Origin of the sequence: Paenibacillus sp. Soil522, assembly GCF_001428245.1 — a bacterium.
Lineage (GTDB): Bacteria > Bacillota > Bacilli > Paenibacillales > Paenibacillaceae > Pristimantibacillus.
The window spans coordinates 1-57,671 of record NZ_LMRV01000047.1; the positions used below are offsets into that span (position 1 = coordinate 1).

44 protein-coding genes and 1 tRNA gene (1 of these 45 running past the window's edge) are annotated in these 57,671 nt (G+C 48.6%); 10 read left to right on the top strand and 35 right to left on the bottom strand.

Annotation, left to right across the window (positions count from 1 at the left end; all coding sequences use genetic code 11):
• Nucleotides 1-138: 138 nt before the first annotated feature.
• From ASG81_RS15825 to nrdR, 5 genes are all read right to left on the bottom strand, one after another.
• Nucleotides 139-1,065 carry an NAD(P)-dependent alcohol dehydrogenase gene (locus ASG81_RS15825; RefSeq protein ID WP_056636098.1) on the bottom strand — a complete coding sequence of 309 codons (927 nt, stop codon included), beginning with the start codon at nt 1,063-1,065 and terminating at the stop codon, nt 139-141.
• A 114-nt stretch (nt 1,066-1,179) separates the two neighbouring features.
• Nucleotides 1,180-3,855, bottom strand: coding sequence for a LuxR C-terminal-related transcriptional regulator (locus ASG81_RS15830; protein ID WP_056636101.1), 2,676 nt, complete (start codon nt 3,853-3,855; stop codon nt 1,180-1,182).
• A 215-nt stretch (nt 3,856-4,070) separates the two neighbouring features.
• A complete protein-coding gene (locus ASG81_RS15835; RefSeq protein WP_056636104.1) occupies nt 4,071-10,322 on the bottom strand; it encodes an OmpL47-type beta-barrel domain-containing protein in 6,252 nt (2,083 codons plus the stop codon).
• Between the two features lie 661 nt (nt 10,323-10,983).
• A tRNA-Ala gene (locus tag ASG81_RS15840) sits at nt 10,984-11,059 on the bottom strand.
• Between the two features lie 43 nt (nt 11,060-11,102).
• The gene (gene nrdR, locus ASG81_RS15845) at nt 11,103-11,585 is read right to left on the bottom strand and encodes a transcriptional regulator NrdR (protein ID WP_056636107.1); all 483 of its coding nucleotides are present in this window, start codon (nt 11,583-11,585) and stop codon (nt 11,103-11,105) included.
• A 143-nt stretch (nt 11,586-11,728) separates the two neighbouring features.
• Here nrdR and ASG81_RS15850 point away from each other — a divergent pair, with 143 nt between their 5' ends.
• Nucleotides 11,729-11,947: an alpha/beta-type small acid-soluble spore protein gene (locus ASG81_RS15850; RefSeq protein WP_056636109.1), complete on the top strand. Its 219-nt coding sequence runs from the start codon at nt 11,729-11,731 to the stop codon at nt 11,945-11,947.
• A gap of 112 nt (nt 11,948-12,059) precedes the next feature.
• Here ASG81_RS15850 and ASG81_RS15855 read toward each other — a convergent pair whose 3' ends face one another.
• From ASG81_RS15855 to ASG81_RS15925, 15 genes are all read right to left on the bottom strand, one after another.
• Nucleotides 12,060-12,626, bottom strand: a complete 567-nt coding sequence (locus tag ASG81_RS15855) for a lytic transglycosylase domain-containing protein (protein WP_056636112.1) — start codon at nt 12,624-12,626, stop codon at nt 12,060-12,062.
• The gene (gene coaE / locus ASG81_RS15860) at nt 12,623-13,219 is read right to left on the bottom strand and encodes a dephospho-CoA kinase (RefSeq protein ID WP_056636115.1); all 597 of its coding nucleotides are present in this window, start codon (nt 13,217-13,219) and stop codon (nt 12,623-12,625) included. Before coaE ends, ASG81_RS15855 begins: the two co-directional genes overlap by 4 nt.
• 15 nt (nt 13,220-13,234) lie before the next feature.
• A complete protein-coding gene (gene ytaF, locus ASG81_RS15865) occupies nt 13,235-13,951 on the bottom strand; it encodes a sporulation membrane protein YtaF (protein ID WP_056636118.1) in 717 nt (238 codons plus the stop codon).
• A gap of 132 nt (nt 13,952-14,083) precedes the next feature.
• Nucleotides 14,084-14,935 carry a DNA-formamidopyrimidine glycosylase gene (gene mutM, locus ASG81_RS15870; protein WP_056636122.1) on the bottom strand — a complete coding sequence of 284 codons (852 nt, stop codon included), beginning with the start codon at nt 14,933-14,935 and terminating at the stop codon, nt 14,084-14,086.
• 48 nt (nt 14,936-14,983) lie between these two features.
• Entirely contained in the window at nt 14,984-17,662 is a 2,679-nt protein-coding gene (polA, locus tag ASG81_RS15875) for a DNA polymerase I (protein WP_056636126.1), read from the bottom strand.
• A gap of 99 nt (nt 17,663-17,761) precedes the next feature.
• Nucleotides 17,762-18,991, bottom strand: coding sequence for an EAL domain-containing protein (locus ASG81_RS15880; protein ID WP_056636129.1), 1,230 nt, complete (start codon nt 18,989-18,991; stop codon nt 17,762-17,764).
• Complete coding sequence (locus tag ASG81_RS15885) at nt 18,988-19,473, bottom strand: hypothetical protein (RefSeq protein ID WP_056636132.1); 486 nt, start codon at nt 19,471-19,473, stop codon at nt 18,988-18,990. Before ASG81_RS15885 ends, ASG81_RS15880 begins: the two co-directional genes overlap by 4 nt.
• Complete coding sequence (locus ASG81_RS15890) at nt 19,433-19,723, bottom strand: hypothetical protein (RefSeq protein ID WP_056636135.1); 291 nt, start codon at nt 19,721-19,723, stop codon at nt 19,433-19,435. Before ASG81_RS15890 ends, ASG81_RS15885 begins: the two co-directional genes overlap by 41 nt.
• Nucleotides 19,724-19,899: 176 nt before the next feature.
• A complete protein-coding gene (gene phoU / locus ASG81_RS15895) occupies nt 19,900-20,559 on the bottom strand; it encodes a phosphate signaling complex protein PhoU (RefSeq protein WP_056636139.1) in 660 nt (219 codons plus the stop codon).
• Between the two features lie 80 nt (nt 20,560-20,639).
• On the bottom strand, nt 20,640-21,395 hold the full coding sequence (pstB, locus tag ASG81_RS15900; RefSeq protein ID WP_056636142.1) for a phosphate ABC transporter ATP-binding protein PstB: 756 nt from the start codon (nt 21,393-21,395) through the stop codon (nt 20,640-20,642).
• A 108-nt stretch (nt 21,396-21,503) separates the two neighbouring features.
• A complete protein-coding gene (gene pstA, locus ASG81_RS15905; protein ID WP_056636145.1) occupies nt 21,504-22,379 on the bottom strand; it encodes a phosphate ABC transporter permease PstA in 876 nt (291 codons plus the stop codon).
• Nucleotide 22,380: 1 nt separating this feature from the next.
• A complete protein-coding gene (gene pstC / locus ASG81_RS15910) occupies nt 22,381-23,244 on the bottom strand; it encodes a phosphate ABC transporter permease subunit PstC (RefSeq protein WP_235548893.1) in 864 nt (287 codons plus the stop codon).
• A gap of 190 nt (nt 23,245-23,434) precedes the next feature.
• Nucleotides 23,435-24,433, bottom strand: coding sequence for a PstS family phosphate ABC transporter substrate-binding protein (locus ASG81_RS15915; RefSeq protein ID WP_056636152.1), 999 nt, complete (start codon nt 24,431-24,433; stop codon nt 23,435-23,437).
• 101 nt (nt 24,434-24,534) lie between these two features.
• Nucleotides 24,535-25,791 (bottom strand): methyl-accepting chemotaxis protein, encoded by a 1,257-nt coding sequence (locus tag ASG81_RS33715; RefSeq protein WP_056636155.1) that lies wholly within the window; start codon nt 25,789-25,791, stop codon nt 24,535-24,537.
• Between the two features lie 239 nt (nt 25,792-26,030).
• Nucleotides 26,031-28,100 (bottom strand): beta-galactosidase, encoded by a 2,070-nt coding sequence (locus tag ASG81_RS15925; RefSeq protein WP_056636158.1) that lies wholly within the window; start codon nt 28,098-28,100, stop codon nt 26,031-26,033.
• 121 nt (nt 28,101-28,221) lie between these two features.
• On the opposite strand from ASG81_RS15925, the gene ASG81_RS15930 reads away from it, so the two are divergent.
• Genes ASG81_RS15930 through ASG81_RS15950 form a run of 5 tightly spaced genes read left to right on the top strand, consistent with a single transcriptional unit; the run spans nt 28,222 to nt 32,534 of the window.
• Nucleotides 28,222-29,070 (top strand): AraC family transcriptional regulator, encoded by an 849-nt coding sequence (locus tag ASG81_RS15930; protein ID WP_081417374.1) that lies wholly within the window; start codon nt 28,222-28,224, stop codon nt 29,068-29,070.
• Between the two features lie 36 nt (nt 29,071-29,106).
• On the top strand, nt 29,107-30,294 hold the full coding sequence (locus ASG81_RS15935) for a M20 family metallopeptidase (RefSeq protein ID WP_056636162.1): 1,188 nt from the start codon (nt 29,107-29,109) through the stop codon (nt 30,292-30,294).
• Nucleotides 30,295-30,328: 34 nt separating this feature from the next.
• Nucleotides 30,329-31,087, top strand: coding sequence for a threonine/serine exporter family protein (locus tag ASG81_RS15940; protein ID WP_056636166.1), 759 nt, complete (start codon nt 30,329-30,331; stop codon nt 31,085-31,087).
• Nucleotides 31,088-31,109: 22 nt separating this feature from the next.
• Nucleotides 31,110-31,541 (top strand): threonine/serine exporter family protein, encoded by a 432-nt coding sequence (locus ASG81_RS15945; protein WP_056636170.1) that lies wholly within the window; start codon nt 31,110-31,112, stop codon nt 31,539-31,541.
• Nucleotides 31,542-31,586: 45 nt separating this feature from the next.
• Complete coding sequence (locus tag ASG81_RS15950) at nt 31,587-32,534, top strand: phosphotransferase family protein (RefSeq protein ID WP_056636173.1); 948 nt, start codon at nt 31,587-31,589, stop codon at nt 32,532-32,534.
• Between the two features lie 5 nt (nt 32,535-32,539).
• Here the strand turns inward: ASG81_RS15950 and ASG81_RS15955 are convergent, their stop codons facing one another.
• A complete protein-coding gene (locus tag ASG81_RS15955; RefSeq protein ID WP_056636176.1) occupies nt 32,540-33,391 on the bottom strand; it encodes a lipoate--protein ligase family protein in 852 nt (283 codons plus the stop codon).
• Between the two features lie 157 nt (nt 33,392-33,548).
• On the opposite strand from ASG81_RS15955, the gene ASG81_RS15960 reads away from it, so the two are divergent.
• Entirely contained in the window at nt 33,549-34,415 is an 867-nt protein-coding gene (locus ASG81_RS15960) for an AraC family transcriptional regulator (protein ID WP_056636179.1), read from the top strand.
• Nucleotides 34,416-34,445: 30 nt separating this feature from the next.
• Here the strand turns inward: ASG81_RS15960 and ASG81_RS15965 are convergent, their stop codons facing one another.
• From ASG81_RS15965 to ASG81_RS15975, 3 genes are all read right to left on the bottom strand, one after another.
• Nucleotides 34,446-35,168 (bottom strand): response regulator transcription factor, encoded by a 723-nt coding sequence (locus ASG81_RS15965; RefSeq protein WP_056636185.1) that lies wholly within the window; start codon nt 35,166-35,168, stop codon nt 34,446-34,448.
• A 112-nt stretch (nt 35,169-35,280) separates the two neighbouring features.
• Entirely contained in the window at nt 35,281-37,056 is a 1,776-nt protein-coding gene (pnpS, locus tag ASG81_RS15970; protein ID WP_056636188.1) for a two-component system histidine kinase PnpS, read from the bottom strand.
• Between the two features lie 65 nt (nt 37,057-37,121).
• Complete coding sequence (locus ASG81_RS15975) at nt 37,122-38,099, bottom strand: bile acid:sodium symporter family protein (RefSeq protein WP_056636192.1); 978 nt, start codon at nt 38,097-38,099, stop codon at nt 37,122-37,124.
• Nucleotides 38,100-38,217: 118 nt separating this feature from the next.
• Here ASG81_RS15975 and ASG81_RS15980 point away from each other — a divergent pair, with 118 nt between their 5' ends.
• On the top strand, nt 38,218-39,363 hold the full coding sequence (locus ASG81_RS15980; protein WP_056636195.1) for a YfbR-like 5'-deoxynucleotidase: 1,146 nt from the start codon (nt 38,218-38,220) through the stop codon (nt 39,361-39,363).
• A gap of 86 nt (nt 39,364-39,449) precedes the next feature.
• Here ASG81_RS15980 and ASG81_RS15985 read toward each other — a convergent pair whose 3' ends face one another.
• From ASG81_RS15985 to ASG81_RS16035, 11 genes are all read right to left on the bottom strand, one after another.
• Nucleotides 39,450-39,641, bottom strand: a complete 192-nt coding sequence (locus tag ASG81_RS15985) for a hypothetical protein (RefSeq protein WP_056636201.1) — start codon at nt 39,639-39,641, stop codon at nt 39,450-39,452.
• Nucleotides 39,642-39,650: 9 nt separating this feature from the next.
• Nucleotides 39,651-42,554, bottom strand: coding sequence for a DEAD/DEAH box helicase (locus tag ASG81_RS15990; protein WP_056636203.1), 2,904 nt, complete (start codon nt 42,552-42,554; stop codon nt 39,651-39,653).
• The gene (locus ASG81_RS15995) at nt 42,551-44,149 is read right to left on the bottom strand and encodes a hypothetical protein (RefSeq protein ID WP_056636205.1); all 1,599 of its coding nucleotides are present in this window, start codon (nt 44,147-44,149) and stop codon (nt 42,551-42,553) included. The genes ASG81_RS15990 and ASG81_RS15995 overlap by 4 nt, the downstream gene beginning before the upstream one ends.
• A 145-nt stretch (nt 44,150-44,294) precedes the next feature.
• Entirely contained in the window at nt 44,295-46,049 is a 1,755-nt protein-coding gene (locus ASG81_RS16000) for a sensor histidine kinase (RefSeq protein WP_235548892.1), read from the bottom strand.
• Nucleotides 46,050-46,180: 131 nt separating this feature from the next.
• Nucleotides 46,181-46,855, bottom strand: a complete 675-nt coding sequence (locus ASG81_RS16005; protein WP_056636208.1) for a tetratricopeptide repeat protein — start codon at nt 46,853-46,855, stop codon at nt 46,181-46,183.
• 298 nt (nt 46,856-47,153) lie between these two features.
• A complete protein-coding gene (locus ASG81_RS16010) occupies nt 47,154-47,378 on the bottom strand; it encodes a helix-turn-helix domain-containing protein (protein ID WP_056636210.1) in 225 nt (74 codons plus the stop codon).
• Nucleotides 47,379-47,612: 234 nt separating this feature from the next.
• Complete coding sequence (locus ASG81_RS16015; RefSeq protein WP_056636212.1) at nt 47,613-48,047, bottom strand: GtrA family protein; 435 nt, start codon at nt 48,045-48,047, stop codon at nt 47,613-47,615.
• Nucleotides 48,040-49,041, bottom strand: coding sequence for a glycosyltransferase family 2 protein (locus tag ASG81_RS16020; protein ID WP_056636218.1), 1,002 nt, complete (start codon nt 49,039-49,041; stop codon nt 48,040-48,042). The genes ASG81_RS16015 and ASG81_RS16020 overlap by 8 nt, the downstream gene beginning before the upstream one ends.
• A gap of 113 nt (nt 49,042-49,154) precedes the next feature.
• Nucleotides 49,155-52,964 (bottom strand): phospholipid carrier-dependent glycosyltransferase, encoded by a 3,810-nt coding sequence (locus ASG81_RS16025; protein ID WP_056636222.1) that lies wholly within the window; start codon nt 52,962-52,964, stop codon nt 49,155-49,157.
• 165 nt (nt 52,965-53,129) lie between these two features.
• Entirely contained in the window at nt 53,130-54,584 is a 1,455-nt protein-coding gene (locus tag ASG81_RS16030) for a CDP-glycerol glycerophosphotransferase family protein (RefSeq protein WP_056636224.1), read from the bottom strand.
• Nucleotides 54,585-54,592: 8 nt separating this feature from the next.
• Nucleotides 54,593-55,618 carry an SDR family NAD(P)-dependent oxidoreductase gene (locus ASG81_RS16035; protein WP_056636226.1) on the bottom strand — a complete coding sequence of 342 codons (1,026 nt, stop codon included), beginning with the start codon at nt 55,616-55,618 and terminating at the stop codon, nt 54,593-54,595.
• 270 nt (nt 55,619-55,888) lie between these two features.
• On the opposite strand from ASG81_RS16035, the gene ASG81_RS16040 reads away from it, so the two are divergent.
• The gene (locus ASG81_RS16040; RefSeq protein WP_056636228.1) at nt 55,889-57,004 is read left to right on the top strand and encodes a DegT/DnrJ/EryC1/StrS family aminotransferase; all 1,116 of its coding nucleotides are present in this window, start codon (nt 55,889-55,891) and stop codon (nt 57,002-57,004) included.
• 2 nt (nt 57,005-57,006) lie between these two features.
• Nucleotides 57,007-57,671 carry the 5' portion of an N-acetylneuraminate synthase gene (neuB, locus tag ASG81_RS16045; RefSeq protein ID WP_056636230.1) on the top strand. The gene runs 373 nt beyond the window's last position, so only the first 665 of its 1,038 coding nucleotides appear in the window; its start codon is at nt 57,007-57,009; its stop codon lies beyond the right edge, outside the window.

The window sequence follows — 57,671 nt, forward strand, 5'->3', positions numbered from 1 at the left end:
AAAAAAGATGACCCCCGACGAATTCAGAGGTCATCTCCTTGCTAGTTAAGCCTAGGGCTGTTTGTTATAAACCGTCCACAAATAGGGTCACAGTTCAGAACCCAAGCGTTAGCGGTTTTATTTGTTATGGAGCCTAAGTTAGATTTTATGATCATGCTCCACCGTGATGACAACATTTCCCTTTTTGCGCCCTTTTTCTACATATCCGTGAGCCTCGCGAATTTGTTCCAGCAGATAGCGTCTATCGATGACCGATTTTATCTTACCCGTTTCAATAAGCTCTTTGAGGAAAATTAAATCTTCAATACGTACCTTTGCGATCCCCTGCCCATCAACTGTCACGTATTTCCCGTTCGGAGCTAATGCTTTCTTGCAATTCGATTTTGAGTTTTTCCCAACTGCATCAAAGATGATATCAAACTGATCTCCACTTTTCGTAAAATCCTCCTTCGTGTAATCTATTACCTTATCGGCTCCCAGAGATTTCACCAATTCCAAATTTGCGGAACTGCATACCCCGGTTACTTCTGCCCCAAAATATTTGGCAAGCTGCACCGCGGAAGTGCCTACCGCACCTGAAGCTCCAAAGATAAGAACTTTTTGTCCTTTCCGGATATTTCCTTTCCTAAGAAAATGCAATGCTGTCGTCCCCCCAAAAAGAACGGCAGCGGCTTCCTCATAGGTCACATTGGTCGGCTTTATGGCCAACATTCCATCTTCAGGCAAACATGAGTACTCGGCATAACCCCCGAATCCCATCCCGGTTAATGCAAAAACCCGGTCACCTTTCTTAAATCTTTTCACATTTTTACCTATTTGTTCGATTTCTCCAGCTAATTCCACGCCCAGTATAGGCTTTCTTGGTTTTCTGAGGCCTAAAAATATTCGCATGGGGAGCCAGTATAAGATAGGACTGTTGAAACTTCGAACTCTACAATCCCCTGATGTTACTGTTGTCGCATGAACCTTTACCAGTACTTCATTGTCCTTGGGAGTTGGCTTATCTACCTCTGCCAGCTGAAGAACATCCGGTGATCCGTATTTTGTGCATACAATCGCTTTCATGGGATTCCTCCACACTCAATTTGCAATAAGTATATCTGCAGCACGGTATTGGCATATAGATACTAAAGTATGGTTTTGGAAAATGTTGTAGTTGTTAATCGGGTAAATCTCACCTCACAACAGATCCAACTTGCGGGCACGTGCTACTGCTTCGGTGCGCCGTTTTACCTGCAGTTTGTCAAAGATAATCTGGTTATGCCCTTTAACCGTACTGAGCGCGAGGAAAAGTCGCTCGCTAATCTCACGATTCGAGAGTCCTTGAGCTATGAGGTGCAGTACTTCCAGTTCCCGCTCGCTCAGTGACTCGATAAGGGGCTTGGCAGGCTGGGCTAGGCGCTGATCAGATTTGACTTCACTTTTCTGTTCCCCGGCTTCATATTCAGCCAGCAGCTTACCTAGATAGTTCGGCATCATTTCATGAGCAGCTGCTTCTCTCATCAACATACGCATCGGAATACCTCCGTCGATAAAAATCCGGATGAAGCCGCCGGGCTCGGCAATCGTCAAAGCGTCTACAAGCAGCTGCACGGCTTTGAACTTTTCACCATGCGCATGCAGAGCAACCGCTTGCACAACCATTATCTTGAGCCGTTCATCCTTTAGGCCCTTTGCCTCCGCCTGCACACGCAATGGCGTAAGCACCGCCAGTGCTGCGGTCGAGTCTCCCTGCGCCAGATGCACCCGAGCTTGGCTGAAGTGACGCTCGTGCTTCTGCGCCAAATGAGCGGCTGCCGCCAAATTGCCCTGGTAAAGCAAAGCAAGTACAAGTGCGTCAGCAATATGGGGCATCTGATTCACGAAATTATGCTGGCGAGCGACATGGTCAGCCTTTGTTAAAATAGCGGCCGCGCCGCTCACCTCTCCCCGCGCAAGCTTCAGCCTTGCGAGAAGCACCTCACCTGCAACGACTCTGTCCGTATGTTCAAACTGCTTCGCCAGTTGGACCGTCTGTTGACCGTGCTGCATAGCGGCATCCAAATCGTTCCATTCATAAAATATACGGGCTAAGCCTAGGTGTGCTTCGCAAGCAACCGGCAGCGGCGGATTACCTGCCATATTAAGAACAAGCCGATAAGTCTCAGCCGCCGCATAAAGCTGGTTTTCTGCTTCCTGTATGTTCCCTAGGCCGAGTGTAGCCAAAATGGTGATCATGACATGCCCGATCATCTGACTGACCGATAACGCTTCGGCATAGGCCTTACTGGCCGCGGCACGATCCCCCTGGAGCTGGTAAGCATATCCCAGTGTCCAGACAGTGGCTGTACGGACAGGCAGGTTGTCTGGGTGCAAATATTCCAGAGCACGACGCGACTCGGCAATAATGGTATCTGCCTGATGCTTGCTGACAGCCAGCGTAGCGCGAATGGCGGCAATATGTCCGATAAGATCATGGGTCTTATCGTCTTGCCCGGCACCTTGCAGGGCTTTTTCAGCAGCTTGCAGTTTCAGTTCAACACCGGTCATTTGGCCCGCCATCAGCAATGCAGAAGCATACATCACCCATAACGCGGGTCTTGCATCCAGTTCCTCGATTGGCATTGAAGCCAGCCAACTCATTACAGGGGCCACTGCACCACGAAAGAGCAAGGGCATCCCCTCTCCCTCCATCAGGCGAGCGGCGCGCTGGATATCATTGGCGGCAGCGGCATGGTGAAAAGCTTCAATCGCAAGGCTATTGTCTTCATACCATATGCTGGCACGTATATGTAATTCAGCCACGACCCTCACATCATCCCCTTTATTCGAGATGATGCTCTGGTGCAGCCGTTTTCGCAGCAAATCAGCAAAGAGATGGTGATAACGGTACCAACGCCGCTCGTTGTCCAGCGGGACGATGAATAGGTTGGCGTGTTCGAGATATTCCAAGGTTTCTTGTCCGGAAGCAGAGGGGGCGAGGTGTTCCAAGGCTCCCCTGCGAAGAACGGCATCGCAAAGAGGACCGCACAACCGGTCGAGGATTGATGTGCTTAACAAGAAAGTCTGAATGCTCTCGGATTGCTGCTGCAGCACTTCTTCAACCAGATAGTCAACTACGAAATGATGGCTGCCTGTGAAAGATTGGATGAAGCTGGAAACGTCTTTATGTCCCTTCATAGAGAGCGCAGCTAATTGCAGGCCGGCAATCCAGCCTTCTGTGCGGGATTCAAGCAGGGCGATGTTTTCCGATGAAAGGTTTAGCCCCATCACCTGGCCCAGAAATTCGGCCGCTTCGGGGGAGGTAAAGCGCAAGTCTGTGGCGCGCACTTCAGTCAATTGGTCCCTGACACGTAACTGTGCCAAAGGTAGACGTGGATCCTCGCGGGTGGCGATGACCAGATGCATCTGTGGCGGCATGTGCTCAAGTAGAAAGGCGATGGCATTGTCAATCGGTCTGGCATCAATAACGTGGTAATCGTCAAGGACGAGTACGAATTTGTCCGGAATGGCGGTGATTTCATTGAGCAAGGCCGTTATAATCGTTTCGGTTGGCGGCGGCTGAGGGGATTGGAGCAAAGCAAATACGCCATCTCCAATATTCGCCGCAATCGTCTGCAAAGCAGCGAAGAGATATGTCAGAAAGCGTGCAGGATCGTTATCTCCCTCTTCCAGTGACAGCCAGGCGGCTGGTTGCGAGCAACCGGCAAGCCATTCGCTGACAAGCGTCGTTTTACCACAGCCGGCGGAAGCAGAAATGAGGGTCAGCTTGCCTTGCGTACCTTCGTTCAGACACTCGATCAGGCGGGGGCGGAGGACAACTTTAGACCGGGGCGGGGGGATACATAGTTTAGTGGATAAAATTGGTGTAGACATAATAACCACCGTTCTACGCCGTCAATTGCAGCGGTTTAATACGTACTATTCATATTATGTTCGACAGTTTAACTGTATTTCCCTTTTGTGTCCCATGTTCGAACCTACACATCAATAGCCGACCGGAAAGCATTCCCTCGCTGTACAACCCACGCTTTAGATATAACAGAGAGGAAGGCACAATGACCTTCCTCCCTTATCCTGGTGATATTTAGTTATTGTTCGGCTAGATCATGAGGCACTGTGACGGTTACAGAAATTGCCGTTTTGTTGCCCGCTTTGTCAGTTACCGTGTACGTAATGGTATAGATGCGTGCTTTTTCCGCACGCAAGGTGAATGAAGTGTCGGCGGTACCGAAATCAGCCTCAATATCGCCTAGACCGCTATCTGGTTGATCGCTCGTAATGGACGTTAAAACCACAGAATCAACGCCCGACTCATCATCGTTCGAATTCAGCACGGCATTAACGGTCACCATTTTGTGATTTCCCGGCCAAATTGACGTTTGATCCAATTGGACATATTGCTCCGGCGCCGTCTTGTCAACCTTAAATTCAACGGTTTTGATTTGTTCTACATTGCCTACCAGATCCGTGCTGCGGAAATTGACGGTATACACCCCATCACCAAAGGCTGGGATGGAACCCGCGTAAGCAATCCAGGACCCGTTGTTTACCTGATATTCGGTCATTCCCACACCGGATAAGTCATATGCAGACAGGCTTACCGTTACATCCGACGTATACCAGCCGTTGCTGCCGTTAGGCGCTGCCGGATTTAAAGTTGCGGCTGTAACAGGCTCAATCTTATCGATATTGCTTACAGCATAGCTGCTGACATTCGATACGTTGCCTGCGTCATCCGTGCTTCGCGCATTCACCGTGTTGTTTTCGGAAACAACCACAGGTGCGGTGTATGCTGTCCATGCGCCGCTGTCGCCTACTTTGTACTCCTTCACCGCCGCGTCCTCCGGATAGCTGATTGTTAAGGTGACAACTTGATTGGTTGGAACTATAGTGTCGGCCGACAACGCTGGGTCCGCCGGCGCTGTCTTATCGATATTGCTGAGCGTGTAGCTCGTCACAATCGCCACGTTGCCCGCAGCATCCGTGCTCCGCGCATACACCGTGCCATTGGCCGATACGACCACAGGAGAGGTGTACGCTGTCCATGCGCCGCTGTCGCCTACTTTGTATTCCTTCACCAACGCGTCGACCGGATAACTGATCGTAATAGTGACATCCTGATTAGTCGGCGCTGTGATGTCTGCAACGAAGGTTGCACCCTCAATCGTCTTGTCAATGTTCACTGTAACCGTATGCTGCTGTTCCACATTCCCAGCCCAGTCCACGCTCCAATAGACGATCGAATGCGTTCCCTCGGCTGTCAACGTAACCGTGTTCCCGGTTTGCTGCGCGCCGCCGTCAACTTTGTAATAGGTAACTGCCACACCGGAGCTTTCATCAGCAGCGTTGAAGCTGACCGTCGTATCCTGATTAACCCAACCCTGCGGCGCATTATCGGTTGTAACCGGAGACGTCACGTCTGCCGCTTTCACTACCCCATGCAGTCTCAGTTCAGCCATATTTCCATACCACGTACTCCAATTCCAAACACGGATATAACGGTACGGTACTTTACTGCTGACCGAGAGGCTTTGCCAATCTCCTGAAGCTACAGCTGCTGTTGTCAGATCCGTCCAGGTCGTATTATCGTTGGAGCCTTGGATCACAGTGTTCTTAATTCTGCCAAGCAGATTGCTTTCTTGTCTTCCAATCAGCTCTACACTCGAAAGAGTAGCTTGATTGCCTTGCTTAAAGTCAAAGGTAATATAGCTTCCCGTTCCAGTGCCGTTCAAACGGTAATCAGTTATTGAACCTAAATTACTGTCAAACAGACTATTCGTGATTGACAAGGTTGTTGCTGCAGTTCTTCCTGAAGTGGAATCAATGAGATTGGCGATGCTTGTTACATTGCTAATCAAATCCGATTCATCGACAAGATACAGCTTGGAGCCGTCTGTTGTCGATGCCGCCGGGTATCCATCCACTCCGCTTTGCGTCCTGTAATTAACGGCGAACGTTACGTTGCCTGCCGCTGCGCCTTGATTCAAGGTCGCCTCTGCTGTCCAGTTGATGTTATCGGCCGAACTAACCGTTGCATCCTGACCTTGAATCTTGACCTGTACGTTATTGATCACTTCTTTGGCTTTGAAGGTCAGTTTTACTGTATTGCCTGGCACAATCCTCGTTTTAAGGCTCTGAGCCGAGCTGATCGAAACCGTCTCGATTTTGTTCGTGGCTTCAACAGAGCCATACAACCGTAATTCCGCCATATTCCCATACCAGTTGTTTTCATTATAAATACGGATATAACGGTATGGTACAGTGCTGCCAATGCTTAAGGTCTGCCAATCCATCGTCTTTCCTGCTGCTGTGGAAATGGTCGTCCAGTTCGTATTATCGTTGGAGCCTTGCACCACCGCACCGTTGATTCGGGCATAATTGCTATCTTGCCTTGAAAGCACCTCTGCCTTCGACAGCGTGACGAGATTGCCTTCTTTAAAGTCAAACGTAATGTATCCGCCATATCCGCTGCCATTTACACGGAAATCGGTAATTGTACCTGTATTGCTATCAAATAAATTACCTGCCGTTGCCAAGAGATCTGCCGGATTTCTTCCGCTGGAATCACTTAAAGTAGTGATGGCCAGCACATCTTTAATCAACCCTGTCTCGTCGGTAATGTACAGCGATGAGCTGTCGGTTGTCGTCGTTTTTTCCGGTCCGTCGATTCCGGCTGCCGTTTTGTAATTGATGCTGAAGGTCACTGGGCCTGGACTTACGCTATTGCCCATCACGGCCTCTGCTGTCCAGTTGATATTGTCAGCCGTGGACACCGTTGCAGCTTGGCCATGAATATTGACATTCAAATTATTAATCATTTCGGTGGACTTGAAGGACAATTTGACCGTATTGCCCGGAATAATTCGTTTTTGGATGCTTTGTGCCGAGCTCATGGAAACCGAATCGAGCTTGGACATGATTTTAACATCGCCATACAAGCGTAATTCAGCCATATTTCCATACCAGTTGTTACCATTTGTTATGCGGATATAACGATAAGGATTGGTACTGTTAATCGTAAGCGTCTGCCATTCCGTTGTATTCCATGCTGCACCCGAGATGGTTGTCCAAGTCTCGTTGTCGTTGGAGCCTTGCACCACTGTGCCATTTATTCTGCCAGAGAAACCATCTTGCCTTGCAATCACTTCCACCTTAGAAAGTCTGGCCTCGCCGCCTTCTTTAAAGTCGAAGGTAAGGTATGCTCCATAACCGCTGCCATTTAGACGGAAATCCGTAACGGAACCTAAATTGTTATCAAACAATAGGCCTGCCGTTGCCAGGAGATCTGCCGGATTTCTTCCGCTGGAATCGCTTAAGTTCGCGATCTCAAGCAGATTGGACACATAACCTGTCTGATCGGAAATAAATAAATTAGAGCCATCCGTTGTAAAGATGGTTTCCGCCGCATCGACTCCCGCTGCCGTTTTGTAATTAAGCTTGAATTTGACTGTACCTGCTTGCACGCTTGGAGCTACAACCAGCGTTGCTGTCCAGTTCAGATTGTCAGCCGTAGAAATCGTTGCAGCTTGGCCTTGAATTGTGGCTGCTACATCTTGAATCTGTTCAGTTGACTTGAAGGACAATTTGATTGTATCTCCCGGAACGATTCGATTTTTCAAGCTTTGATCCGAGCTGATGGAAACGGACACCAGTTTGTTTACCGTCTCATCGCGCTGACCAAAGATTCTAAACTCAGCGATTTCCAGCATGCTACTCGACGGCTGAATCATTTGCATTTTCAAGAAGCGGAATTGCTGATTTTTGAGTCCTTCTTCGACCTCAAGTCTCTGCATTTCTTCCGTAACCGTCGTTAGGCCAGGTGTTAACCTTGTCCAATTTTCTTTATCATTGGATCCGAACATGGCAACGCCGCCTACACGTTCCGGAAAGCTGGCTCTTACCTGAAGCTCGAAGGCATTTGCCGAAATTTTGTAGCTTGGCCCAAAATCCATGTAATGTGTCCGATCTTGTGCTCTAAAAAAGCCTACAAAGCTGTCATTCGTACCGTCCAACCAGTTGGGAACGTCATTGCCCATGGTTGAACTAACAAACATATTCGTATAATTAACGCTTCCGTCATTCATCAAAGGCGTCAATTTTTGAAGACCTTGAACCGCACTATTCAAGTCAAATAGTTTCTGATAGAAAACCTCATCCGATGCACTAGCGATTTGATTCATTACGTCAGCATACACATTTTGATAGTGTTCAAGCGTTGACGTAATATAAAGTGTGTTTGCATCATAAGGTGCAATTACTGCGTTAACTGCAGATTGACGATCGTTTGCTACGACTATAGTAACGTCCCTGGTCGTAACCGAAGTGCCGTCTGACGCACTTACGACAAAGGAATACGTTCCCGCTTGTGTTGGAAGCCAGGAAAATGCCCCGGTGGTCACATCGAACGCTGCACCCGTAGGTAAATGATCCGCCTGATAGGCAACTACATCCGTTGCACCTGCATCTGTTGCTGAAAATTCGAAATTGACCGTTGCCGCAGACCCGACATAGGTAAATAAATTTAAGTCTTCACTGCCTGCTGTAAATGCTGGAGGCGTCAGCTGTACTCCAGCTTTTAAATTAACGTGGTCAATATCAACTGTAGTGCCGGCTCCTTTTACATTGAAATAAACGAGGTCGCCGAACCCTTGGAAATTATTGAACGCATAGCTGATATATCTCCATTGCCCCTTCGTATCCGGCAGCGTCACGGTATCGCCAAACACTTCCATTTTCGCTACGCCATTGGTCCGAATCTTGAATGCAATGGTTCTCTCGCCGCTGCCGGCACCAACATATGCAATTCTGCTTCCCTCTTCCGTTGCCGTAATCTGGACGAAAGCAGTATCTCCCTCTTGTATTGTGGTCGAATTACTGTCAAGCTTCGTGTACCTGTCTTCTATTTCTCTCAAATCTGGATTTGTTATCGCCTTCGGAATATTCTGTGTACCCTCGGCCTCCGCTTCTTTAGGAATATAAAGCCAATAATCCCCGCCTCCATCCGGCGACTCCCAGAAGAAAGGCAGTCTCTTGGCAAACATCTCGGTAAAGTATGGAGCTTCTGCCTCCATATTTATTCCTGCCGTATATTTATAGTAATAGTAAAGGTCATACACATTGCCGCCAATTCTTCCCCTATAACCGCCAGCCAGATGTTTATAAATGATGGTTGGACTTCCATTTACATCTGTATGTGCCGCAACTGGTATCCATGGTGTATAGTAACCAATCATGTACCGGCCAAAAAAGTCGGCAGCCTTTAAGATTCGATTATCCAGAAATTCGTAGGGGCCAACAGCATTCGGCGCTGTAGAAATAGTCCCTTCCACCGGATCTACCTTTGTTCCTTGGGCAAGCAATAAACGCGATAAAATTTCCATATTGGTTACGTCTCCGGCGCCATGCGCCTGATCCCTACCCATTTCGACATGCTGAACGACTGGAGGATTTACCGGCTCTCCTGTTACGATATTGGTATCTACCAATCTGAACAATTGTTTAATAGATCCATTCTGACCTTGGTCAACAGCTGTCTCGTTAACAGTAAACCACTCTACTCCCTCAGCATACCTTTCACTGTTGCCAGTAAAGATATAACCTGACATAGCTCCAATCAACGGATAAAGATGCTGATTCATAAAGCGGTAATTCGTATGCTGGAAGGTTTCGATTACTGGAGTGATCAGATTTGTCGTAAAATCGGTTGTATCTTGAACTGTCCACTCCAGTTCTGGTGTTTGAGTGCCTGTATACCGTAAGATTTCCGCAGCGGTAACCATCCGGTTGAGCGGGATTCCCGTGTGAATATGCGCATCATTAAAATACGCGTATTTCGTAGGATCCATATGCGACCAAATTCGGATAATACGCATTGCATTTGCCCGATAAGCCTCATCACCCATTACATAATACATAATGGCTTGGGTATAAGCCTTCAAACCGTCTTGTATAAATCTCTGATTAAAGCTCTGGCTATTAAAAGCATCAATGCCTGGTGTCGTTGGACCGGCGCCTTGATTGCTTGATCCGACGGTCTTTGAAGCGGTTGAAGAGTAGAGCATTTGATTAAAATAAGTATTCCAAGGTTCTTTTTGCGCCCGTACCTGTGTCCTCATATTTTCAAGAATATCCTTGGTAAGTCCGATACCAGGATGTTTGAAACCGCTTGCATCGATGGTCTCATTAATTGTTGGTTGGTAATCCGTAAAAATCGATTGTTCCGCTGCAGATACTTCCGCCGGAAAAGGCAGGATCGTTGCCAACAAACTTATGGATACAACTATGGACAAAAAACGCTTATTAAACCTATTTCCAAAATTAAGCCCTTTCAGAAACTTCATATGTAATTCTCCCCCTAGATATAATGTGCTTACAACTACTTGCGGCCCCCCAAGATAGAAATAGTTCTTAAACAAATGCTCCGAAACTTTAATCACATCCACAAAATTTCCTCTTATACAACATCTAAGCATCTTTCAGTATTTTCAGAATTAACTCTATCATCATGAAAGCGCTCTATCCATTGCAATATTATTCGTTTTCATCCGTTTTCTTTAAATCCCCTTGAAGCATCCTCCTAAATATCCATATTGCTCCAAACTTGGTTGATCTGTGCTTGCATAGGAAAAACATGTCCCCGAAGGGGCAATCGGCGTTAGGTGAAAATAAAAGCCCGCAAATGGCCTATCGTAAGAACAGTAAGACTGTTTGCTTTGTCGATGTTGAAACGCTCTCTAATGTTTTTATGTACAGCGAGAAACGCAAGGTGGATAAAGTTGGTTGTAAGCGTAAGAAGGGCGTTTGGCCAAGCCCATAAAAAACCTCAAACATGTGAGGTCTTTAAGCGGTAGATTCAGACGCCGTGCTCCTTAGTTAGTTGTTTATGCTTTGAAGTCTATTCACTTCATTCCGTCCACGCGGACTGAACCGGGATTCGCCCCTTGCTGGGCTCCACCAAAACAAAAAAAACCACTTCGCAAGAAGTGGTTTGAATTATTGTTTTGGTGGAGCCTAGGGGGATCGAACCCCTGACCTCATCGCTGCCAGCGATGCGCTCTCCCAGCTGAGCTAAGGCCCCAAATGACGACAAGATTGATCTTAGCATAGCGTAGTAAGATTTGTCAATCTCTATCTATCATACCGTTTAGCGGGTGCTTGGAGAGCAGGTTGTTGAGCTCCTTCATGAACATATCGATATCCTTGAATTGACGATAAACGGATGCAAAGCGGACGTAAGCTACCTCGTCGACAGGGTATAACTGGTTCATGACGATTGCGCCGATATCGCTGCTATCAACCTCGGCATGAGCTGTTGTGCGAAGCTCCTTCTCAACCTCGGATACGATAACCTCCAGCCGTTCAACAGGCACAGGACGCTTCTCGCAGGCGCGGATAAGGCCGCGTAATATTTTGTCGCGACTGAATTCTTCGCGGCTTCCGTCTTTTTTGATGACGATTAGAGGCGTTTCTTCAATCATTTCGAATGTCGTGAATCGGCGGCTGCACTTTTCACATTCACGGCGGCGGCGAATTGATTTGTTTTCGTTGGCCGGTCTGGAGTCTAATACTTTCGTTCCGGCATAGTCGCAGTATGGGCATTTCATGTTGCGTATTGCCTCCTTTCTTAGTTGCAAAAATCCTTTGAATCTGGCTTTTTAAAATTATTTTCAATTTCCATCTAATTCCTGTAATGAAGTTTTGATTTTTGCACATAATACGTTTACCAACCGCAAGGAGGTGAATATACATGAGCGCATCCCGCAGCAGTAACCAATTGGTTGTACCTCAAGCGACAGCAGCACTTGACCAAATGAAATTTGAAGTGGCTCAAGAGCTAGGCATCGCGATTCCGCAAGACGGATACTACGGCAACATGGCAACTAAAGACGCTGGCTCCATCGGGGGATTCATTACCCGTCGCCTAGTGCAAATTGCTGAACAATCCCTTGCTGGTCAATACAAATAATGATTCATTACAAGTTGTATGAATAAAGGATGCTTTGGCCGGGCCCGTTCATAAGTGACGGGCCTCCAAGGCTTCTTTGTATTTTCGTATTTGCTAAGCTAATGATGATCACTTAGAAGCTCGGATAGATATCCTTATACTTATTATAATAGTATATGACCCGTTGTACATAGTGCCTAGTCTCGCCGAACGGTATTTGCTTCACCGATTCCATTGTCCCGTCCCACACACCCGTATCAAGCCACTTCCGAACATTGCCTGGCCCAGCGTTGTACGCGGCTATGGCAGCGACCTTATTGTGATCAAATTGCTGATCAAGGGATTTCAAATACCATGCGCCCACCTCAATGCTAACGTCCGCACGATGCCGGAGCATGTCTTCCGTTACTTCCTTAAAGCCCGCCCTTTGAACGACCCAATCCGCCGTTTCAGGCATAATTTGCATCAATCCTAAAGCGCCCTTCCTCGACTCCTGGTCTGTCCGGAAGTTTGTTTCACTCCGGATGATTGCAGCTACCAAGTGGGGCTCAACGCCGTAGTTAGAAGCACTTGCACGAATGTCTTCCTTATAATAAACCGGATACATCCATGCGGCGAGCCAATCCGATTTGAGAAATAAAATCATCATAAGCCCCAGCAGCATGACAAGAAACACTCTCTTCTTTAGAAGCACTCTCATGGCAAGCACTGACTTTTCCAAAATTCGTCAAGCTGACGCTCCGTCTCGGCTAGCGTTCCGCTGTTATCGATGACCCAATCCGCATTCGTTCGCTTCTGCTCGATATCCATTTGCAGCGCTATCCGGCGGCTTGCTTCTTCCTCAGACAAATGATTTCTTTCCATCAAGCGCGTTTTCTGAATCTCAACAGGCACATAGACAACCATAATGCCATCGTATAAATTTTGCTGCCCGGTTTCGTACAAAAGCGGTATATCCGCTACGACTAATCGTTCGGGGAACTGCTCCTTGTACGTATGTATTCGCTGCTGCATTCTTGTACGAATGGCCGGGTGGGTGATCGCTTCGAGCTTCGCTAGCGAGGCTTTATCGCGGAAAACGATTTCGCCTAGCGCTTTCCGGTTAAGCGAGCCGTCCGCTTCAAGAACAGCTTGTCCGAACGTAGAGGCTATTGCCTCTAATGACGGTTCTCCGGGAAGGACAACCTCCCTTGCGACTTGATCGGCATCGACCAGCAGCGCACCGCGTTCTATAAGCATTTTTGCGATAGTGCTTTTACCGCTGGCAATACCGCCGGTTAATCCGATTTTCATCCAGTTCACCTCAAATTATAACAACTTCATGATTCCCATCATGATTAATAATATGCCTGGCAGAAAAGATAATGTTTGCATTCCTCTCCAAGTGGAGAAACGAAAGCCAAAACGGATGCCTCCTATTAGAAAGATCGCGCTCGCTGCCGCAATCGTTAGAGATGTAAATAAGGAAGGCAAACCGATCAACGCTGCCCCAAGCCCTGCTCCGAATGCATCAAGCGATAACGCAACCCCGAGCATCACCGCTTCCGAGGCGGAAATCGTTCCCGATTTGTCAACGTCTGCCGCTTGCGGAGTTCGTAAAATTTGAATCACAAGCCCAAGGTACTTTAGCTCCACCATCATCACAAGAGGCGGGTTTGCAAATTCTCCGGCCCGCTTTTTCGCATCGCCTTCAGCTGCTTCTGCGCTTCCTTGATCTGAGGCCCCCTCCGTCTCGTTCGCCTCATTATTTTGCTTCCCGCGCTTGACTTGCAGCAGTGCCCAGCCTCCAACCAGAATGAGTACGCAAGCTCCAATGAGCCGTGCGACAAATTCGGAAAGAAAACCGGTCAGCAAGCCGCCAACCTGCATGGACAAGTAAATGATAAGGCCGGAGCAGCAAGCAATGATCAACACCGACAGCAATGGAATCCGAATTCTCCGTAAGCCGTACGTAACACCAACGCCAAATCCGTCTAAACTAACGGCAAAAGCAAGAACTAACAGTGATGCAACATGCGCGAACAATTCCTTAGTCCCTCCCCGCACAGCGGCTGCCCTGCTCACCTTAAAGCTGTGAGTAGTCATCCGCCTATTGTTCGTAACACATCTATCATATGCGGGGAGTATTTGACTGTGCATGCCGATAAGGAATTGCTGCTAAACCATTACTTTATGAGCTACGGCAAGCGGCTGGCATTTGCTGCAAATATGCGTGCCTCTGCCTCCAACCGTAAATTTCCGAATTGGTCTTGCACAGGCCGGACAAGGCTCATCCTTCTTGCCGTAAACGAGCAGCTGATGCTGAAACATGCCCATCTCGCCTTGCCCGTTCACATAAGATTTGATCGACGATCCGCCTGCTTCAACGGCATGCGCCAGCGTCGAGCGAATCGCTTCATATAATCGCTTCCATTCAGCCGGTTTCAACGTATTTGGCGTTCGTTCCGGGTGAATTCGTGCTTGGAACAGCGCTTCGTCCACATAAATATTACCTAAGCCGACAATATGCTCTTGATTCAGCAGCAGCGGCTTAATCTTCGTTGCACGCTTCTCCAGCTTGCCGCGCAGCGCTTCCAGTGTAAAGGAAGGCTCCAGCGGCTCAATACCCAGCTTGTTAAGCGGCGGAAGCTCAAGTTCCTGTCCCGACTGGAACAGATGCATCGTGCCAAACTGGCGCACATCTTTGTAGCGCAGATCCGTCCCATCGTCAAAATGAAAAATCACATGCGTATGCCGCTCTAGCGGTTCCTCTGACGGAAACACCCCATAGCGTCCTTCCATACGCAAATGAGACACAAGCACAAGCCCATCCAATATAATTCGCAAAAACTTGCCGCGACGCTCAACCGTTTCAATCGTATGTCCAACAAGCGCATCCGCAAACTGCTCAGGCTCTGCCGGACGCTGTATAATACGCGGGAGTCTAACGGTTACCGATTGGATTCGTTTTCCCGCTACAAGTTCAATTAACGTTCGCCTTACGGTTTCTACCTCTGGCAATTCAGGCATATCTCCTCACCTCAACAACCATTATAACCGAAACTGCAAGGCAATGGGCTACTTTGCTTCGTACCAATTGTCACCGTAGCTCACATCTGCCTTAAGCGGAACATCAAGCTTGAGCGCTCCCGCCATTACTTCGGGCACAAGCGTCTTCATCAGCTCCAGCTCCTCCTTCGGCACTTCGAATACAAGCTCATCATGCACTTGAAGCAGCATGCGGCTCTTCAGCTTGCGTTCGCGCAGCGCCGTATCCATATGCACCATCGCCAGCTTAATAATATCTGCCGCAGTGCCCTGAATCGGCGTATTCATCGCCGTCCGTTCCGCGAAGGACCGCACGTTGAAGTTGGAGGCGTTTATGTCATTCAAATAACGTCTCCTCTCCAGCATCGTAGCCACATAGCCGTCGCGCCGCGCTTGCAGTACGATGTCGCTCATATATTGCCTGACACCCTTGAACACTTCCTTATAGTTCTCAATGAATTTACCCGCTTCTTTCGGCGATATGCCAAGGTTTCTCGAAAGGCCAAAATCGCTAATCCCGTAGACGATACCGAAGTTTACCGCCTTCGCCGAGCGCCGCATGTTGGAATCGACCTGATCGGCCGAAACGCCGAATACGTCCATAGCCGTCTTCGTATGGATGTCCATATCCTCGATGAACGCTTCCTTCATCTTCTCATCGTCAGCGATATGCGCAAGCACGCGAAGCTCGATCTGCGAATAGTCGGCTGCCAGAATGAACCAGCCCGGCTCTGATGGAACAAACGCTTTCCGGATTTGGCGGCCTTCCTCCAGCCTGATCGGAATGTTCTGCAGGTTGGGGTACTGGCTGCTCAGACGTCCAGTTGCGGCTATTGTCTGGCGGTAGTACGTATGCACCTTGCCGGTTTCCTTGCGAACCTCCTTTAGCAACCCCTCCACATAGGTCGACTGCAGCTTCGAGAGCTGACGATAATGCAAAATAAGCGGAATGATCTCGTGATAAGGAGCCAGCTCTTCCAGTACCTCGGCATCGGTCGAATAGCCTGTTTTCGTCTTTTTCTTAGCGGGCAGTCCAAGCTTATCGAACAGAATCTCGCCAAGCTGCTTCGGTGACCCGATATTGAATTCCGTTCCTGCATGCTTATACACATCGCTAATGATAACCGTTAACTGGCGCTCCAGATCGCGTCCGAGCGCTTCGAGCTCTTCCTTCTCCACCTTGATGCCCAAATGCTCCATGCCTGCAAGAATACGGGACAACGGCTGCTCCATGTCAAAATAAAGCTTGCTCATGCCGGTACGATTCAGCTCTTCCGTCAATAAAGGCACCAGCTGGCGAACCGCTTCGGCCTTCAGCGCCAGATGCCGGTAAAGCGTATCCGCGTCCGGCAGCTTGAACTTCGCGCCTTTACCATAAACGGCCTCATCAGACGGCAAGGTGGATAGTCGCTGCTTCTCATTGATTCCGCTAAGCGTCTGGCTCGCGTCTGTCGGATCAAGCAAATAAGCGGCCAGCTGCACATCGAACGCCGCTCCCTCGAAGCGGATCCCGCTCCATTTGAAAGCGAGCTCTATCTTATGCAGATCAAAGCCGTACTTCGGCTTGCCGGGCTGCTCCAGCCACTCGCGAAGCTTCGCCGCGAAGGGCTGCTTCAGCACGGAGAACGGAAGTGCAAATACCGCTTCCTCTGTGGCGACCGCCAGGCCGATTAGCTCTGCATGATGCGGATTTTCGCCTATCGCTTCTACAAACAAGCCGTTTTTGTCCGACTTCTCAAGCAACTGAACGAGCTTCTCCAAAGCATCCGCATCATTGTCCGAATCGATCACATAGATATTTAAGTCTGCAGCAGCAGCCTGCGCTTCCTCTTCCATATCTCCCGCTTCCGCGCCCAATTGCAGCCGCTCGATAAGCGATTTGAATTCGAGCCTGCGGAATGCCTCCGCCAGCTTCATGCCGTTATAGCCGTCATAGCGGATCTCATCGATACCCTGCTCAATCGGCACCTCACGAAAAATCGTCGCCAGCCTCTTGCTCATCGTGGCGTCATCCTTATGGTTCTCGATGTTTTCCTTCAGCTTGCCCTTCAGCTTGTCCAGATTTTCCAGAACGCTCTCGACGGTGCCATGCTCATGCAGCAGCTTAAGCGCTGTTTTCTCGCCAACGCCCGGCACGCCCGGAATATTGTCGGAGGTATCGCCCATCAGCCCTTTGAGATCGATAATTTGATTCGGTACGAGTCCGTATTTCTCTTGAATCGCTTCCGGCGTATACAGGTCAACCTCGCTGACACCCTTACGCGTAACTGCTATAGTTACCTTGTCCGATGCGAGCTGCAGCATATCCTTATCGCCGGTAACGACGACAGTCGGCACGCCCTTCTCGTCTGCCGCCTTCGTCAAAGTACCGATAATATCATCGGCCTCATAGCCGGACAGCTCGAACTGCGCAATGCTGAACGCATGCAGCAGCTCCTTGAGCACCGGAAACTGCTCCGATAGCTCCGGCGGCGTCTTTTGTCTTCCGCCTTTATATTCGCTATAGCCTTCATGACGGAACGTAATTTTGCCGGCGTCAAATGCCACAAGCACGTGAGTCGGCTTTTCTTGCTCGAGCAGCTTAAGCAGCATCGTCGTAAAACCAAATATCGCATTCGTATGCTGACCAGCTGAATTCGTGAGCGGCGGCATCGCGAAAAACGCGCGGTAAGCTATACTATTTCCGTCAATTAGCATCCATTTTTCCATATGGGATCAACACCTTCTTTATGTAGCATATATACCCATAAGTATACCACAAAAAGGGCTTTCCCCAAGCATCGCAGCCTAAGGAAAGCCCCTCTCTATTTAATACTGCACAGCCGAATGAAAAGCAGACGGCCTGCCCAGCAAATACCCTTGCGCGTACTCGATCCCCATTTCACGCACCTTGGCCAGCTCCTCTTCGAGCTCAATGCCTTCGGCGATGATTGATATATCCATTTTGGCGGCCAGCTGGATTAACGTATACAAAATATGCTCCTTCATCTCATCGAGATGAATGTTTTGAATGATCGACCGGTCCACCTTCAAATAATCCGGCCGCAGCTCGACGATCGATTGCAGCGACGAATAGCCCGCTCCTACATCATCGATTGCGATCTGATAGCCTTGGCTTCGATAATGCTCCAGCGCTTTCTTCACGGAGCCGAAATCGGCAATCGAGCTTCTTTCCGTAATTTCAAACACGACATTATGCGGCGACAATCGGTGCTGTTCCAGCAGGCTAAGCGTCTGTCCCGGCGAGAAGCTGGGATCCTCCATAATTTGCGCCATTACGTTTATGAACAGCTTCTGCTCATGCCCTAACGGCATGCAGCCATCAATCGCCTTCTCCCTTGCGAGCCGGTCAAGCGAATAGGTCAGCCCCTCCTGCTCCGCAAACAGAAACAGCTCAAGCGGTCCCGGAAACCACGTCCGGTCCTCCGTGCGTGTAAGCGACTCGTAGCCGAATACTTCTCCCTGATTTTGCAGTGAAACGATGGGCTGATAGACAGGCTGAATTAAACGCTCGCCTATTAAACGCTCGATAGCTCTGCGCTTTAAGCTGCGCTCCATCGCATCGGCCGATTGACCGTGCAAAATCGCTTTTTTCATCGCTTCATACCAAATCGATCCATCCATCATGTGCGTATCGGCCGTAACGACAGCAACGCCCGCATGCAGCTTTCCTTCCGCTTGATGCTTGTCCTCACTGCGCAGACCTTGTGCAAAGCGCTGCTCCCACACTGCAGTATGCTTATGCGCAAGCTCAAGAAGCCAGCCCTCCAACAGAGAGTGATGGTCGGATGGCAGGCGCATATGAATGAACAAATCATCATTCATCCACTGCAAGCCCTTATAAAGCAGGGAGCCGCTAAGTGCCGCTTCCACCTCATGCTCTGCAAAAACACGCCATTGTTCCTGCAAGGAGCACACATTGTTCTTCCGATTAGCTGCTGGAAAATGCCATGACAAATAAATGATACCGAGATGGCCTGAGCTCCCGTTTTCCGCGACGTTTAGCTGCACTAACTCCTGAAGTTGTCTCAAGTTCAATTTCGTTCCTCTCTATGATGCATTCCTTTTATTTGGTCCATGACATAGACGCTGCCCTTAAGCGCTTTTGCGTGCTTCTTCAGCTTTGCCGCCAGCCTCGGAATATCCTCGGTCGAAAGTGGTACCTCGCCATCCCATATCATGAGTGACAGCGAGAGGGTTACGCCCTCCTGCTCTACGAGATTGCCGTGCCGATCCTCAACAGTCGTTATTTGAGCGCCGCCGTAGAACGCTTTGATGCCGTCATCGAATCTTTTTATCAACGCTTGACACAGGCGCTCTGCGACCTCTGCACCCGTAACCGTGATGAAATCATCGCCGCATATATTCCCGATAAAATCGTCGCCGCCGCCGAGCAGACTTTGCTCCTTACGCAATACATCAGCTAAATATCGGATAAGATCATCGCCAAGACCGAAGCCGAAGAAATCGTTGTACCATTTAGCCCGCCATTTCCAGGTTGCTCTCCAAAACCGCTTCACTACGGTCAATGCCGGGTGACATATTATATGCGCTCTGCTCCATCGCATCGAGCAGCATGCGGTAAATAACCGTTTCCGAGGAACGGCCAGTTGCAGGAGGAAAGGCGGCAGCCATGCCGATGCTGACCTCAAATTCCTTGTCTGCGCGATGCTCGCTTGCTCCTTTTTCCCATGACTTCCGCAGCCTGGAGGTTAGACGCTCCAACGCTTTTTCAGTAAGCCTGAGAATCGGCTCGTCCTTCTCGATCAACCGTTATCTCGTTCTGTTATTTTATGTATAACTTTAACAGCCAATTGTGATTGGAGATGCATAAAAGAGTTAATTCTCGGTAAAATCCGGCAGATTGTAGTCCTTTTATCCTAACCTCATAAAAAAACCGTCTAAGCATAAGGGCTTAAACGGTTTTAAGTATCGTTTCGTTTTTCTTATACGTTCAAATCCGGTCTGCTGCCCGTTACGAGGTAAACGACGCTTTCACCGATGTTCGTCGCATGGTCGCCGAATCTTTCCAGGTAGCGGCCAACGAAGGCAAGCAGAGAAGATTGCGTAATGTTGCTGGGATTTTCCATCATAAGCGAATAAAGCTCGCGGGTAATTTGTCCGTAAAGGGCGTCGACCTGATCATCGTCCTTCGCCATTTTGTAGGCCAAATCCACGTTTTCCTGAATGAACGATTGAATCGACTCATAGGTCATCAACTGAACGATTTCTGCCATACGCGGCAAGTCGATCAACGGCTTAATAAGCTCCTGCCCCTCCAAACGCAATACAACCTTCGCTATATCGACGGAAAGATCGCCCATCCGCTCCAAATCACTGGCGATTTTGAAAGCGGACAAGATGCGGCGCAAATCCTTAGCGACCGGCTGCTGTGTCGCAATTAGCTTCGAACCGATTTCAGTAATTTTTTCTTCCATTTGGTTGAGCGTCGGATCTTTTGTTATGACCTGCTTTGCACGTTCGATATCGACCGCCTTCAGCGCCTCCATCGATTCTGCGAGCGCTTTTTCCACAAATGTACCCATGTCAATAAGCAGATCATGAAGATGCTCAAGTCCCTGGTCAAACTCTTTACGTATGGTCATACGGCATTCCTCCTATAAGGTTTATGAATCAAACCTACTTAGATAGCGTAGGCTTAAGGTTTGTGTAATAAAAGGATGGCTTAGCCGAAGCGTCCGCTAATGTAATCCTCCGTGCGCTGATCGGTCGGATTGGAGAACAGCTTCTCCGTATCCGAGTATTCAATGACCTCTCCATTTAAGAAAAACACGGTTTGGTTCGATACACGGGCTGCCTGATGCATGTTATGTGTAACCATCACGATCGTGTACTTATCCTTCAGCTCCTGAGCCAGCTCTTCGATCTTCAGCGTGGAAATCGGGTCAAGTGCTGATGTCGCCTCATCCATGAGCAAAATATTCGGATTTACCGCAAGGGCGCGGGCAATACAAAGACGCTGCTGCTGTCCGCCGGATAGGCCGAATGCGGATCGCTTCAGGTGATCCTTAACTTCTTCCCACAATACGGCGGATTTCAAGCTCGTTTCTACAATCTCATCGAGCTCCCGCTTGCTCGTAATGCCGTGCAGACGAGGTCCGTATGCGACGTTGTCATAAATCGATTTCGGGAAAGGATTCGGCTGCTGAAACACCATGCCTACCTTTTTGCGGAGCGTCTCTACATCCACTTCATTCGAATAAATTTCCGTTCCGCCTATCGAAATGCCGCCCTCGATCCGGGTACCGGGAATCATATCGTTCATACGGTTCAGCGTACGAAGCAGCGTCGACTTGCCGCAGCCGGATGGCCCGATGAAAGCGGTGATCGCTTTCTCCGGTATCGTTAGCGTTACATCCTTCAAAGCGTGGAAAGCGCCGTAGAACAAATTCAATTTGTTAATATTGATAAGTGCTTCCAAATCGTTCTCCTCCTATATATACGCAGTTAAGCTTAACCTTCATGCAGGCTTAAACTGAATTTTTTCATCGCAAAACGAACTTCGCCAGCTTTCGCCTCACAACCCGCTTTAAACGTTCTTCTGATACTTGTTGCGAAGCAGAATAGCTGAGAAGTTCATTAACAGCAGCAGCGCGAGTAGAACGATAATACCGCTGGCCGCTAGCTCCTTGAACTCAAGCTGAGGCTTAGACAACCAGTTGTACACTTGAATCGGAATAACGGTAAACGAATCCCTGAGACCCTCTGGCAAAAACGCGACGTAAGTCAATGCTCCGATCATAACGAGCGGCGCCGTCTCGCCAATTGCCCGCGACATCGCGAGAATGACACCGGTCAATACGCCCGGAAGAGCCGACGGCATGACCGACCGGTATACGGTTTGCCATTTGGTTGCGCCAAGCGCGAACGACGCATCGCGGCGCGATTTGGGAACTGCGCGGATCGCTTCCTGTGCGGAGACAATAATGATAGGAAGCACAAGCAATGTCATTGTCAATGCGCCGGCAATAAGGCTGCGGTCAAGCGCGAGAAGACGGACAAACAAGGTTAAGCCCAAAATACCGTATACGATAGACGGAACGCCTGCCAAAGTACTGATATTAAGCTGAATCATCCGGGTAATCCGGCCCTTCTTTGCATATTCCTCCAAATAAATCGCCGCTCCTACGCCGAAAATAAAGGAAACGGGCGCCATAATAAACAGCATATAAATCGTACCGACAAGCGCAGACTTCATGCCGGAGCCTTCCGCTCTACGGGACGGAAAATTCGTGAACAGGTCCGGCTGAATCCGGGAAATACCATCGATTAAAATATCTATGATTAGCGCGCAAAGCGCGATAACGCCGATCGAGGTAGCGACGACGAACAGGATATGCAGCATCCAATCCGTTTTCCGCCTGTTTGCGATTTGCTTACGGTTCGCATCTTGAAATAAGTTCATCTTAATACTCCTCTCTGAATTTTCTTGCGATATACTGGGCAAGAATATTGAGCAGGAACGTAATGAGGAACAACGTCATGCCGACCGCGAAGATCGATCCATACTCAACCGTTCCGTGCGGCGTATCTCCAAGGCTGACCTGAACGATATAAGCGGTCATCGTCTGGATACTGTCGAGCGGATTTGCGGTCATATTAGGCGTAGAGCCTGCAGCGACCGTTACGATCATCGTCTCGCCGATCGCGCGGGAGAAGGCAAGCACGGCCGAGGCCACGATTCCCGAGAAGGCAGCGGGCACGACAATTTTCAAAGCGACCTCGAATCTTGTAGCGCCAAGCGCATAAGCGCCGTCGCGCAAGCTGCGCGGCACTGACGACATCGCGTCCTCGCTTAGCGAGCTAACCATAGGAATAATCATGATGCCGACTACGATACCGGCACTCAGCGCATTGAACACCCCAGCGCTGTGGAATATGCTTTGAATAAGAGGCGTTACAAGGCTTAACGCAAAGTAACCATATACGATTGTCGGTACTCCCGCGAGCACTTCCAAAATCGGTTTAATAATTTTGCGGACACGCTTCGGAGCATATTCCGATAAGTATATGGCGCTTGCCAAACCAAGGGGAATGGCTACTAAACAGGCGATTAGCGTAATCATGAGCGTTCCAGACAAGAGCGGCAGAACACCGAAGCTTTTGGGCGGAATTAGCGGCGACCATTTTGTCCCAAACATGAAATCAAAAATCGGTATTTTTTGAAAGAACTGATAGGTTTCTGAGATGAGCGTTACGACAATACCTATTGTTGTAAGAACGGAAACGGAAGCACATAGAAACAATAGGATTGGCATCACTTTATTCATGATGCTTACGCGTTTATTTTTGAAATCATAAGTTTCCTTGCTTGTAGTTTGAGCCTCACTGATCGTTTGTATCCCTTGCCTTGGCATTACGGCGTCCTCCTTCTTGCCTTTACAATTCGTTTACATATGAGCCGTGAAAAATGTGATGTCTCGAGGGACATCACATTTTGTCATTCGGCATTTTAGCTGCTTATTGGATTTTTGCCGCTTCCGTTGCGTATTGCTCGTCTGGAAGAGCTACATATCCAACTTCGCCAGCGTATGTTCCAATGTTGTTGATGTAGTATTTCACGAATTCTTTAACTTCAGGGCGCTCAAGCTCTTTGTTGTTAGCGTAGATGAAGAGCGGACGGGACAATGGTGCGTACGTGCCGTCTTTGATCGTTTCATTAGATGGTGTGATAGCGCCTTTTCCGCCGTCAACCGGAACGACCTTCAATTTATCTTGGTTTTCTTCAAAGTAAGCAAAGCCAAAGTATCCAATGCCGTATTTGCTGCCGGATACGCCTTGAACAAGCGCGTTGTCATCTTCCGAGAAGCTGATTGCTTTATCGTTGCGGATGCCTGCTTTATCAAGGATTGCTTCATTAAAGTAATCGTAAGTTCCGGAATCAGCGCCTGGCGAGAACATTACGATCGGCTCAGCAGGGAATGAATCGCGAACGTCTTTCCAAGTTGTTACTGTGCTGCCCGTTACGAAAATTTTATTTAGCTCTTCAACCGTCAAGTGATCGATGAAGTCATTTTCTTTGCTAACGACTACGGACAAACCATCAAATGCTACAGTAAGTTCTGTATACTCGATGCCTGCTGTTTTACATGTAGCAGCTTCTTCGTCTTTAATTGGACGGGAAGCATCTGCGATTGCAATTTCGCCAGCGCAAAATTGTTTGAAGCCGCCGCCTGTACCGGATACGCCGACAGGTACACGAACGTCTTTATGTTCTTTGTTAAACTCTTCAGCCGCTGCTTCAGTAAGCGGGAATACCGTACTTGAACCGTCGATTTTAATTTCGCCTGACAATGCAGCAGTTTCTTCAGTTGGAGTGTTTGTTGCGTTATTAGCAGCGCCTGTATTTTTATTTGTTGCGTTTCCACCATTTGTATTGTTACCGCATGCAGCCGCGAATACCAGCACTGCCACCATCGACAACATCAAGATCCCCTTAAAGCCCTTTTTCTTCAACAACTCTACCACTCCTCGTATATTGTCTGTTAGGGTTGTCCCCCCGTGCCTCTTATACTACTATCCGTTTGTAAATCGGGTATTCTGTTTTTGTAAACTCCATGTTAAAAATAGGACTTCTGCAATTTCTTCATTTCGCCGGCTACATGAATCGATTGCTGATGTGCCTGCTCGGATAAAGAGCCGATCTGCTTCGCGCTATTCCGGTTATCTGCCGCTGCACGGAACAGCCGGTTAAATGCCTCCACCGCTTCATTGACATGCGCTTCGCTCGCTGTAGTTGCGGAACGGCCGTCATGCGCGAGTGTAGTCGTATGTGAGATTGCATCGACGATCGTTTTTGTTAGGGTTGTAATTTCATTCGCAAATTGCTTCGTTTGACTGGCAAGCTTCATGACTTCACCCGCCACTACTGCAAAGCCGCGGCCATGCTCCTCTGCGCGCGCTGCTTCTATTGAGGCATTTAATGCGAGTAAGTTACTCTGCTCCGCTAGTTCCTTGATTAATAAAGATACTTTGCTGATAGAGCCCGCTTCCGCCTGCAGCTCGTTCATCCGCTTTTCCTGCAGCTGCGAATTCGTTACGATAGCCTCAAAAGCCTTCGTTACTTTATCAAGCTCATTTTTCCCGGTAAGCGTCAAATCTACCATCTCAACCGACAAGGACTCACCCTCCGCTGTCGACTCGCGTACGCTGTTAACCGCCTGTTCGATTTCATTCACGCGCTGCTCCGCTGAGCGAATCGTGCTCATTTGGGCGTCAATCGCTTCCTGCTGCAGCATTCTGGATAGCTTAAGCATATCGGAGATGGTCAAAATGCCGGCGAGTTTACTGTTTAACGTGACGATGACACAATCATAAAGCACGCTGTCATGGCGGCTTAATGCGCTATCAATGAGCTGCTGCGGCGCATAATCATAATCCACAAGCAACGGGTTCGCATCCATCAGCTTCATGATTGGCTTATTATCATACAAATCCGCGCTAAAGCGATGCCCCAGCTTCAAGAAAAAACGGTTGCGCATCATCAAACCGGCAGGAACTCCTTGATCAGTCGTTACGATGACACATTCGCATTCCGGATGCTTCTTAAACACCGCAATCGTCTCCCGGCATGTTTGCTTGCCGGTAATCGTCGGTGCCTGTCGCAAAAAATCTTTTAGACGCACGGACTGACCAGCTTGAGGCTGTACTCCCTTTGTGACAGAATGAACCGCCTTTTGACCGGAAGCTTGTCCTGTCGATTCCTTCGCTTTGCCAATTTCAGATAAACAATCTCCGCTTATCAGTGCGTTCGGATTGGTACTCTCACTCTCCGCTTTTACTGCGTATTTATCTTTCTCCAGAACAGTCGCTGTCATTCACACTCACCCTTCCTACAATTTCCTCTTTCACATACTATAGGTCGTAAGCATCAAGCGGAATCCACAGAAATGTTTTCGGAATGTTAAATTCGACATTATTTTTTTATGATTCGGTAAATAAAAATAAACCTACGGACTTGTGACCGAGGTTATCCGACCTAATTAAATGTTTAAAAGCTGTGCGCAGCGTACAAAAATCTCGTACGTTACTCACAGCTTTGATTAGGATGATCAGCCTATTTCGATTCGCGCTTTAAAATACGGCAGCTATATGCAGCCAAATCTAAACTTGCGCTAACTTCTTCGCCCGCTAACAAATCAGTATAGCTGCGTCCGTCCAGCGCAACAGCGGCTTCATCTGCACTGAAGTTGGATACGAATACATAATCGCTTATGCCGTCAGTCCGCAATTGTGCGGTTACGCCAGGCGGCAGCTCCGAATCAAGCACGCGCTTGATGCCCTCCTGCTTAACAATGGCCGCAAGCAGATCGTTCGTAAATGCCGACTCGTTGCGCGATGCAATATAATAGGCTTTGCCCGCTCCAAATGGATTAACCGTTAATGCCGGACGGCCGGCGTAGAAATCTTCTCCGTATACCGCAAGCGCCTCTGCGCCCTCGAGATGGATAAGATCGCATAGCTCACGTGCCGTATACTCGCCGCTTAGTCCTAGCGCATTCCCGTCCGTTATGACAACGCGGTTCGAATCGTGATCATGCAGCGAATCGATTTCCTCGGACCAAATGCCTAGCGTCTTGCGCAGCGGTCCCGGGAAGCCGGTCAGGAAGCATAGGTCATTCTCGTCCACGATGCCGCTCCAATAGGTGGTCACCAAGATACCGCCATTTTCAACGAATCGTTCAATGCGCTCGCCAACACCCGGACGAACCATGTACAGCATAGGCGCAACGAGCAGCTTGTATTGATCAAAATCGCATTCCGAGTCAATAATATCGACAGGCACGCCGAGATCCCAAAACGGACGATAATGGCGCTTCGCCGTTTCTTCATAATGCAGGCCGCCATTACGGGGTCCTTGCGAATCCTTCACAGCCCAGCGATTCTCCCAATCATAAATAAGCGCAACCTCCGGCTTTACCGTCGTGCCCACGACCTCGGACAGCTTCGCTAGCGCAGCGCCAAGATCCGCAACGTCACGGAATACGCGTGTGTTCTCATGGCCGACATGATCAACGACTGCACCATGGAGCTTCTCGCTCGAGCCTCTGCTCTTGCGCCACTGGAAATATTGCACCGTATCGGAGCCATGCGCGACCGCTTGAAGGGAGGACATCATATGCATGCCCGGGCGCTTCAGCTTGCTTACCGGCTGCCAGTTCGTCATGCTGGGCGTGCTTTCCATCAGCATGAACGGCTTGCCGCCGCCTAGCGAACGGAATACGTCGTGGTTAAAGCCGATCCACGCAGCAAGCTCGCTATCGTCTCCGCCGTTGTCATGCCATGTCGGGTAAGCATCCCATGAGATCATGTCAAGCAGATCGGTAAATTTCCAATAATTAAGCGGCTCGAAATCGAGCATGAAGTTCGTCGTAATCGGAAGCTCGCTATTAGCAGCGCGCAGCGGTTCGATTTCATGACGGCAGAAATCTACCGTCTGATCGGTTACGAATCTTCTCCAGTCTACGTTCTGACCGTGAACGGCCTTCTCGCCGCGTTCAGTCGGAGACTCGATTTGACTCCAATCGGTATACGTATGGCTCCAGAACGTCGTCCACCAAGCATCGTTCAGCGCCTCGACGGTACTGTATTTCGTTTTCAACCAGCCGCGGAAAGCCTCTTCGCAATAGGAGCAGTGGCATTCGCCGCCGAATTCGTTCGAAATATGCCAGCCGATAACGGCAGGATGACCGGAATAGCGCTCAGCCAGCTTTGTGTTCATAATCGTTACCTTCTCGCGGTAAACCGGGGAAGTGAAGCAATGATTGTGGCGCGCGCCATGTAAATTGCGAATGCCGTTTGGAGCTACGCGCAGCACTTCGGGATATTTTTGAGACATCCATACCGGACGCGCTCCGCTTGGGGTAGCGAGCAAAGCATAAATGCCGTTAGCAGCAAATTTATCAAGCAGCGTGTCTAACCATTCGAATGTAAATACGCCTTCCTCAGGCTCAATGGCCATCCATGCAAATATACCGACCGACATGACATTGCAATGCGCAAGCTTCATAAGCCGGATATCTTCCTCCAGCACTTCAGGATATTTCTGCCATTGATCTGGGTTATAATCTGCACCATGCAGCATTTGCGGTATTTTCCCGCTTATCGGGGGAAATTTCAAACTCATCTCAGCAGCCTCCAGTTTCATCTTGATTGTAGACATTATTGGATATACTATAATGATATTCATATTATATATCGTTCATCGATCCAACTAAATAATAGTATTTTCGCATCGCTTTAAAAATATGAAACTGGAGGCTGCTGCTATCGATACGATGGTTTTTCCGATTTTGACAGAGACGGATACGACTCTCCCGGTTTATCTCACCAGCATCGGACATTGGAGCAATCAGGAGCCGATCGACCGTCCGAACGGGTATCCCCATTTTCAATGGCTGCAGGTCATCGCAGGATCAGGCGAACTCCACCTTGGCAATCAGAAAATGACCGTCCGCGCCGGACAAGGGTTTTGCCTTTTTCCGAACGAGCAGCATCAATATTTTTCGATTCAGGAGCCATGGGAAGTCTTTTGGATGAGCTTTAGAGGCGATTTATCCGATAAGCTGTTCAGGCAGGCCGGCATTACGCAATCCGGTGTTTATTCGACTGCCGATCATGATATGATTGTTACCCACATGAAAAATATTTTCGCGATGACGCAATCCGGCCGCTCCTTTCTCGGGCTCGAATGCTCAAAGCTGGTTTATATGTTTTTGCTCGATTTGATGAAGGTTATTCTTGTTAGCTCGCATTCGGTGGAGCAGAGCTATTTGAAGCTGCATCCCGCCCTTCAGTACATTGAATCGCATTACAACGGGCTCATTACGATAAAGGATCTGGCAAGCTGTATCGATGTAACGCCTCAGTATTTATGCTTGCTGTTCAAGAAGGCGCTGAAAATGAGGCCGATGGAGTATGTTAACCGGGAGCGCGTCAATCGGAGCAAAGAGCTGATGTTCCGCGAGAGCGATATCAAAATGCACGAAATCGCACATCGCGTCGGCTTCGATTCCCCCAGCTACTTCAGCTCCGTATTCAGGCGGCTTGAAGGTCTAAGCCCTGAGCAATTCAAAAAAATACACGGCATGCGGTAGGAGCCCGCTGTATCGCAAAAATTCAGGAGGTTAAAAATGTCCGATAAAAAATCTATCTTTAGCGAAATTGATCAATATGCTGAAGCGTTTCGCACGATATCACGCTCCGTCGGCAGCCGCCCGGAGCTTGGCCATGAGGAGTATTTCGCATCCGGGCTGCTTTGTACCGAGCTCACCAAATACGGCTTCGAGGTTGAACGGGGCATTCTTGGCATCGAAACGTCCTTCATCGCCGTATTCGATTCCGGCAAGCCCGGACCGACGGTCGGCTTCCTATGCGAATACGATGCGCTGCCGGAAATTGGACACGCTTGCGGGCATCATCTCATCTGCTCGATGAGCATTGCCGCAGCAGTCGGCCTCAAGGCCGCTCTCCAAGGCAGCGGAATCGGCGGAAAAATCCGCGTTTACGGTACCCCCGCCGAGGAGACGCGCGGCGCTAAAGTGCCGATGGCGGCAGCTGGCTTATTTGATGACTGCGATTTTGCGCTAATGGCTCATCCCTACCATACCTTCGAACGCTCAGGCGAATCGCTCGCGCTCGATGCGGTGCAATTTGAATTTACCGGCTTAGCCGCACATGCAGCCGCGAGCCCGTATGAAGGCATAAATGCGCTCGACGCCGTGCTCCAGCTTTTCAACAGCATCAATGCGCTTCGCCAGCAGACGCGCAGCGACACGCGTATTCACGGCATTATCGACAATGGCGGCAAAGCGCCAAACATCATTCCCGACTATGCATCGGCCAAATTTTATGTTCGATCGGCTTCCCGGACCTACACCAATGAGCTTACAGCCAAAGTGCTGCGCTGCGCGGAAGGTGCGGCTCTGCAGACCGGGTGCACGCTCACGACCAACCATTTCGAGTTTTCTTATGACGAGCTCCTTACCAATGAAGCATTGTCCGAGCAGTTCAACGCGAATCTGCTAGAAGCAGGCATCCGACCGGAGCAGATTGAGGTAGGCAAGGATCACGGCTCGCTTGATCTAGGAAATGTTTCCGTTCGCTGCCCGGCGATCCATCCTTTCGTCAAGGTGGTGCAGGATCGGCTGCTGCTTCATACCGAAGCGTTCCGCGATGCCGCTATTACCGATTATGCACTCGACGGCATGCTCTTTGGCGCCAAAATGCTCGCTGCTACCGCTTACGACGTATTTGCAGATCCCGCTCTGCTCGCCCGTATCCGCTCCGAATTCGAGCAGCAAACGAAGAACGTGCAATGACATTCACTTCGCTCGTTTAAGGGGGCAGGACAGAATGGATAAAACAATCATGAACAGCCACGAGATCACTCAAATTTGTTTATTAGCCGGTAAAATCATTTTGCAAAACGGCGGCGAAACCTACCGGGTCGAGGATACGATGGTACGGATTGCGGCAGCATACGGCATCGAAAACTCGCACAGCTTCGTAACGCCGACCGGCATTATTTTCGCGATCGACGGTTCATCCCAGTTGACGAGACTCATTCGGATCTCCGAACGCTCGACTAATTTGCTCAAGGTATCATTAGTAAACGATATTTCAAGAAAAATTAGCACAGGTAAGCTTTCAGCGGGAGATGCTCATCGTCTGCTGCAAGAAATAGATACGGCTGCCTATGTTTATCCCCCCTGGCTGAAAATAATGGCGGCAGCTATAGCGAGCGGCTGCTTTCTCATCATGTTCCAAGGCAGCTGGCGCGACTTTATCCCTGTCCTGCTGATCGGCGGACTCGGCTTCGCTTTTCTGGTGAAGCTGCACCGAATCGTTCCGATAAAGTTTTTTGCCGAGTTTATAACCGCTTTGCTGATCGGGACGCTGTCCGTGCTGTTTGTACGAAATGGGTTCGGATTCGATTTGGATAAAATCATCATCGGCTCGGTCATGCCCTTAGTGCCCGGCTTACATATTACAGCTGCTGTCAGGGATTTGATGGCCGGCCATCTCGTATCGGGGCTGTCGAAAGGGGCGGAAGCGTTTCTCACTGCGTTCGCTATCGGCGCGGGAATTGCCGCAGTGCTCTCGATCTACTAACCGGAATTGGAGGTGCATCACGTTGACGATACTGGAACAGCTATTCACGAGCTTCGCAGCTTCGGCCGCCTTCGGCATTATCTTCAACGTTCCGAAGCGTACGCTTGCGCACTGCGGAGCTGTCGGCATGATCGGCTGGTTCATTTACGTTTCTTGTACGCAGCTAGCTTTGGATGCCATACCGTCGACGCTTATTGCCGCTTTTGTCGTCACCGTAATTAGCCAGTTATTTTCCAAGCTGTACAAAACACCCATAATCGTCTTTAGCGTTTCGGGCATTATCCCGCTAGTACCTGGCGGACTCGCGTATGACGCGATGAGGAACGTCGTGGAAGACAACTATGACATTGCAGTACAGCTGGCCGTTGAAGCATTCATGATTTCGGGAGCCATTGCGATCGGTCTCGTGTTCTCGGAGGTCATTAATCAGATCATACGAAAGTCCGAACGTTAATCGAAATGAAATTTATCCGGCACATCCGGGAAAGGAGGAAACCTGATGCATCCCATCGTAAAGCCTGACGGCCGGATCGACGACGGGAAAATATGGAAGAGAGAAACGCTATATAAGGGAATGAACGGCAGCTGCGTCGAGCGGATTTACGTTACGCCATCCGATACGATGATCTTTAAGCCGCTTACGAACAATGATCAGATTGGCAAAGAGGCATGGGTGTACGAGCAAATATTGTCAGCCCTTCCTCCCATTAACCCAAAGATGCTCGCCCGTTCCCAACCGCATAATTTCTCAGTCAATTGGATTTTGTTCGAGGATTTAGGCCATTTAACGCATACTTTCGAGGAAGATACAGCAATTGCTTTACTATCTTATATAGCGGAATGGCATGCTTTACCGGTCACGCATTTGCACCATGCGCCGCTTCAAGGGCCGAAGCCTTCGGCAGAAGCAATACGCGTTGAGCTGCTGCTCCAAGATAGGCTGCCGTGTAAGTCCACGTTCCAAAGGCCAAGCATTTCTGCACCTGTACGATCAGCCTTGCTCGCCCTGTTGCGGCAAGAAAGCTTTGCAGCGGATGAACTTGTTCTTTCGCACGGAGATTTGCATCTTGGCAATTACGCAGCCGTAAACGGACAGGTTAAAGTGCTCGACTGGGAGCATGCTCATCTGAACAGCCGTTATTGGGATCTATATCATGTTATCGATTTATCTCATCCGATATTTCCTAAAGAAATGACGACAAATATACGCGAGCGATTGCTGAACCGTTACCTTGAGCTAAGCGGGCAGAACGGCCATCTCATGAATGCGCCTATGTTCAGACGCCGCTATTATTTATTTTCTTGCCTATTCTCACTCTGGATGCTGAAGCTGATCGCTAACGACATTCATGCGAACAATGGCATTTGGCCATTCGATCAGCTCAAGAAGCAGCTTCAAGAGACGACCGCCAACCTCATGCAATGCGCGGAATGCTTATTTGTCTGATCATCTTAATGCTCTTGAATCGCATACCTTGAGCGCAGTACTTTTACCATCGCCAAAATCTGTTCGGAGGTCGGCATCACCAGCCTCGCCTCCGCTTCTATCAAACCAGCCTCCGTTTGCTGCGACCTTATTATCCGTTTGACGGCATCCGCGAAAGCCTGTCCCGCTCCCCGGCCGAGCTCCGTCAATTGCTCCAGACTAGCCGTACTTTCAGCTCTTACCAATGGATAGTTGTTAACGCATTTCCCATCCGCGGCTTTGTCATAGAACGAACGGACGAAGCTCGCCCGCTCCTGTCCCTCCCCCTCGGCAACGATAAATGCTTGCACGATATAGGCATGTGTCTGACGCCGCTGCGCGATTCCGCAAAACTTATAGCCGTTAATGCTTAAATCAAAATCACCCGGACAATATGCGCCTTGTATTTCACCTTTGTCAACCCGGCAGCCAGTCCCCTTCAGCGCATGACGGATCAGCCCGTACATCCGTTCAAAATCGTCATGAAAATGAAAAGAGCCTGCGTTAGACTTAGGCAAAATAAGAGAAATATTAATAATGCCAAGGTCTAGAGGAACCGCGGCCCCGCCAGAATTGCGGACAGCAGTAGACCATCCCTCTGATTGCAGCAGGCGCTCAGCTTCAGCCGCTCCAGGCAATCGGCTGTCTCTAAGCCCCATTACAAATCCTCTTGGATGACGCCATATATGACAAATAGCCGGCCCTCCCTGCCCCGTCCCTCTGCAAAGCAGCTCATCTAATGCGAATGGATATAACACATCCGTCTCAGCCAGTTCATCCATCCGATCCAACAGCAATACGTTATCCAGCCTCAAATCCTTAATCGAATCCTTGTCCATTTGGCGTCATTCAGCCCTTTCCCGCTCATTTCTTCGAGGCCTTCCTATTCCCTATATTTTAACGCCATAATGATAATGATGCATCCCTTATTGCTAATAACGAGCGCTTTCACTACAATAAGGATATTGTCATGCAGCGCCAAGGGGGAACAGTAAATTGGAAGCCATAAATGAAAAAGTCGCATACGAGAACCCATTGCTGTCGCTGCGCATATTTCAAACGATGCGTGATCTTGATGAATTTACAAACTGGCATTATCATAAGCAGCTTGAGCTGTTGCTAATTCTTGAGGGTAATCTGGACGTTTATATAGATGAGGAATGTTACCATCTAACGACCGGGGATGTCATGCTCATCGGAGCCTCCGAGCTGCATTGCGATCGCAGCCTTAGCTTGCTGGATTATATCGTGCTTCAATTCGATCTAGAGCCTTTTTTTGATCAAAGCACGATCCCTTATATGCGTTATTTTTCGGAAACCCAGAAGCCGCTTAGCACAGCGAATTATATATTTCAGGAAAGCAGTGCCGTAAAGCAGCAAACCGCTTCATGCATTCAGCAAATTTTGAATGAAGCATCGCGCAAGGAAACCGGCTACGAGCTGGCAGTTAGCGTTCTCATTAAGCAAATACTGCTGCTCCTGCTCCGTCATGACAGCCGGAAGGTGCTGATCGAGCAGGATAATTTCGAACGCATCCGTCTTAAGCCCGTTCTTGATTATATAGAGAACCATCTGACCGACCGGATTCAAGTCGAAGAGGTTTGCAAAATCGCCAATATGAGCTACTACTATTTCGTTAAATACTTTAAAAAGACGATTGGCTTATCGTTTACGGAATACGTGAATTACCGGAAGGTGAAGTGGGCGGAGCGGATACTGCTGACGAAGGATTTAAGCATTTCGGAGGTTGGCGAGCGGATCGGGATGCCGAATATGGCCCATTTTTATAAAATGTTCAAAAAGTATAACGACTGCTCACCGAAGCAATTTCAGCGTAAAATGCTTGTGTGGAATCGGCAGTAGCCTTATGAAATCGAAAAAAGCTCGTCAGCCCTACATTTTCGGGGTAACGAGCTTTTTTGGCATTACGAGCTTATAGCCTACGCCGCGAATCGATTCGATTTGGACCGATTGCTGGCCCAGCTCCAGCTTTTTCCTGAGCGAGCTCACATGGACGTCAACCGTACGCTGGCCGCCAATGTAATCGAAGCCCCATACGACGTTCATAAGATCATCGCGCGTAATGACCATGCCCGGGCGCTGCACAAGATAAAGCAATACTTCAAATTCCTTCGGTCTAAGCGGAATCGTATCCCCGTTTAAGATGACCTCATACTTCTCCGGATAAATCGACAGCTCACCGGCTGTAATGACCTTCTCTGTTGATTCAATCGGCTTGCTTTCATCCAGCTGCGTCCGCCGCAGGACGGCCGATACACGGGCAAGAAGCTCTGCTACGCCAAACGGCTTCGTAATATAGTCATCAGCACCATGCTTCAGTCCTTGCACAACCTCTTCCTCCGCATTGCGGGCTGTCAAAATAATGACCGGTGTTCTTACGCCATTTTGGCGTAGACGGTTCAATATCTCGAAGCCGTTCATGCCTGGCAGCATAATATCGAGGATGACCAAGTCGAAATTGCGCTGCAAAGCGGTTTGCAAACCTTCACCGCCATGATCGATAACGGTCGTTTCATAGCCCTCTTGGGTCAAATTGTACGACAAGAGCCTTGCTAATGTCGGTTCATCTTCAATTACGAGCACTTTATGCGACATGTTACCTCCAGCTTGGCGAATGGCAGCGCTTATGACGCTGCATCATCCGCAAATTTAAACCTTTTGAATTTAGTTTATCATGGTTTCGTGAAGAATAGGTAAATCTTTTTTTCTATTGCAGGACAGGCAGCTCGATTGTGAACGTTGAGCCCACACCTACCGCGCTAGTTACCGAAATCGTTCCTTTATGAAGCTCTACCAGATGCTTTACGATGGAAAGACCAAGCCCCGTGCCGCCTGAGCTCCGCGAACGCGCTTTGTCCACGCGATAAAACCTCTCGAAAATGCGTGGCAAATCCTTTTTCGGAATGCCGATGCCGGAATCACTAATTTGGATGCGGATGTAATCATCGCCCAGCCCTTCAACCTTCAGCGATACCCGTCCCCCTTCAGGCGTATAATTAATGCCGTTCGAGAGCAAATTCATAATAATTTGCCGCAATCGATCCTCATCTGCTTCGACATACAAGCCAGGCTCGATGTTCATGGAAAGCTCGATCCTTTTGCGGGCGGCCTCCGGCTCCATCAGCTTGATCGATTTGTGGGCGAATGTGTCCACCTCAACAGGGGAGAATGCGAGAGGCACGCGGCGTGACTCGATTTTGGACAGCTCCAAAATATCTCCGATCAACCGGTTGAGACGATCGCTCTCATCGAATATAATTTGCAAAAACGAGCGGGCCGTTTCTTCGTCATTCACCGCGCCGCCAAGCAGCGTCTCCGCAAACCCCTTGACTGCCGTAATCGGCGTCTTCAGTTCATGCGACACGTTAGCGACAAACTCGCTTCGCATCCGCTCCAGCCTGCGAATGGCCGAGACATCCTGCAGCACGAGAAGCACACCGGAAAATTCATTGCCCTCCGGGTGAATCGGCACCAAATTGAGCTCAAGCAGCCTCTCTTCCGGGAAGTAGAACGTTATTTCCTCGCGCAAATGATCCTTGCTCTTCAGACCCTCCTGAATCATTTGCGACAGCTCGTACTGCTGCTTTGCTTCTGCGTAATGGCGTCCGACCAGCTCACGGGCTGAGAAGCCGAGCACCTCCTCCGCACGTCTGTTCATCAGCACGATTTTTCCGCCGCGATCGATCATTACGATTCCGTTAATCATATTATCAAGTACGCTCTCAAGCTGGTTCTCGTTTTGCTGAATGCGAGTCATTTGAATCTGCAGGCTGTCCGCCATCGCATTAATAGCATTGCCGAGTTCCCCGATCTCATCCTGTTTTGCCACCTTCACCCTTGCGCGGTAATCCATGTTTTTAATCCGCTTCGCAACCTTCGTTATTTGCTCCAGCGGGCGCGTTAAGCCAAGTGCAATTCGATAGCTGATTACAGCTGCGATGAGGAAGAGCACCAGCAAACCGGCGACCATCAGCATCGTTAAATTGCGAATGCTGTCGTCGACCTCTTTCAAGCTCATCGCAAGACGAATAACATCAGGCGCTTGATGAGGCAAGACTTTCACGGGAATAGCCACGTACATCATATTTTGCTTCACGGTATCACTCGCCCGAATAGCTCTACCGGTGCCGGTCGCGAGCGCTTCCCTTACTTCCGCCCGGTCAAGATGGTTGTCCATTTCCTTCGGATCCCCATCCGAATCGCCAAGCACGATGCCGTCATTGCGAATGAACGTTACGCGGGCGCCAGTATAATGCTTAAGCTCCTTCGCCTCGTTCGTATAATAGTTGTATAACGTTGATACTTGGCCTGATTTCCATTCCATTTTGGCTGAAATGATTTGCATCTCGCGAACCATATTATCTTCAAGCGCGTTAATATGGTTTTCTTTAAACGTGCTAACCATAAATATTCCAGCTGCACTCACCGATAATGCGATCATCGTGATCATAATAAGCGTCAGCCTGGTGCGAAAGCTGTTCATCCGGTTCACTCCCTGCGTTTTATCAAGCCCGCGCCGCTTGCGTGTCAAGCCGCTACATACAACTGTTATCGTACATGCGGCACTGCACTTTCGCCAGCTTTGTTTTTGTTAAGTTTTTGTAAAACGTAATGGTGTACCGTGGCGAGCGGCTGCTGTATGAGAATCGATAATACGACGGGCACTGCAGCGAGCGGACTGAAATAACCGAGCGCCAGCACGATGCCGAGCGAAATGTTGCGCATCCCTGTCGCATAAGATACGGTCACCTGCTGCTCGCTGTTGCGAAGCTGGGCCGTACCGATGTAACCGAATGCGTAGCATAGGCCGACAAGCACTACGACAAGCGGCACGAGCAGCAGCATGTCCTGCTTTAGCTGGTCCAGATGAGGCGCGATCGCCGATGCATTCAGCGAGACAACTCCAATGAAGCAAAGCTTGGAGAACGGCGACGTATAGGGCTGAACGACATTTTGAATGCGTCCCCGGCTCATTTGATTCAGAGCGACGCCGATAATGGTAGGAAGTACAATAATAACGAGCAAATCAATAATGATGGGTCCAGCCTTCACCTCCACTGCCGAGTTAAAAAACAGATGAATGCCAGCCGGCACGACAAGCGGACTAAGTGCCGAATCCAGCACCACCATCGCTAACATGAGCGGAACGCTGCCGCCTGACATTCCAACCCAAAGCACGGTTGAGACACCAATCGGTATAATGGTAAACAGTACGAGTCCTACCACATACGGTGAATCCGCTCCAAAAATGAACGTGCCAAGGCCGTAAGCAGCAAGCGGGGACAACATATGCGCGATCACAAAGGTGAGCAGCATAATACCCGGCCGCTTCAGCACCTCGCGCAATTGACCTAAACCGCAGCCGATAGCCATCGTCAGCGTTATATATGCAAACAAGTAAGGCACTGATTTAATGTAGGGCTGGAGCTGTGAAGCGAATATAAAGCCAAGAATTAAGGAGCCTGGAATAATAATAAACATCCATCGTTCAAAATGCCGGTTAAAAGCTAAACCAAATTCACGCATCACATTTCCCTCAGTTCCAATTTATACTTTCTTAAATTTATACGTAAGCTTTATAATAGCATAGACATTCCTGTACATGAACGGCAACTCCCGAATTGAAGCCAGCAAAGGAGAATTTATGAAGAACGGTAAATTCACGAACACGATCATCCGCATGCAATACGTACCCAGATGGAGTGAATATGCGCCGCGTTTCGAGGACAATGCCTCCACCCATAGCTTCAGATGCGCCGCTTTGTCCATTATCATTGGAATCATCGAGGTAAAAGTATATAAACAGCCGCTGGATAAATTAAAGCTGACCGGAAGATGTCTGTGGGGCGATCTGAATAACACCGGAACGGGCTCCATTAAGCATGTTACCAAAAAGGAATCGCTCGTCATGAATCATATCAGACACTTCGAAATGGAGCTAAGCAAGGAAATTGTCTCTTACCTCTCGAGGTCGCTGCAGCAGCAAGCGTTTGATTTTATCGTCAACGCGCAGGATGACACACATATCGGCCGGTTGGTCGACGCCATCGATACGCTCGATGCTTATCTTTATTGTCACCGGGAATCCCGTTACGATTCGAATCCATTCTTCCATGCGAAGTACAAGGAACTGAGGCAGGCTCTGCTTGAAACGGAGCTCGACTCGATCCGCTGGCTGCTGAACGAATACGACAAACAAGATGGCCTATATGAATTTATACAATATATCGTGAACCTGGATACGGTAAAAAGATGGAACGGCAGCTATAACCTCGTTCCGGACAATGACGCGACGCATTCCTTCCGGGTCGCTTCGCTTGCCCTGTTTAATGGTATGCTGGAAATGGAGCGCTTCGGCAATAAGAATATCGATCTATACAAGCTGCTGGCGAAAGCTACGCTGCATGATTTGCCGGAGGCGTTATCAGGTGATGTAGTAACGAACTTCAAGCACAACAACCCCGACATCAAGCACGCATTCGAGCAGTATGAGAGGGAAACCGCTCAATTTATGATCAATAAGCTGCCCGGGCTCTTTCACGAGGATATGATCGAGTTCATCGCACATAGCAAGTCTGATGATTATACCGGCGAAATGGTCGATATCGCTGATAAACTGGATGCTTTAATTAAAGCAAGCCTGGAAATGCGCAACAATCCCCATTACGCGGATACTTATTATAACCAGCTTGTAAAAATCCAGCACCGGTTTGAGAATCCGTGCGTTATTTTTTTCCTTGCCTATATTTTGCATGACTTAACTTACTCGAATCTGATTGGTCAGAATTAGGCTTTTATTTTTTAAAAAAGCTTGGGAAAATTTTATAGCCTGCCGGGTTACTTCTCCCGACAGGCTAATTGATTTCGTCTTGCCTATTAGTAACGCATATCGCCCGTTATCTCTTTGATAACCTCATAAAACCGCCGCCACTCCGGATTAGCGCCATCATTCTGACGGTTTTCGAGCGGCTTTTCCTCTTCGGTATGTGAATTAATATTCGCATTATTCGTTTTATTGCTTTCAAGCTGCAATTTTTCCTGTTTGGCGCGCAGGCTGTCTTTGGCCATTTATATCCCTCATCCCTTCAACCAGCTTTTTCGCAAGGCAAAAAGCTCTTTCAGATCCTCGGTAGACATTTCGGTAATCCACTGCTCCGATTGGCCGACGACTTGTTCATTTAACGACTGCTTTCGGTCGATCATCTCATCGATTTTCTCCTCCAGCGTGCCAAGTGTAATAAACTTATGCACCTGAACATTCTTCGTCTGTCCGATTCGGAACGCCCGGTCAGTCGCTTGGTTTTCCACTGCAGGATTCCACCAACGGTCAAAATGAAACACATGGTTCGCTGCAGTCAAGTTGAGCCCCGTTCCGCCTGCCTTCAGGGAGAGCACAAAAGCGCAGCATGGCTCCTCGGTATTTTGAAACTGATCGATCATTTGATCCCGCTTCGCCTTCGGCACCCCGCCATGCAAATATGGTACTGGCAAACCAAGCTTCTCCTCAAGCAGCTGCTGAAGCTGGTGCCCCATTTCGATATATTGGGTGAAGATGAGGCAGCGTTCGCCTTCGGCAGCTATTTCCTCGCACATTTCGAGCAGCCGGGCGACTTTATTGGAACGTTCTATTTCCCATACAGCCGTTTTATCCTCATCCGCAAGCAGCGAGGGATGATCGCATAATTGCTTCAGCTTCGTTAATGCGGCTAGAATGAGGCCTCTTCGCTGCATCGGTCCCAGCTTATCGAGATTTTCCAGAAGATCCGCAACTATATTTTCATACATGGCGCCTTGCTCTGCCGTTAATGTCATATATGTTTTCGTTTCATTCTTATCAGGCAGCGACAGCTGTATCGAAGGATCCTTCTTGATTCTGCGCAGCATGAATGGCTTTACCCAGCGCTGCAAGCCCGCAATCAGCTTCTCATCGCGCGTTTTCTCGATCGGCGTAACGACTTCCTTGCGGAACTCGTTAATATTGCCTAAGTAGCCGGGATTCATGAAGTCATAGATCGACCAAAGCTCCGTCAACCGGTTTTCCATCGGCGTGCCCGTCAGCGCAATTCGATGCTCTGCAGGGAGGCGCCTGATGGCCGTTGACTGCTTCGTATATACATTTTTGATGTTTTGCGCCTCATCAAGGCAAAGCGCATCCCATTCGACCAAGCTTAAATCCTCTTCATCAAGCTGTGCGAGCGAGTAGGACGTGATGACCAAATCGGCCCCCGAGACCGAATCGCGGAATTGCTCTCCCTTATCCCGCTTATTTCCGTAATGAAGCATGACGCGAAGCGACGGCGCAAACCGTTCGAGCTCCTTCTCCCAGTTGCCGATAACAGATGTCGGGCAAATGAGCAGCGAAGGGCCGCCGGATTGCAGCTTCCTTTCCTTGATATAGACGAGGTAAGCCATAAACTGAATCGTTTTTCCTAACCCCATATCGTCTGCGAGCACGCCGCCAAGCCCAAATCTTCTTAGAAACAGCAGCCACGATACGCCCTCTAGCTGATACGGGCGAAGCTCGCCCATAAAAGAAGGCGGAATTTCAACGAGCGGAATTTGCGAGGTATGCTGCAGCTGTTCAAGCCATGACGTTAAATGCTCATTCAGCTCGACCTCCGCTTCCAAATCCGAGTCCAGCTCGCCGCCGTCATCAAGCGGAATTCCGCCTCTTAGATGCATTTCCAGCACGTCGCGGAATGACAGCCCTTTCCGCTTGCCCATTCGCTTCAGCCATTGTTTAATTTGCGTCACATCCTGCGGGTCCAAATGAACCCATTCGCCGCCAATATTGAAGAGACGACGGTTCTGCTCCGCCAGATGCAAAAATTCCGCCTCGGATAAATTGACATCGCCAAGCGCAAGCTTCCAATCAAATTGAACGATTTGATCAAGTCCGAACATCGGCTGTGCAGCTGATCCTACCGACGACTTCATCTTCGCCTTCAAACGGAGCTTGCGTGAGCGCACCGCTTCCCACCATCCCGGCAGAAGCACCGGACAGCCGGCTTCCAGCAGCCGAACGCTTGATTCCTCCAAAAATTTCCACGCTTCATGATCCGACAGCTTCTCCCGAAGCTTGCTCTCGTCCTGCTTATCCCTCAGCTCAGGCAGCGCCGTCGTCCATTTCAGCTGTTCCTTGGCAAGCTTTCCATCAAGCAGCGGCAGCCATTCGGACGGAATTTGCCGATCATCATCCGTATCCGCCTCCCATCCATCCTGCCGTTCGTTCAGCCGGATAGGCAGCCATGGACCTCCCTCATGATCCTGAAGCGCAGGACGAAGCCGCCAGACCTGGGACTGAGCAGGCTCTACGAGCTGAAGCGCTGTACGGAAAGGAAGAAAATCTTTACGCAATCCGATTGCGATGAGCCAATCTTCCTCATCGGCAGATTTCCTTCTTAGCACGGCTTCGCCGGAAGCCGCACAAATATTTCTCCAAGCCTGTGCGGCCTGCTCGTTTTCTTCAATCATTTGCTCGACTGCGCCGCTCATCCACTGCTCGATCCCATTATCGCCATTTTGAACCGCAGCCTTCACATTTTCCTTCCATTGCCGGATAAATTCGGTTTCCTGCTCGGGAATGGCCATCCGCCAGCTGCGCTTCTCGTCAGTCCAACGCACCCAATCGGGGGCAAACCAGCCGTTTAGCAATGCCGTTCGTATTTGCCCGGCCATCTGAATCAGTACAGACAATCGTTCCGTCCACTCTAATTGAAGCAAACGGACATGCTGCGGCGAGGACAAATAATCCATTGCAAGCAGCGGCGGTATTTTCAGCAGCTTATGCTCCAAGGCGCTAATTTCTTCTATATCCGCTCCATACCAGGATGCCTTATGCCATGCAAACAATATAGAACGCAGCTTTCCGTCCGCCGCATCCTTCCGATCGACTGCGCTTAACAAAACGGAGGTTCCGCCTTCGTCCTCGTTCCAAAATCCGTCTATCATTAACTTGCGCGAGCCAATATATGTTCTCATGTAACAATTTTCCCTTTCCACAGCTCTTCTTGAAACGCTCTAAGACGCTGATGCTTTCGTACAAGCCCTGCAATATAATAATCCCATCTTGGCAAATCCTTGTCGGCTTTATATAAACGCTCCAGCTTCTTCAGCTGCTTAACAGCCATTCGGTAGCCTTGACGATTGCGAGTCTGAATGGATGCCTCAACCGACTGATGATACAGAGGCATTAATGCCCGCGGCGCAAGCTTTGCAATTTCACGCAGCGCATGGGCGCCAACGTCCTCGGGACGGGAGCCGACGAGCATCTGCAGATCGGCCCATTCCTCATAGCGCTTCTGATCCAGCCAATGATCAGATAATTCCGAATAGGAATATGGCAGCAATTGCGTCATATAGTCGGTCCACACCTGCAAGTCAGGACGGTCAAGATCCGCTCTGCGGCATAACGTGACGAACGGTCCTACCGATCGGCCGTTTTTCACTTTATTGACACTCTCGAACAAGAAGCTCATCCAATGCTCCACGAGCTCCCATTTTCCTTCTTCCATACGCTGTGCAGCGCAAGGATACATAACCTTCTGCGATCGCTCAAAACTCGTTAATGCAAAATGGCAGATCGCCTGGTCATCCCTCATATCAAAAAAGTACATTATTCCAATTGCGGTATGCAGAAACGCCTTATTTACATCTTCCGCTTCTTCAGTCTTCGACAGCCCGACCAGCGAGGCTAGCTCGCGTTCATACCAGCTTCTGCTTTCCGAAAGCTTCTCGCAAAAGGCCAAGTACATGTATTCCCAATCAAAGAGCTGCCGCTCCGTGCTTGAGGCCCATATCTTCACCTTAGCAATTAATGCATCCGCCCAAGCTTCCTCCCTTTGCTCCATCGCTTCGGGAGTTAGTTCCGATACAAGCGTATATAAATGCTCAACCCAAGGCTCAGCCATTCGGATGAACGACATTTCATGATAATATCTGCTGAACGAATCGACCGTATTAATGGCACGCTCCGCTTGCTCCAGCACGAATAGTATGGCCGTTGACCAATGCAACCGCTGCATAGGCTTCTCCCAATCCTTGGACAGCCCTTTCAATGAAGATAATAACGGCTGAAGCGCATGTAGAGAATGACGGCATTTCCGCCATACTTCGCCATGCGTCGCTTCCATCCATTCCAGCCATTCATCTGCAGTCGCTAATGCACCCGGATCACGGACAGCAGCAGGCACTTTCGGTTCAGCCTGTGTATTCTTAAGCAGCGTACTTGCAGAAGACAATCCTAACAAGCGGAAATAAGACCGCTCCGCTAATGAATGTCCGCCTTCCTGCTGGCTGCAGTATTGAAAATAAACGGCAGCCATATGCTTGCAAAATCCCGTATATGGACACGTACATGAGCTGTACCGCAAATTACCGGCATCCAGGATGACCGCATAAAGGTCCGAGCCTTGAACGACGCCATAAAGATTATCATGGCTTCCTTCATTGGCGCTGTTCACTTTGCCTTCCATGTAATATTGCCAGCCGCGCTTCATAATCGTCGTCTCGACATGGACGTTTAACTGCTGTTCAATCAGCGCGTGCAGCTTTTCGTTAAGATGCATGACAGACATTCACCCGCTTCCTTTCCGTTCACTTGCATTCTTACTATTATACCAAGCGGAAACGGCTGTTGCCATATTTTGATTAACGGCTAAAAATATTAAATAAAAAACGCCCGGCCGACGAATCGCTTCGTCGGTAAGGCGTCATTCTGGTTTATAATGGCATTTTTATAATAAACGTTAGTTTTCCCGTCGGCTCCGCTGTAACGTAAACGTCTCCTTTGTACTGCTTCGCAATCGTTTTTACAATCGAAAGCCCCAAGCCCTGATGATCCTGCTGCTTGGTCGAATAGCCTGCCTCGAAAATAGGCTGCAATACCGCTTCTTCCGCATGATCGCAGGTGTTCGTTACTATAAATTCAAGAGATGCGGGCGTCTGCTTGCCAACTAGCGTAACATGACGCCGATCCTCGGCATACTTAAGCACCTCGTCGAAGGCATTATCGATCAAATTCCCGAGCATGCGATTGACATCAAGCGTCCTAACGCCCATCTCCTGCATATTCAATCCTGTAAACGAGCAGCTGAATTGAATTTTAAGGCTCTCCGCCTGCGAAATTTTCGCGCGGACAAGCGCTGCAATAGCCGGATTACCGATATTAATAATATCGTTCATCATTCGTATATCGCCAGTTAGCTCCTTCGTATAGGCAACGAGCTCCCGCGATTTGTTCAGCTCCGCCAAAGAGTGAATCGTCTGCACATGGTTCAAGAAATCATGTCTCTGCGCTCTGATCGATTGGAACATTTGGTTGATCTCGTCAACATAGGTTTCTTGCGTGACACGAACAACCTTATCGCGAGACTGTCTGTAATATCTCATTGTAAGAATGGCTATTAACAAGCTGAAGCCGGTTACGGCAAGAATGATCATGCCTAAATTCAAAAACTGTGAATCCAATTTTTCTTGAATGACATGATAATCAGAGGTGAGCATCAGGACGTAGCTGTTCATCGGCTGTCCGTCCCGATCGGTAATGTTAATGCCGTTTTCGTTTACAAATACCGGAATGTACATTTTAAAAATTTCATTTCCGTCAATATTTTCACGCAAAGTGACGGTTTTCTTCGAGAAATAAGCTTTACGCACCAGCTTCGTATCCTCCGCTGACTTTATCTTATATGAGCCGTAAAAAATAGGCTCCTGCACTTTATGTCCTTGAACCAAGCCCTTCGGATTAATCGTCTCTTTACCATCAGGGAACGTTTCCGGATTAATGAAGGCGATCTCCTTCAATGAGTCGCTGCTTTGTATGGAGTTTTCGATCATCCGATGAACGCCTGTAGCCATTTCATACTCTTCCTGCCGTTCATAATCCACATACGGATCAATAATATAATTAGTAGCCCCGTCGTAATAATAGCCCCATTTGTTAAGCTTATCCACATCTGTCGTAGATACCTCGAAAGGTCCGCTCCAGAAATTCGGAAGCGATTGTCCAAGCCAGTCCACCGAGGCATTCTTATTCTCGAACAGCTGGTTAAATACCTCATACCACGGCTTCCATGTCTTCGTGCTCGTATTTAGCTGGTTCACGTTGGACGACTTGTATAACACAATATCATCGGGCAATTTCTTGAGAAGCGTAATGTGGCTAAGGCCCAGCTTGTCGCGGAGCTCCATCAATTGCTCGGTCGTTACCTTCTCAATATCAGGATCAAGGGCATATTGAATTGCAATCGATGCGGAGCGCAATTCACGCCCAATCTGATTTTGGAACTGCTCGGAGCCCTCGCGGGATTGCTCCAGTGAAATTTCCAGCCGTTTTGCATGAGTCAGGAGTTCTTCTTTAAAAGAGTCTTCCAGCGTTTTTTTCGCAAGAAAATAATAAGCCGTGTTATTCAATAAAACTAAAACGACGATAACACTGATCGCCACAAGCCAAATGTTGCGTTGCATCTCCTGCATCTTGCCCTTCTATCTATTATAGAGTTCATTATGTAGCATCCTAAACCAAACGGCAATAGAGCTGCCGTTAACAAATGATAGCAACTGCATATGCAAACGGAGAGGGCAGGCCGTGCTGCAGGCAGCCTGCATTAACCGGTTATCTTTCTCCAAAACAACCGAACGGCCCATTTGCGTTCCTGCCGTTTCTTATAGCGCGGAAGCATCCGGTAAATACGCAGCCCTTCCTCGATAGATCGTCTAGCTTCCTGTCCATCTCCAAGCTTCTTATAAATAGAAGCCAGCTGTTCATAAGCTTCGCAGGATGAGGAATTAATCGCCTGAAAAGCATGTATATGCTTAAGAGCTTGCTCCGTCCGGCCGCTCGAAAAATGCGACGCGAGACGCAAATAAGGAGCGCCGTATTTGACACGCGGATTAAGGTCCAGCCCGCGGAGCGTGAATACTACCCCGCGGTCCTCGTCTCCGCTATACAAACAGCCGGCTCCTAGATCATCCCAAAATTCTGCCGAGTCCTCGAGCGTATGCTGCAGCGGCTCAAGTAAGCGGACAGCCTCGCTATATTTCTTTCTCTCGATTAAAAGGCGGGCAAGCTCATGCTTGGAGGATACATCATTCGGCGAACGGTTTATTTGCTGTCTGAGCTTTTTTATTCTGGAAATCCTCTTTAACGGTTTAAATAGGCTTGGCGTTAACCCGACAAAGCGGCGGTCCAGCACATAAAGCACAATAAGCATGACGAGAATGGCGATAAATGGGTTGCCAAACAACCACATCAAAATTAGAAAAAGACTAATTTTTAACATCTTATCCTCCTATAGAGTTTGAGATTGGCTGTTCATTTCGTAAGCAATCACACAATTTATTGTTCAAATATGGTTCGATTATACCATAATCCTATTGATTATTGACCAAAAATAGCAAATTGTAACTATATCTATCTTGATTCCACTGCTTCGATCAACGGTCAGCTGTCTATTTTCCATAACTTAGAAAGCTTCTTCACAAGTTGAGCGTTACCATTCATGATTGTCCCCTGAAGCCGTTTTGGGCAAAAAATAAGACAGCACCCCTGTCACGATGCCGTCTGATTGTGTTGCTATGTCAGATTTGTAATTCACCAAGCTTGATTAGCTCGACAACCGCTTGTGAACGACCCTTTACGTTCAACTTTTGCATGACATTAGAAATATGGTTGCGGACGGTCTTCTCGCTGATGAATAGTTGCTGTGCAATATCTCTTGTTGTCTTGTCCTGTACCAAAAGCTCGAATACCTCGCGTTCACGATGCGTCAACAAAAACTTGCTCTTCTGGTCGCTACCCTTCAATGTTTGTCACCCCTCCTTGCGCGGGTTTTTATGGTTTAACAAGGTTAAGGGATACAGTCAACTTATATTATGAACGGGCGATAGCATTGGTGCTGTAACTTGCAGAAAATGGGCTCTGATGCCGTTTACATCGTAGCGTGAATGATTAAGCGATACGTGGGGTTTACGACTGGATCGCAGGTTATTAAGGTAAGCAGTATAGGACAATATTTTTTTCATCTTTCCCGCCTCCCGCTAACTGCTCTCCTTCTGCGATCCACCCGACGCGAAAACCCATCTTCTACTCCCGTAAAAATTCAGTAAAACGGTAACCGCCGTTACAATAAGCTTGGCGATTACTTCATTTATTCGCCACCACTCCGTTAAGACGGCAAGCAAGAGCAGCGTGATGCCAAGCAGAATTCCATTCCAAGCGATGAACCTAACGCTGATGCCCAGCTGCTGCCGCCTCTTGGTTAACCTGTCGCCTTTACCGAAGGTATATCGGCTGTTAAGTACAAAGCTGTTGATCATTCCTGCGCCGTAAGCGATCACCTGGGCCAGTAAATAATAAGTGCCTAACCAAATCAGAAGAGTGAACAGCAAGAAGTCGACCGCCGTATTAAGCAGTCCGACTATATTAAATGCTATGAATTGCGCAATGAGCCTTTTACGTACCGTTTTAGACATATTCTTTAACCCGGTCCGAATCCTTGGCTGCCGCCGTTATATTGCCTTCGTTCTCCGGGAAGCCCTGTAACTCACGCACGATATAAAGCGGCCTGTTTTTGGACTCGTCATAAATCCTTCCGATATATTCGCCGATTATGCCAAGGAGCATAAGGATGATACCGTTAAAAAATAGATTGACCGCGACGATCGAAGCCCATCCCGCAATTGTGCTGCCCGTAAACAGCTTCTGGAATATGACGACTATCAGGTAGAGAAAGCTCGTCAACGATAAGGCAAAGCCGATATAGGCGGCAATTTTCAGAGGCTTATAAGAGAACGAGGTAATCCCGTCAATCGCAAAGGCGATCATTTTCTTTAACGGATATTTAGTTTCGCCTGCAAAACGTTCCTCACGCTCGTATTCGACCATTGTCTGCCGGAAGCCGATCCAGCTAATCAGGCCGCGCACGAACCGTTTTTTTTCTTTCAAGCCGCGCAGCACGTCGCATACCTTCCGGTCGATTAAACGGAAGTCGCCCGCATCAACCGGAATATCGACATTGGTCAAGCCTCGCAAGATGCGATAAAAAATTTTTGCGGTCAGCTTCTTAAACGCGGTCTCGCCTTTACGCTTTAGCCGCTTGCCGTATACGACCTCAAAGCCTTCCTTCCACTTCGCAATCATATCGATAATGACCTCAGGCGGATCCTGCAAATCCGCATCGATGACGACAATCGCATCTCCCTTCGCATAGTCCATCCCGGCCGAAATCGCGATCTGATGCCCAAAATTACGAGAGAAGTTAATGAGACGGACGTTCGGATCGAAATTGCTGATCATGGAGACTAATTCAACGGTACGGTCTTTACTGCCATCATTGACGAATATAAGCTCATACGAGTCGTCCGCGCTATCCATAACCAGCTTTAGCCGCTCATACGTATGCTCGATGACCTCTTCTTCGTTATACATAGGAACGATAATGCTGTACTTCACAGCCGCTTGCTTCATTCGTATGCCCCTTTCTCAAGCGTAAACGGCTGGCGCTGTCTTTGACGGCAAAGGCTCGTTTCGCGGTGAAATATAAGCATCGTATAAGGTTCAAATTTATACTTTCTTATATTTTAAAATAACCAACTCGGGAACCAGCGCAGCAAATGCTCCACATACCAGTTTTTTACGGTCATACCGGATAAAGCGGGATAAAAAACGATAAATAACATAATCGATGCCGCCAAAAAGAGGTTCCGCACAAGCTTAAAGCCCGGCCTTTTCTCTTCGATCACCTTGAATATATACACCAAACTCAGTATGATAAACGGCACCATCGCAAAATAGTGATAAAGAAACGTAAGCCGGGTAACCAACATCCAAGGCACGTACTGCGCCGAGAAGGCGATCCATACCGGATACATCGCTTGGTCTCTTCGTTTGATGCTGATCCAAATCGTCGCCGCCATCGCGAAAATGCCTGCCCACCATATGAGCGGATTTCCCATCGCTACAATCGTTGATTTCATGCCCCCGGCCATATTATCGCCTGAATAATACCATACCGGCCTCTTCATAAACGGCCACTCCCACCAGGAGGAAGAGAATGGATGCGTCGAAACGAGATGGCTATGGTAACTAAACATATGCTTTTGATAATCGATAAAGCTTTTTACCGTATACCCTTCATCCATAACGGTCAGTACCGGAATATAGGACAAAGCATAAATCACAAGCGGTATAACGATATAGAACACGAGACAAATTGCAAGCGTTATGATCGTATAACGGGGAAATACCTTTATAATATGCTGCAGCTTTTCATTGTAAAAGGATAGATCATACGTGTTGGCTTTGCACAGAATCCGTTTGGCAGCCGCATACTCCCTGTACCTTGCAAATAGGGATATGCCGAGCATTACCGCCAGGCCTACGCCCCCATAGAGCACGATCCACTTGGAAGCAACACCTACTCCGAAAAACAACCCTGCCAAAAACAAAGGCAAAAGCGTAACGCCGAGCTTAGCCCGGTAAAAACTTAATGAATAATATTTGTGCATGAAATAGAACATCAGCATAATGAAAAATACGCCGTATACGTCAATTGTCGCAATTCTCGTTTGCGTAAAGTGCATAAAATCGGCAGCAAACAGCGCTGTGGCAAGTCCTGCATAAACGCTGCTATTAAACAGCCTTCTTGCGAATACATACATTAACGGCAGCATCCCAATGCCAAATAGCGTACCCGCTATGCGCCAGCCAAACGGATTAAGGCCAAACAGCTTAATACCGAGTGCAATGATAAGTTTGCCAAGCGGCGGATGCGTGTTCTCGTAAGCGACAATATGCTCCAAATGCTCATAGGCTGTACGGGCATGATAAATTTCATCGAAATAAGATCCGTTCATATAGGCCGCTTCAACCTTCGCCAGCTGTTGTTCATCGAACAGCAGCTGCACGCTGCCTCTTTTGGCATCTTTCGCAAGCTCATCATTTATTCCGACGATTGGCAGAGGTATTTTGTTGCTTGGCCCATAGATCGCGATCTCATGCATAGAGAACCCTGCTTGTACAGCAGTAAGCTTTATATAACGGGCTTGCAGCGCAGCCGGCTGGCTGGTCCAAGTAAACACGGCGACATGGCTGCTGTCTATTTCTATCACGTTGTCCCAATCGGTGCCATTTTGACTAAATTCGTATTTGAATTTCCCCGTGCCAACTCCGCCAAAACTGTTAATGCGGTCAAGCTGCTTCACTTCGCCCAAATCAACGAAAAAGCTTTGACCGGCCGCTGCAGGCTGCCACGCGGTTTCCGGTCCTTTCATCTCGCCAAGCTGGTATAGGGCAACAAACGCGTAAACGAGCGTTGTCGCCCCCATCCAAATCCAATCCTTGCGCTCCAGCAGCTTAGACTCCTGCTTCACTGCCGGGGGCGCTTCGATTTTAAACGCCGATAAAATGCTGCGGTCCGTCTGCAGCAGCTCGTCCTCCGATAACGGACTTACCGGCCTCACCCTGCCTCGTACATATTTATCATATCCGATATAAAGCAAGTATAGCAGCAAGCCAATATTGGCTAGAGAACATAATAAAACAATGCCGTTAAAAGGGACGTTCGTGCTTACTTTGCTGTAGTCCAGCACATAAGCAATATTGACGAAGCACGTCATGCTAAATCCTAAGTATACCATTAGCAATCTTCGGTCTAGCGACTGTATGTAGGCAAAGATTGCAAGCAGCAGTACAGGGAACAGATAACGCTCATGCATTTTCGTTACACCGATGAACACGACGACGATCAGCACCATAGCCACAAAATAAGCGCGCTTCGATGAATCGCCATTCCGCTTCCTCAATGCGAAAAATACTGCTAACGCAGCTGCTGCCAAAATAAAGATTGTCCCCCAGCTTTGGAACGAAAACAGCAGCCACATATCGGTAACCGGCTTCCAATTATCATTCGTAAGCGCATAAAGGTTAAACGCATTCAGCGTCGCATAAGGATAGGAGGTTAACGTTCCCTTGTACAATTGGATGAGACCAGAAAGTCCCCCATTGCCCCAGAAAAATGGCAGCGCGAGCAAAATAAACGTCGTAAAGCCATAAAATGCGCTCACCGGAATTTGCTTCCAGGCCCTCCGGCAAACGAACCAAAGCAGCAGCACCGGCATGAAAATGAACGCTTGCGGCTTGATGAGCGCCGCAATGGCATACCATACGGAAGCGCGCCCGATTTTATTTTCCGCAATGCCGTGAATGGACAGCACGAGTACTAGCGAAAATATCGAATCGACCTGCCCCCATGCGGCCGAATCCACAATAACCGCCGGATTGAATAAGTAGAGCAGCGCAAGTGCTAAAGATACGGAGTAGCCTGCTTTCTTTTTACCCGATTGAAATATAAAATAAGCAGCTGCCAAATCGGCTAATATCGCAGGCAGTTTGAACAGCAGCATCGCTGCATGAGAAGCGGCATCAAGCGAGAGCGTATTTTTAATGATGCCTAATCCATAAAGAATATAAATATAGCCAGGCGGGTAGTCTACAAACATTCCCGTATGGTAAAATCCGGAAAGCCCCTGCTTCGCGGCATGGTCGGCCCAAGCCATAAACAAAGCAATATCGTTGGCATAGCCTTTGCTCGAAACAGCAATCCATAGCCGTAGGGCTAGCGCCCCAATGAATACGAGAGCAACTATCATTTTATGCTTATGCGGCTTCCCGTCCAGCCAGCTTCGACCGCGAAGCAGCTTCTTGTAAATAAACGCAAAAAACAAGCTGAACAGAGCGGTAAACATAAGCAAAGGAAATACAGATCCGCCCGTACCGGCAGCCTCAGCACCTTGGCTTGTTTCCGTAGGCACCAGGCTAAAAACCTCCTCGCCGGCGGGAGCCTTCGATACCTTCTCTACGCTCACGTCATCGAAGTATGCTTTCCCGGTATTAATGCTCCCGTAGCCGCCAAGGCTTGCGCCGAACGTAATGCTGCTCTGATCCTTGCCCGTCTTCGCGTAAAAATGAACGTAGGCCCACTTTCCGTTCGTATCCAACACATCAGGGTATGTAACGGCAACGCCGTCAATAAAAAAATGCGCTCCGGTTGCATCCGGACCTATTTGCTCCGCCTTCACATATCCGGAAATCTTATATACCGACTTCCGCTTAACGCTGATCGTTTGCGTCCAGCGCGAGTGATTCGCTTCGACATTCTCGAGCACGGCCGAATAGCTGCCCGTATGGGCTTCTGCGCCGCTAATCGTATAGGAGGTTATATGCTCTTCCTTTAGATAGGCATCATGGCCCCAATCATTAGGAGCCGTTCCCGATACGTTTTCAAAGCTTGCATTTATTAATAGATTATTTGCGGCATGTCCTATTGCTGCAGGCCATATTAGAGTTAAGAGAAGAATGGTTATTATAGCGCGGATGGACATTTTTATCATCGTTCCCGTTTCCACCTCATATCGGCATTTGTAGCATATTTTACTGGTAAAATACAACTTAACTCTATAAGATAATAATACGATGGTCAATGAAATAAACAAAAAAAACGCAGCCGTCCTCTGAGAAGAACAGGCTGCTTTTAACATTAATAGTACTACTATTTTCTATTTAATAGCGGTGCTCAAAAGTTCAGGTTCAGGTTCTAATTCAAGTATTGGCTCTAATTCAAGTATTGGCTCTGCTTCGTCCTTCGAGGCTATGTTCGCGGTAAGACGGCGCAGTGAAGACCAAATGAATCGATTGCTGTTTCCTCCAGGTTTCACCTTATCAATGACGCCCATTCTTGTAAGCAGCGAGGACAAGTATCCCCGGTTCGCAATCGCTTTGGAGAATATCTGCTTGAGTCCAGCTGCCGAATGGAAACATACCGGCGCGTTTCTAATATAGTACACATATCCCGGCTTTCGATAAAATATAACGGGTTTAGCGCTGATAAGAGTCTCGTATGCGACAGAGGAGTAAGGAGTAATCACCACGTCCGATCGGTCAATCATCTCGTTGAGAGGCAATATGCCATGTCTAAAAATTTTAGACTTTCTGCATCTCAAGCTACTGCGAAAAGGTGAAGTACTGCCTTGATCCGGATGCAATTTATACGTAATAGCGATTTTTTCTTCGAATGGTTTGGCTGCCTGCTCAATGGATCGAATAAGAGTTTTATTGTATTGATTTCCTAATGGCTGTAGTGCAACAAGTACCTGTAGGTGAGCGCTGCCCATATTAGCCGCGGCTTTATTGCCTGTCGGTAAATTACGATAGAAACATGGTCCGCTGACGACAATTTTGTTGGGCGGCGCCCCATAAGATTTAAGAAAATCCGCATGAGACTTGCCCCATACGAAGTTAAGGTCAGCATTGACCGGAAAATGCGCGATCGGAGCCATTAGTCCGTGCTGGATATTAACCGTGTGCACTTTGCGTGATTGGGCAAAAGATGTTATCAAAGCCCCGTGATGATTGATCGTCGATCCGTAGACCGTACGGCGAATGGAATATCGATTGAACAAGGTATGCACTCTGCGTACATCTAACATCGCCTTTTTGACGCGCGCCGTGAGCCACGATCGAAAGGCAGATTTGCGGAAAACAGCTGGTGTGCGGGCGGAGGATAAGAGTGTGCGCAGCGCTCCCATCGTCTTTTGGGCCATAGCAGGAGAAAGCCGTGCCGGTGGAAGTCCATGCAAGTATATGAGCGGACGACATTCCTTTATCTTCAACATGGATCGGTATTCACGATGGTGATGGGCAACGAACAATAACTTTTCTCCACCTGAGCCTTTCGACATGCCGAATAGCTCAGCGCGGACAATCGTATAGCCGGATTTGTTAAGGTTGGGTTTTGCAGGCACGAGATAAGGACTGCAAGCGGCTTGCAAATTGCGGATTGGCCCTGCTTTTTTCAGCTTCGCATTTCCGAAAGCCTTGGAATGACGCAACATATATTTCTGAAAATCCCGGAGCATCAAGATGCCCAGCGGCACATTGTCGTAATGAAGCGACTTGAAGGCTTCAAGGAAATCAATACTATGCCGCCAAATAAGCCAAGTTTTATTATGCATTTGAACCTCTATTCCTCCCCATAACTTGACAAAATCGCAAGCAGTTGCTCGATTGAAACCTTAGGGCCTTTATCCGAACGGTATAAAGTTATTACGGACGGCTGGAAGTGTCGAAATTCAAGCCCCCCTCTGGATATAGGAAGAACGACATACAATTCATCATCCTCAACTAAAGTCGCTAATTCTTCTTCAGTAAGCAATTCCTCATGAAGCTTCTCCCCCGGCCGAGTTCCGACAATCTGCACGACCGGCAAAGGCAATCCTTTATTCAGGCAGTACTGCTGAACGGCTAAGCTCAAGTCCTCCAGCTTTAATGACTCCATTTTCAAAATAAACGTCTCTCCACCTTCACAATAGCAAGCAGCCTTAATTGTCAAATTGGCCGCCTCTTGAATAGACATAAAAAAACGAGTCATGTTGGGGTCCGTGATCGTCATCGGTTTCCCCGTTAAGGCTTGATTCATTAGAACGGGAAAAACCGATCCTCTTGAACCAATCACATTGCCGAAACGTACGGAGCAGAACTTCGTGTCCTTGTTGTTCAGCATGTAGTTCGCTTGCTTGAACAGCTTCTCGGTAATCAGCTTGGTGGCCCCCATCGTGTTGCTCGGATTGATTGCCTTGTCGGTGCTGATGTTGATGACCTTCTTTACTTTGTTCAAGATGCTGGCGCGAATGACGTTATCGCTGCCGTAATTGTTTGTTTTCACCGCTTCGAACGGGTTTTCCTCACAGATGGGAACCTGCTTCAAAGCTGCTGCATGAAACACGATATCCATTCCTCGTACGGCAAAGTTTACGGTTTCATAATCACGCACGTCTCCCAGTATGAAATGAAGCCTTTTTTCGTTCGCATATTTCTGCTTCATTAAATACTGTTTCGTATCGTCTCGGTTAAATACGACGATTTGCTCCGGCTCATAAGTAAGCAGCGTCGACACGATCCGTTCGCCGATGGAGCCGGTACCTCCAGTTACTAAAATTTTTTTATTTCTGAAAAAGCTTGATATTTTTTGGGATGATATGTTCATCATTCCCCCTCCTTCGAATGAATGGCTGCAGTCTGGACTCGTTTCAGGAAAGCGGCTCTGCACGGTTCGGGCGACATTTTAGAGACAGCCGCGGAGCGGTTGTCTAATACTCTATGTTATGTTTTGAGAGAAGGTATGGTTATAAGCAAATCATCTATTTTTGTGGTTTAAGAGAGAAGATAGGCAAATCTTCAGGAACAACAACCGATCGGAATAATACATTAATAGTAGACTTTTTCTTATCAAAACTGCACGGGAAAGGATCGATTATAAATGGAAGTTCCTTTATCTAAGCCGAATATCACCGCTTTAGAGAAAAAATACGTGATGAAGGTTTTAAACTCGGGGCAGCTCAGCTTCGGTGATACGCTTCTCCGGTTTGAACAAAGCTTCTGCGATACGTTTAATGTCTCTCATGCGGCAGCTATGAACAGCGGAACAAGCGCACTCCATGTTGCCGTCAAAGCGCTAGGGCTGCAAAGCGGCGACGAAGTGATCACTACGCCGTACAGTTTTGTCGCATCCGGCAACTGTTTGCTTTACGAGGGTGTCAAACCCGTATTCGTCGATATCGACTCGGATACGTTTAACATTGATACGACGTTGATCGAATCGGCTATTACGCCGAATACGAAAGCGATTTTGGTCGTCCATGTATTCGGTCAGCCGTGCCATATGGACGAGATTAAGAGAATTGCAGATAAACATAAGCTCTTTATTATTGAAGATGCATGCGAAGCAATAGGCGCGACCTGGAAAGGCAACCCGGTCGGAACCTTGGGAGATATGGGCGTCTTCGCTTTTTATCCGAACAAACAAATTACGACTGGGGAAGGCGGCGTACTGCTGACTGACAACGAACATTACTTTAACCTTGCCTGCAGTCTGCGCAACCAAGGACGAGATCCTGGAAGTGACTGGCTGACGCATGATCGCATCGGTTACAACTATCGGATGTCCGATCTGCAGGCTGCTATCGGATTGGCTCAGATGGAAAGATTGAAGACAATTTTGACCAAGCGCGAACGAGCAGCCGAAAGGTATATTCGCTTGATTCACAAAGCCGGGCTGCCAGTGAAAACATTAAAGCCGCTGCCTGATTCGACAATGAGCTGGTTCGTCTTTATCGTGAAGCTTCCGGAAGACGCAGACCGCGAAATAGTGATCGAACGACTGGCGCGGAGGGGCGTCCAAAGTAAACCGTATTTCCCTTCCATCCACTTGTTTCCGGTCTACCAAAGTCAGTTCGGGTTTCAACCCGGCGATTTTCCGGTCAGCGAAAGCACTTCCGATCGGACGATTGCCATCCCTTTCTATACAAATATAACTTTCAAAGAGCAAGCACATGTCGTAAAGAGCCTTGCCGAAGCATTAAAAGGAGAGGAATGACTATGGAGCTGAGGATCGGAAAACATACCATTTCGAATATTCAACCGATGTACGTCATCGCGGAAATCGGTGTCAACCATAACGGCTCGCTGGAGTTAGCCAAAAAAATGGTCGCTTCCGCCCGTGATTGCGGCGCTGACGCAGTGAAGTTTCAAATGTTCCGCAGCGAGGAGCTTGTATCCGATCAAGCGGCGCTGGTCGAGTATCAGAAGGCTTCTACTACCGATTCGACACAATTGGAGATGCTGCGCCGTCTGGAGCTGGACGAATCCGCGTTTCTCGAGTTGAAAAGCTTCTGCGATACGTTAGGCGTAACCTTTCTCGCCACCCCATTCGATATTAAGAGCGCCTACACGTTAAACCGAATGGGGATCGAGGCGTTTAAGATCGGGAGCGGCGACATTACAAATTTACAACTGCTTGCAGCAGTTGGCTCCTTCCACAAGCCGGTCGTCCTTTCGACCGGAATGACGACGTTAGGCGAAATAGAAATAGCGCTTGCCGTGCTGAAGCAAGCGCCGAAAGTGGCGCTGCTGCACTGTACTTCTGCTTATCCGGCTCCCTATGGCAGTATTAACCTGCGCGTCATCGAAACGCTAAAGCCGGCTTTCGGCGGTATAATAGGCTACTCCGACCATTCCGTTGGAATGGAGGTGCCCATTGCCGC

Excerpts from the sequence above, each read along its gene's own strand:
- ASG81_RS15825 (WP_056636098.1), bottom strand. The coding sequence starts at position 1,065 with ATGAAAGCGATTGTATGCACAAAATACGGATCACCGGATGTTCTTCAG.
- ASG81_RS15830 (WP_056636101.1), bottom strand. The coding sequence starts at position 3,855 with ATGTCTACACCAATTTTATCCACTAAACTATGTATCCCCCCGCCCCGG.
- ASG81_RS15835 (WP_056636104.1), bottom strand. The coding sequence starts at position 10,322 with ATGAAGTTTCTGAAAGGGCTTAATTTTGGAAATAGGTTTAATAAGCGT.
- nrdR (WP_056636107.1), bottom strand. The coding sequence starts at position 11,585 with ATGAAATGCCCATACTGCGACTATGCCGGAACGAAAGTATTAGACTCC.
- ASG81_RS15850 (WP_056636109.1), top strand. The coding sequence starts at position 11,729 with ATGAGCGCATCCCGCAGCAGTAACCAATTGGTTGTACCTCAAGCGACA.
- ASG81_RS15855 (WP_056636112.1), bottom strand. The coding sequence starts at position 12,626 with ATGAGAGTGCTTCTAAAGAAGAGAGTGTTTCTTGTCATGCTGCTGGGG.
- coaE (WP_056636115.1), bottom strand. The coding sequence starts at position 13,219 with ATGAAAATCGGATTAACCGGCGGTATTGCCAGCGGTAAAAGCACTATC.
- mutM (WP_056636122.1), bottom strand. The coding sequence starts at position 14,935 with ATGCCTGAATTGCCAGAGGTAGAAACCGTAAGGCGAACGTTAATTGAA.
- polA (WP_056636126.1), bottom strand. The coding sequence starts at position 17,662 with ATGGAAAAATGGATGCTAATTGACGGAAATAGTATAGCTTACCGCGCG.
- phoU (WP_056636139.1), bottom strand. The coding sequence starts at position 20,559 with ATGACCATACGTAAAGAGTTTGACCAGGGACTTGAGCATCTTCATGAT.
- pstA (WP_056636145.1), bottom strand. The coding sequence starts at position 22,379 with ATGAACTTATTTCAAGATGCGAACCGTAAGCAAATCGCAAACAGGCGG.
- pstC (WP_235548893.1), bottom strand. The coding sequence starts at position 23,244 with ATGAATAAAGTGATGCCAATCCTATTGTTTCTATGTGCTTCCGTTTCC.
- ASG81_RS33715 (WP_056636155.1), bottom strand. The coding sequence starts at position 25,791 with ATGACAGCGACTGTTCTGGAGAAAGATAAATACGCAGTAAAAGCGGAG.
- ASG81_RS15925 (WP_056636158.1), bottom strand. The coding sequence starts at position 28,100 with ATGAGTTTGAAATTTCCCCCGATAAGCGGGAAAATACCGCAAATGCTG.
- ASG81_RS15930 (WP_081417374.1), top strand. The coding sequence starts at position 28,222 with ATGAAACTGGAGGCTGCTGCTATCGATACGATGGTTTTTCCGATTTTG.
- ASG81_RS15935 (WP_056636162.1), top strand. The coding sequence starts at position 29,107 with ATGTCCGATAAAAAATCTATCTTTAGCGAAATTGATCAATATGCTGAA.
- ASG81_RS15940 (WP_056636166.1), top strand. The coding sequence starts at position 30,329 with ATGGATAAAACAATCATGAACAGCCACGAGATCACTCAAATTTGTTTA.
- ASG81_RS15950 (WP_056636173.1), top strand. The coding sequence starts at position 31,587 with ATGCATCCCATCGTAAAGCCTGACGGCCGGATCGACGACGGGAAAATA.
- ASG81_RS15955 (WP_056636176.1), bottom strand. The coding sequence starts at position 33,391 with ATGGACAAGGATTCGATTAAGGATTTGAGGCTGGATAACGTATTGCTG.
- ASG81_RS15965 (WP_056636185.1), bottom strand. The coding sequence starts at position 35,168 with ATGTCGCATAAAGTGCTCGTAATTGAAGATGAACCGACATTAGCAAGG.
- pnpS (WP_056636188.1), bottom strand. The coding sequence starts at position 37,056 with ATGAACAGCTTTCGCACCAGGCTGACGCTTATTATGATCACGATGATC.
- ASG81_RS15975 (WP_056636192.1), bottom strand. The coding sequence starts at position 38,099 with ATGCGTGAATTTGGTTTAGCTTTTAACCGGCATTTTGAACGATGGATG.
- ASG81_RS15980 (WP_056636195.1), top strand. The coding sequence starts at position 38,218 with ATGAAGAACGGTAAATTCACGAACACGATCATCCGCATGCAATACGTA.
- ASG81_RS15985 (WP_056636201.1), bottom strand. The coding sequence starts at position 39,641 with ATGGCCAAAGACAGCCTGCGCGCCAAACAGGAAAAATTGCAGCTTGAA.
- ASG81_RS15990 (WP_056636203.1), bottom strand. The coding sequence starts at position 42,554 with ATGAGAACATATATTGGCTCGCGCAAGTTAATGATAGACGGATTTTGG.
- ASG81_RS15995 (WP_056636205.1), bottom strand. The coding sequence starts at position 44,149 with ATGTCTGTCATGCATCTTAACGAAAAGCTGCACGCGCTGATTGAACAG.
- ASG81_RS16000 (WP_235548892.1), bottom strand. The coding sequence starts at position 46,049 with ATGCAGGAGATGCAACGCAACATTTGGCTTGTGGCGATCAGTGTTATC.
- ASG81_RS16005 (WP_056636208.1), bottom strand. The coding sequence starts at position 46,855 with ATGTTAAAAATTAGTCTTTTTCTAATTTTGATGTGGTTGTTTGGCAAC.
- ASG81_RS16015 (WP_056636212.1), bottom strand. The coding sequence starts at position 48,047 with ATGTCTAAAACGGTACGTAAAAGGCTCATTGCGCAATTCATAGCATTT.
- ASG81_RS16020 (WP_056636218.1), bottom strand. The coding sequence starts at position 49,041 with ATGAAGCAAGCGGCTGTGAAGTACAGCATTATCGTTCCTATGTATAAC.
- ASG81_RS16025 (WP_056636222.1), bottom strand. The coding sequence starts at position 52,964 with ATGATAAAAATGTCCATCCGCGCTATAATAACCATTCTTCTCTTAACT.
- ASG81_RS16030 (WP_056636224.1), bottom strand. The coding sequence starts at position 54,584 with ATGCATAATAAAACTTGGCTTATTTGGCGGCATAGTATTGATTTCCTT.
- ASG81_RS16035 (WP_056636226.1), bottom strand. The coding sequence starts at position 55,618 with ATGATGAACATATCATCCCAAAAAATATCAAGCTTTTTCAGAAATAAA.
- ASG81_RS16040 (WP_056636228.1), top strand. The coding sequence starts at position 55,889 with ATGGAAGTTCCTTTATCTAAGCCGAATATCACCGCTTTAGAGAAAAAA.